We start from the raw sequence: 57,671 nt of genomic DNA on the forward strand, positions 1-57,671 counted from the left end.
GCCACTTTTCAGATATAGAAAGTTCTTTGGTACGTTCCTTTACCAATTCTTCAAGATGGGAAGAGTATTGCTCAAGTTTTTGTTTTTCTTGATTGAGTTCATATTGAAGGCTGAGCTCGCTTGTCAGTCTTTTCTGGTTAAGAAATCGTATAACTGTTGTTACTGAAGCTGTCGATAATAAGAACGCATTGTTGTTTATAAAAGTATGTAAATCCGAAATATTGTCAAAAAGAATGATTGGAACAAGATATATAGAATAAGCTATAGCAACAATTAACAAGGCTGTTTTGAGAAAACACGGGATAAAACCAAGTACAAAGACAAGGGTTAGTACGATGCCAGCGTAATAGGTTGACTTGTGTCCTCCTGAGGACAATATCATAAGCTCGACTGTAGCTGATGTAAGGACTGTACTGAAGATGATGATAAGATTTTGTGATTTTTTGTTCACATGTTTTCTGTTAAAAAGATACAGTATGAGCATTAAGAAAGAACACATCAGTCTGTAAATCAAAAACCTCGTAGCATTTTCCGGATCAACAAATCGGTCAAGGATGTTGAGAAAAGTTATAACAAATGCCCCCAAGACAAGTCCGACAGACAACCAGAAATTCGTTATTTTTGTTAATTCTTGTTCTATGTAATTGTTTTTATACTGATCCATAGCCCTATCTATATCTTAAAGTAAAAAGCATTACTTTTACTGGCTTAAAGTAAATTCATTATTACTATTTTACAATCAATTCTTTTGCTAAGTCTATAATTTGCTTTACAGTGGAAATCTGCGGTATGTCTTCGTCACGCACAGAAACCTTAAACTTTTTCTCAAGTGCTACGATAATCTCAATAGCCTTAATAGAATCGATCTCCAAGTCTTTAGCAAGATTCGATTCAGGTTTGATTTCCACTTCTTCCATCCCAGAGACTTCTGAAATTATTGATATAATTTCCTTTTCTAAAGTATCAAACATTTATCTTTCTCCTTGCGAAATGAATTTTTTTAAAACCAGACAGGCATTATTCCCACCGAATGCAAAAGAGTTATTCAAGGCTATTGTTACTTTGTGTTCCCTTGCTTTGTTTGGCACACAATCAATATCGCATTCAGGATCCGGTGTTTCAAAGTTAATGGTTGGCGGTATAATATCGTTCTTCACTGTCAGAGCACATGAAACTGCTTCAAGTGCTGATGCTGCTCCCATAGTATGACCAATCATAGATTTTATTGAGCTCACAGGAATTTCTTTATATCTTGAGCCAAAGACCTCTTTTATTGCTGCAGATTCAGCTTTATCATTTGTAGGAGTTCCCGTTCCGTGTGCGCTTATGTAATCAACATCCTCTCTCTGAATTCCAGATTCGGACAATGCTCTTAGCATACACCGGACAAGGCCTTCAACAGAAGGTTGGGTCATATGTTGTGCATCACAACTCAAACCATAACCTAATATTTCGGCATAAATAGGAGCACCTCTTTCGATAGCGTGCGTTAGAGATTCTAATACAAGTATGGCTGAACCTTCTGCAACCATCATCCCTTTTCTGTTTTTATCGAATGGTTGGCATTTTTCTGGTGCAACTGCTTTGAATTGATTAAAGCCTGTAAATGAAATTCTTGAGAAAGGATCCGATGCACCAGCAAATACAATATCAGCTTTTTTCATACGAATTAAATCAAATCCATATCCTATTGCATAATTTCCTGCTGCGCAGGCTGTTGAGAAAATGTAATTTGGACCATTAAGATTTAGTTCTCTGGCAATCATGGCAGGGGTTGTATGTGTTGGAAGCTGAAAAAACAATTCACTTTCAACGGCATCATTTTTTATTAGTCTGTCATTTATTTTTTCAATTGTTTGTATAGAACCAGAAGTAGTACCGATACAAGTACCTGTCTTAATGTTAGAGATGATATCATTTGTGAGCTTTGAGTCTTCGATTGCAAATTTCATAGCTGTAAGAGCAAGCTGTGAAGCTCTGCTGTATAAATGAACTTTCTGTTCCGGAATAAAATTAAAAGGATCGAAATCTTTTATCTCACCTCCGTAGTGAGTGAAATGATTCGATGTATCAAAAGAAAAGACAGGACTTATTCCGGAATGGCCTTCAAGGAGGCTGTCCCAAAAATTTTTCCAGCCATTCCCAATTGACGAAATGACACCCAGGCCAGTTATAACTATCCGACGATTGTCAGCATAATTCATCATAAATATTGGCTATTTTTTAAAACACAGAAAACGTCCGTATCTGAGGTAATTATAGTGCGTTTCAATCATAACCTTAAAATATCGAATTGATTTATGAAAATATTCCTCTGAAGCACCCTTTAAGTATACCTTAGACATTTGCAGTTCTCTCAGACGAGCACGAAGACCGCGGTCAACAATGTCAGTCGTGTCTTCGGTATGGAGAACAACAAAGCCAGCCTGTTCCAGTAAACTTTTTGTTTCCTGAATAGTGTGCTGGAACCACACACCTTCAGCATACGTTCCGGGAAAATCACCTCCAGCCTCATTCAGGTCACCTCTATCACCCCTTGCCCAGTCGTGGAAGCCCATTATTCCGCCCTTTTTTAAGACTCTATACAGACCTGACAGAGCGACTTCTTTATTCATCCAATGACAAATTGTTTCGTTGTGAAAAATCTTGTTAAAAGTGTTTTCAGAATAATCTATCTTGTGAACATCTTTAATGTCCCTTTTTATTAAAAAATCAACCCCCTCAAGAATGTCACAATCGATTGCCTTTTGAATTTGATTTGGATTGATATCGAATCCGATAATCCTGCAGCCATATAATTTTGCCATGAGTCTTGTTGGGGCGCCATTTCCGCATCCTGCATCCAGTATGAAGTCATCCTTCTCAATCTTCATCATTCTTAGTAGCTTTATTACTTCTGATTGCAGGTGATGTGACATGCTTTCAGTATCAAATACCCTTCTATCGAGACTTTTTGGATCAACACCGAAAGACTTATACATTTTTTCAAGTTCTTCTGCTGTATAAACTGGGAACCCTATATTTTCGGAAAAGCTTTTGATTATATTTTTTGTGACCTGTTCTTCATTTAACATGACTTTTCCCCCCAAAAACATTCTCTTTTTTGCTAAATATAAGTTCTGCTTCTGCCACTTTCTTTTCACCAACGAATGCCTCTGCGGTCACGTATGCACCGGTCGATAAAGATTTGATATTCATCACCTTAATTTTTAACTGATCCCCTGGAACAACAGGATGATGAAACCGTGCCTTAACAGAACCGAGGAAATAGATAGATTTCTCTTCATTTGGTTCTATCTTAGTGCCTGCAGCAAAAAGAATTATAGCAGTCTGTGCCATAGCTTCAATTATAGCAACACCTGGCATAATTGCAACTTCAGGAAAATGGCCAAGAAAGAATATGTCATTTCCTGATACATTCTTTACTGCTAAGGCCTCTTTGCCAGGATTAACATCCAAAATCTTATCAATCATGATAAAAGGAAACCGCTGAGGGATAAGTTTTTTTATCTCTTCAAAATCGAGTTGCATTTTAGCCTCCATACTTTCCAAGCACGATTGCTGTATTATTACCATAGAAATCAGATGCGGTTAAAAGTATATTATTTATTTTTTTACTTATCGCAATATTTGGCACGTAGTCCAGATCGCATTCAGAATCTTTTTCTAAATAATTTACTGTAGGAGGGATGATACCTTTTTGTAGAGAACAAACTGCTGCAGCAAGAGATAAAGCTCCTGATGCAGAATATGATTCACCTATCATTGATTTGATTGAACTAATAGGTATTTTGTATATCTGTTTTCCGAAAACCTCCTTAAAAACTTTTGTTTCCATTCTATCAAGTCCTTTAGCGGAGTTTGCGCTTGCAGAAATATAATTTATGTCGTCCGGATAAAGAGATGCACTTTTCAATGCATTGTTAATTGCGTTAATTAGACCTTTTCCTTTATGACTAAAATTGCTGTCTGATTCAGGATCAAAAGAATTGCCATAACCAAGCACATAAGCAAGTATTTTCGCGCCTCTTTTTAGTGCATATTCTTCATCTTCAAGAACAAGTACTGAAGCACCTTCAGAAAGAATAAAACCGTTTCTTCTCGCATCGAACGGGCAACATAGAGGTTCTGACCCATCAGTTCCAGATAAATATCCAAGTTTGTAAAAGGTAAGAAATGTCTCTTCGCATAATTCTTCAACTCCTCCGGCAAGCACGATATGCGCTCTACCTAAATTTATAAAATCATAAGCATAAGAGACAGCATCAAGACTGGCACAAAAACCTGTAGATATTGTTGTATTGAAGCCTTTTATTTTGAAACGAATTGATACCTGACTTGCTGGGGAATTAATTACTGTATTGGGGAAATGAGATGGATTGACATATTTAGGACCTTCGATAAGACTTACACGGTCAAACTGGGATATGCTGTGAAGGCTTCCAAAAGTTGTTCCAATAGAGACACCGGTAGAGTGAGTGTTATCTTCTGAGATGTAAAGATTTGCATCTTCAATCGCTAACTTAGCTGCAGAGCAGATCAATGTTGTGCTTCTATCAAGAATGCGAAGATCTTTTTTACCGAGGAAAGTGATGGGATCAAAATCATTAATTTCCCCTGCTATATGAACATTAAAATTAGATGTATCAAAAAGGCTTATTGTTCTAAATCCTTTTTTGCCTTGAACCAGGTTATCCCAGTAAATGTCTTTCCCAATTCCTATCGGTGAAATAACACCAATACCGGTTATAACAATTTTTTTGTTCATTCCTTTTTAATTTTATATCATTTAAAATTTAATAAAATACTTTAATAAACGATGCTAACTATTTGAATTATAGTATAATTATACATAGCTGAATTAACCCCTACAAAAAAAGTTATTTTCTTATCAAATAAAATACAATCAAACCAGAGTTATCACGGTTTTCTGATATTGCAGAATCAGGTATATTAGCCATGGTCAATATATTCCTGAATTCTTCTTCATTCCTCTGGAGGAAGCCGTCCCAGTCAACAATCCAGTGATAATCCGGGCCAATATAACGATTTGCATCCTTAAAAGCTGCTATTAAAATGCCACCTGAATTAAGAAGTTGATACAGGGAATTTAATATTCTTATTAGAAATTCGGTTTCAAGATAATCAAAAAATCCAACACTGTAAATAATATCCTGCTTCCCGAATTCTTTCATGTTTAATTCGTGGTCGAACATTCTGAGTGCATTATATTTTCGAAGGACAACCTGTTTTGATGATAGAGGAGAAATGTTTGTATATGAGAGACGATTGGCAGCAAAAGCAAGAGCATCGTTATCAAGATCAATGCATGTAAATTTAGCAGATGAACTTTCGATTTCGGAAGATAATTCAAACACTTCTCTGCAAGACCCGCACGCTATATTTAATACAGCGGGATTATTTCTAATTAGTAGTTCATCTTTCAATATTGTTCTTAGTTTTTCTATTCTGTTTCTTACTGCTACAGTCAATGGAGCCCTTAGAAAAGCTAAATCCAGATAATAGCCAAGTCCTTGGGATAACGGGGTATTCCTGTACATGCCTTCGAGCATTTTATAGTCACCTTGATAGCCCTGAGGCCATGTTCGTGCACGGTTCATGAAATAGCTTTTTGATATTATATGGTTTGTTTTTTCACGGAATCTTATTTGAGCATCACGTATAATATTTCTGTCTTTAACTTTTTCTTCAAAGTGTATATATGCATTTCTTATCTCTGAAATAGCATCCTCTATAGCCTGTAAAATGTCCTGAGGATTTTCATTTTTGTTTTGACATTTTTTTTCTATTTCTTCGAGTCGTTTGTTGAATAATTCTGTCGCTTCATCGATAATATCAACATGTTTCCCGTCCAGTTCAACTCCTACCCGGTAGCCATTATCAGACTTAATACAATACTTTACAAAACCAGCTTTATCTTCTATGCCCTCATTAAACCAGATAATATGCCCCGGTTCTAACGGATAGTCTGTGTAAATACCTAAACCATTTTCACTGATATCAAAAGACCTGCCATGTGCCTTTAGCCATTTGCGTTTCCTGTCAATAATTGAGCTGAAAGAATAATCAATAGATTGAGTAAACGGTTTTCTTTCAAATCTCCTTACCCTTTCATACTGAGCTTTCAATACATTTTCCATGCTGTTTTACCTCCTCTTTATAGAAAAATAGTTTTATAAAAATGACAAAATGTTTTTAACCATAATTTAAACAATTCTATTCTGTCTTGCTCCCTTTCCCAAATTTATCTAAAAAAGGTTTTACAAGATCTATCGGGACAGGGAAGATTATCGTTGAGTTTTTCTCTGTTGCAATTTCTGTCAAAGTCTGCAGAAATCTAAGCTGTAATGCCGAGGGTGAAGTTGCAATAATATTTGCAGCCTCTGTGAGTTTTTGCGCAGCCTGGAATTCACCTTCAGCATGGATAACCTTTGCCCTTCTTTCACGTTCGGCTTCTGCCTGTTTAGCAATCGCTCTTAACATTTCAGTTGGGAGATCAACATTTTTTACTTCGACCGCAGTTACTTTTATACCCCATGGCTCGGTCTGGAAATCGATAACCTTTTGAAGCTCTGCATTGACTTCCTCTCTTTTAGTCAGAAGATCGTCAAGCTGGCTCTGTCCGAGTATGCTCCTGAGTGTTGTTTGAGAAATCTGTGAAGTAGCAAAATAGAAATCTTCGACCTCAGTGATGGCTTTTATAGGATCCATTACACGGAAATAGATAACTGCATTAACTTTAACAGTTATATTATCTTTTGTTATTACGTCCTGAGGTGGCACATCCATAGTTACCGTCCTTAGACTGACTTTAACGAGTTTGTCGATTATCGGCCAAATTATGACAAGGCCAGGACCTTTAACTGGTATCACCCTGCCAAGCCTGAAGACAACTCCTCTTTCATATTCCCTTAGAATTTTGATAGCACTTGAAAGGAAATATATAATTAAGAATATTATCAAGAGGAAACCCATAAAAGATGGTGCAATAAAAGGCATGATAAACTCCTTTCTTAAACTATAGTTTTTTTACCTTAACAGTTAAACCTTCGATAGATTCTATAACTATCTTTTCCCCTTTTGTTATAGGTTCATCTGAAAAAGCTGACCATCGTTCTCCGTGTAATAATACCATTCCTCCTTCTTTTGTAATATTGGTAACCGCAATACCTTTTTCTCCCATTAGACCCTCTAACCCTGTTACAGGTTTTCTTTTATATGCCTTAAATGCAAGGCTGAATGTTAGTGTAAAAAATAAGGCAGTTATGATTACTGCTGGAAGTATGATGTAAAAGGAAAGTTTCATGAACGGTGCTGGTGATTCAAATAACATGATTGAACCAAGTATCATTGAAATTATTCCACCTATCGTTAATATGCCATGTGATATGATTTTTACTTCCAATATAAACATGATAATGGAAAGAATGATTAATAACAAGCCTGCATAATTTACAGGAAGGGTCTGAAAAGAATAGAAGGCGAGTATCAGGCATATCCCTCCTATCACTCCAGGAAAAATTGAACCTGGGTTTGTTAGCTCAAAAAATAGACCATAAAAACCAAGGAGCATTAATATATAAGCAATATTAGGATCAGATATCAGCCCCAGTATTTTGTGTCTGATGCTCATGTTTTCACGTATTACAACAGCATTTTTGGTATTTAGCACTTTTTCCCCGAGAATTGTTTGAACTTTTTTACCATGGATTTCGTCAAGTAAAGAATTGATATTCTTTGATATTAAATCAATTACATGAAGATTAAGGGCCTCTGTTTCTGTAGCAGAAATGCTTTTTCTGACAGCATCTTCTGCCCATTGAATATTTCTTGCTCTTTTCTCAGCAATAGATTTTATGTATGCAGCCGCATCGTTTGTTGCTTTTTCTGCCATTGTTTTATCCATTTTTTCACCGATACCTACAGGATGAGCAGCCCCTATATTTGTTCCTGGAGCCATTGCTGCAATATGTGATGCCAGAGTTATAAAGACACCTGCTGAAGCTGCCCTGCTTCCACTTGGTGAGACATATACTATTACTGGTATTTCACTGCCAATTATATCTTTCACAATATTTCTCATAGAAGTATCTAATCCACCCGGAGTATCTAATTCAATAATGAAAGCTTCCACTTTTCTTTCATTTGCTTTTTTTATTTGTTTTGTAATGAATTCAGCAACAACTGGATTTATTACGCTCTGAATAGTTATTACCATAACTTCTTTTTTTGTTTCTTGTGAATATGATATAGAAAAAATTGAATAGAGTAGAAAAATTAAAATAATACTCCATGAAAATATAATTTTTTTCTTTAAACAAAAGGGGGTATATATCATATTTCAAATTATAGTTTTAATAAAAAGGAATTTCAACAAGCTATTAAAATATATAAAATCGTTAAATTTCAAGCAGTTCAAAAAGTGTTATTAATACAGATTCACTTAGTGCTTTAAGATTATATCCACCCTCGAGGGTAAAAATAATGGGCGGGATTGTATGTCGTACTAACTTTTGACATGAAATAATACTTCTTACAATATTTCTTATTCCTTCATTAGAAACATAAATTCCAGAGAGAGGATCACTCGAAAGAATATCATATCCAGCAGATACGAGAATAATATCAGGATTAAATTTCATTACGAGGTTTGGTAATATATCATTATAACAATGAAAAAAGTCTTTATCTCCAGAGCCTGCTTGTAAAGGTATATTATATGTAAATCCCTTACCCTTGCCAACCCCTCTTTCTGAATCAGTACCTGTGCCTGGATAATGAGGATATTGGTGTGTGCTGAAATAAAATATTGTGTCATCTTCTTCAAATATATGCTGTGTTCCATTTCCATGATGCACATCAAAGTCAACAATAAATATCTTTTTATAGCCAATTTTTTGTGCATATCTTGCACCAATAGCAACATTATTGAATATACAAAAACCCATTGCACTATCTTTCTCAGCATGATGCCCAGGAGGTCTAACTGCACAGAATGCCCTTTCTATTATTCCCTGTTTAGTTTTTTCAAGAGCTTCTATAATGGCGCCAGCAGCGTAAAGTGATACTTCGAATGTATGCTCTGATATATATGTATCCGAATCGTAAAATCCCGTAAAGGATTTTATGTTATCGAAATATTTTTTTGTATGAACTTCAAGAATATCATTTTCTTTTGCAGGACAGGGTTTTAGATGAATTAGCTTATTCCATAAAATAGATTTCTGGAGTGTTTCGAGGATTACTGTTAATCTCTGAGAAGATTCAGGATGCCCAGGTGGCATTTTATGCTTAAGAAATATATCATCATATATAAAACCAACTTTTTTCATTTTAAACCTGACATTTGCTATAGGGTCTCCATATTTCTGTCATTCTACGCTTTATGTGAAAACCAGTTTTTCTGGTTTCCTGCTGAGTTTATCCCGTACTTGATACAGGGTATTAAGACGCATTTCAGGATATTTACATAATTTAGAAACCCTGTGGTTTTACCGCAGGGTTTCTCATTAAACAAAGGGTAGATGATTAATCACCATTTTGATTAATCTACTTAAAACAAACAACAATTAAAATAAACCTTTAACTTTACCTGTTTTTACATCCACATCCACTCGACGAAATGCAGGGTCTGAACTTGTTCCTGGCATAAGACTGATATTTCCAGCTACAGGACAGATGAACCTTGCCCCACCATAAATAAGAAAATCACGAATGTGAAGTGTCCATCCTTTTGGTACCCCTTTAATTGTAGGGTCATGAGAAAGGGATAGGTGAGTTTTTACCATCATTGTAGCATAATCTCTGAATTTTGGATCCTTTTCAAACCTTTCAGCTTTAGCTGTTGCCTCAGGTGAGTAACTAACACCGTTTGCACCATAAACCTCTTTAGCTATTAGTTCAATTCTTTTCCGTATAGGGGTTTCAAGATCATAGAGGAATTTAAAATCAACCCTATCATTACAGGCATCAATGACTGCATCAGCCAGCTCGAGAGCACCTTCACCTCCATATTGCCAGTGCTGTGATACAGCAACACGTGCACCTGCAGCCTCACACATCCTCTTCGTTAATTTAACCTCTTCATCTGTATCAGTGTGGAACCTGTTTATACAGACAACAGGATTTATGCCTGCCTTTTTCACTGTATTAATATGATGAATTACATTTGACATTCCATCTTCAAGCCATTTGAGATTTTCCTCAAAATATTCCTTTGGAATAGGTCTACCTGGGATTACAGGTGGTGCTCCTGCATTAACACCATGATGTTTCAATGCCCTTATTGTTGCGGTGATTACAGATACATTAGGAATATTGCCTGAATAACGACATTTTACATTCCAGAATTTTTCAAAACCGATATCTGCACCAAAACCTGATTCTGTAATATGATAGTCAGACAATTTAAGACACATCTTATCTGCAACAACGGAAGATTGACCGACAGCAATATTTGCAAAAGGCCCTGCATGTACAAAACACGGCTGGCCTTCCAATGACTGGAGTAAATTTGGATTTATAGCATCTCGCATCCATGCTGTCATTGCTCCTGCAACTTCCAGATCTTCTGTTGTAATTGGATTTCCTTGTTTATCATATGCAACTACAATACCACCTATTCTTTTGCGAAAATCTGCAAGGTCACTGAATATAGACAATATAGCCATTACTTCAGACGAAACTGCAATGCCGAATTTAGATGGCATCATGAAACCATCCATTTTACCACCAATCCCTATAATGATATTACGGAGAGCTTGCGCACAATAATCAATAACCCATCCCATTTCAATGTTTTTAGGATCAATATTTAGGCGCTTCAAATTTCTTTTTGAGAGTTGTTCATCTGTGTAATTGAATTCATGTTGCATTCTTGCTGTCAGAGCAACCATAGCAAGGTTATGGGCATTCATAACAGCGTTGATGTCACCGGTAAGACCAAGAGAAAATTCTGTGAGAGGAATACATTGTGATAAACCACCGCCTGCAGCAGAACCTTTAATATTCATAGTTGGACCGCCTGATGGTTGGCGTATAGCTGCGGTAACTTTCTTTTTACGTTTACCCAATCCTTGTAAAAGACCGAGGGTAGTTGTTGATTTTCCCTCACCTAAAGGGGTAGGGGTAATCGCTGTTACTTCGATAAATTTACCATCTGGCTTATTTTTTAATCGATCGAGCACTTTTGAATAATTTACTTTTGCAATATAGTGTCCATGAGGTATAAGTTCATCCGTTTCAATCCCCAATTCCTCAGCCAATTGCAAAGAGGTCTTCATGGTTTTCTCCGCTGCTTCAGCAATTTCCCAATCTGCATTTTTTGTAGGGTCCAATAGCATGTTAAAAATCCTCCTTTCTTAATAGATTGGTGTCATTAGTCAACAGTCATTTGTTACTGATTAGATATAACGATAGTTACAAAATTCCATTTTTACTGATGACCAGCGACTAATGCAGTGACGCCTATTGTTTATGTATTAATAGCTAATTAAAGCACTCAGGAATTTATCATTCATTCTTCTTAAATTCTTACTCATCACGATAGCAATTCTCTTAACAATATTAAGTGCCATAGCACAGTCTTCTTCCATTAATCTCTCAAAATCTTCTTTGGGAAGCAAAAGCAGTTCCGAGTCTTCAATGGCTACGGCGGTTGCTACATGTTTTCGATTTTCGAGAATGGACAATTCTCCAAAAAAATGACCTGTAGTCAGAACAACGAGTGTTTGCCTCCAGCCATCTGCTGTAACCCTTGAAATCTCAACCTTGCCACTGTGTATTAGCCATAATCCTTTTGTGTCGTCTTTTTCTTTAAAGACTTGTTCACCTTTTTTAAATGATATCTTCTTTAACATTTTAGATATCTTGTTAAGAGTTACGCCGTTTACATCTTGTAACAATATCTGCTGTTTTAAAATATCTGTTTTAATCATAAATGACCTCCTCCGTTATTAAACACTAAAATTTTTAATTGCCTCTATCTTAACTGCACAAACTTTCAATTCTGGTATTTTTGCGATTGGGTCGAGAGCATTATTTGTGAGAATATTTGCCGCTGCTTCTTTGAAATGGAAGGGTATAAAAACAGTGCCTTTTAATAAGCGATCTGTTGTATAAACTCTGATATCAATATGTCCCCTTCTTGAAGACACTCTTACCATGTCTCCATCAAATACGCCAATATTGGAAGCATCTTCAGGATGTATTTCTATGTACGCATCGGGAGATATAGCATTAATAGCGTGGATCTTTCTTGTCATAGTACCTGTATGATACTGGAAAAGCTGTCTTCCTGTCGATAGATAGAACGGATATTCTTCATCAGGTAGTTCTTCAGATGGTCTATAATTAACAATTGTAAAAACAGCTTTCCCTCTCGGAAAACCACCTTTGAACAGATATGGTGTTCCTGGATGATCAAGAGTAGGGCATGGCCATTGAATGCCTTTTTGGGAAATTCTTCCATATGTTATACCAGCTAAAGCTGGCCAGAGTTCTGCTGCTTCACGAAAGACTTCTTCAATGATTGTATAGTTCATTTTATATCCAAATCTCTTAGCTAATTCTATAATAATGTTTGCATCATCTTTAGATTCACCCGGCGGATCAATTGCCTTTCTGACGCGTTGAACCCTTCTCTCTGTATTCGTAAATGTCCCGTCTTTTTCCGCAAAACATGCAGATGGAAGTATGACATCAGCAAGAGCTGCCGTTTCGGTCATAAATATGTCCTGGACAACAAGAAAGTCAAGATTATTTAACGCCTTCAATGTATGATTCAAATCAGGGTCGCTAAGAGCTGGATTTTCTCCCATGATATACATCGCTTTTATATTTCCGAGAATCGCTTCTTTTATCATCTCAGTAGCAGTAAGGCCGACCTTGCCGGAAAGATTTACTCCCCATGCTTTTTCAAATTTAGTTCTTACACCATGGATATTTACTCTTTGGTAACCTGTATAAAAATCAGGGATACAACCCATATCGGTTGCTCCCTGGACATTATTCTGACCTCTGAGTGGATTGACGCCTGTGCTTTCTCTTCCAAGATTACCGCTTATTAAAGCAAGATTAGCTATTGTAAATACATTTTCTGTTCCATGGGTGTGTTGGGTAATCCCCATTGTATAATAAATTCCAGGCCTCACTGCATTTCCATAAAGAAGTGCTGCCTTTATAATTTTTTCTTTAGGAACTCCTGTGATTCTTTCGCCTTCTTCAGGAGTAAAATGATTAAGAGATTCTTTAAAACTTTCGAAACCATCAGTCCGTTCTTCTATGAACTTTTTATCAATTAAATCTTCTTTAATCATTACGTGCATTATTGAATTTATAAGCGCAACATCAGTTCCAGGCCTATGCTGTAACCATAATGTTGAGAATCTTACAAGGTCGATTTTTCTTGGGTCAGCAACAATAAGTTCCGCTCCTTTTCTAATAGCCTTCTTCATTTTCAGTCCTATAATTGGATGTGTTTCAGTTGTGTTCGAACCTATAACAAAGATTACATCATGACCCTCAATTTCAGGAATCGAATTTGTCATTGCTCCTGAACCAAATACAGTTGCCAGCCCGGCAACTGAGGAACTATGTCAGTACCTCGCACAATGGTCAACATTATTCGTTCCGATTACAGCTCTCATGAACTTCTGAAATAGGTAGTTTTCTTCATTTGTGCATCGGGCTGAAGCGAGGCCACCTATTGCGTCAGGCCCATAATTCTCTTTTATCTCTCTAAGCCTTTTTGAAACGTATTCGAAGGCTTCGTCCCATGATACCTCTCTAAAGAGTGAGGTGTGAGTTGTGAAATGTGAGGTGATTACCTCCCCATTCGGATTCTCTTTTGGGGCTATTCTAATGAGAGGTTTTGTAAGTCTTTCAGGACTGTTGACAAACCCATAGCCAAATCTACCCTTTGCACAGAGCCATCCCTCATTAATAGTGTTTTCTCTTGATGATACCCTTATGATTTCATTCCTGTGGATATACAAAGTTATATTGCATCCACATCCACAATAAGGACATATGGTTTCAACTTCTTTAAAATTCTGTCTTCCTTTGTTAGCCCACATCTTACCGGTAAGGGCTCCTGTAGGACATACTGCAACACATTGACCACAAAATTCACACTTAAGATCTTTATCAAACGGAGGAGCAATTTTTGTATTGAGCCCTCTATATGCAAAATCAATAGCGCTTACCCCCTGAACTTCTTCACAAATACGGACACACTGCCCGCACAGAATGCATTTTTCCATATCTCTTTCTATAAAAGGATTTGCATCCCTTTTTGTATAAATTCTTCTTTGACCCTCAAATCTGTTTTCTCTTAAACCATAAAAATAAGCTAATTCCTGAAGTTTACAATCTCCTGACCTTTCACACACCATGCAATCTTTAGGATGGTCAGAAAGGATTAATTCAAGAGTTGTTTTTCTTAATTTTTCAAGTGTAGGGCTTGTTGTTTTAACTATCATGCCATCTTTTGCAAAAGTTGTGCAGGAGGCAACTGGTTTAGCGATTCCATTTACCTCGACTAAACAAAGTCTACATCCCCCATAAGGCGAAAGGGCAGGATGGTGACACAGAGTAGGAATAGGAATATCGAGTTTCCTTATAGCATCGAGAATTGTGGAAAGTTTCCTCACAGTTACTGTTTTGCCGTCTATTTTTAGTGTTACCATATTCCTCTTTACAAATATTGTCTATTTATTAATGTTTGCTCCTTATAATTCGGCAGTCCTTAAGCCGGAACCCATTTTTATAGATTCTAAATTCCTGCTTCCACAGGAATGAAAAAATTCCCGAATATATCAAAAGACTACTATTCTTACAGTTCACGGTTCACGATTTCGTAATTGCCTTAAACTTGCATACATCAAAACATGTCCCGCATTTAATGCATATGTCAGTGTCTATTTTATGTGGAGATTTTCGCACACCTCTGATTGCATCAGCAGGACATACCCTTTTGCATGCTCCGCAACCTGTACATAAGTCTTCATTTATGTAATATGTAATCAAATCTCTGCAGACTGCTGCAGGACATTTTTTGTCTCTGATATGAGCTTCGTATTCGTCCCTGAAATATTTGATAGTACTCAACACAGGGTTAGGAGCAGTCATTCCGAGACCACAAAGAGAAGTTGCCCTTATATGAGTACCCAGATCTTCGAGAAGTTCTATATCACCTTCTTTGCCATTGCCATTAGTAATTCTTTCCAATATTTCAAGCATCCTTTTTGTTCCAATCCTACAAGGCACGCATTTACCACAGGATTCTGCCTGTGTAAATTCAAGAAAAAACTTTGCTGTATTAACCATACAACTTGTTTCGTCGAGAACGACCATCCCACCTGAACCCATTATTGAACCAACTTGTGCAAGTGATTCGTAATCTACTTCGATATCAAGAAGATCTGCAGGTATACATCCTCCCGAAGGCCCTCCTGTTTGCACTGCTTTTAAAGACTTGCCACCTTCAATCCCTCCGCCAATATCATAAATTATTTCCCTCAGGGAGATTCCTAAAGGCACCTCAATCAATCCAGCATTCTTTATCTTTCCTGTTAATGAAAAGACTTTAGTCCCGCCGCTCCTTTCAGTTCCAAGATTTTTAAACCAGTCGGCACCTTTCAAGATAATTTTAGGAACATTAGCAAAAGTTTCAACATTATTCAAAACCGTTGGTTTTCCCCACAGCCCCTTTTCAGCCGTTCGCCATAGCTTAGGGGTTGGCATTCCACGTTTGCCCTCGATAGAACGCATCAGAGCGGTTGCTTCTCCACAGACAAAGGCACCAGCCCCTTGAAATATTTTCAAATCGAAATTAAAACCTGTTCCGAATATATTCTGTCCGAGAAAGCCCTCGGAATAACACTGATCTATAGCAAGTTGAAGTCGTTTTACTGCCAGAGGATATTCAGCGCGGACATATATATAACCTTTGGAGGATTCCGTAGCCTTTGCACAGATAATCATGCCCTCAATAACAGAATGAGGATCCCCTTCCATTACAGCTCTGTCCATAAATGCGCCGGGATCTCCTTCGTCTCCATTACAGATAACATATTTGATGTCAGAGTTTATATTTAATCCAAGTTCCCATTTAATACCTGTAGGGAAACCGGCGCCTCCTCTTCCTCTTAAATTAGATTCTTTTATTACTTCTACGATCTCTTTTGAACTCATAGAGGTAAAGGCTTTCTCTGCTGCTCGATAACCTCCGACTGCAATATAGGCATTAATGCTTTCCGGGTCTATTTCACCGCAGTGAGAAAGCACCAATTTAGTCTGTTTATCGTGGAACGAACGATATTCTTCACCAGTAACCCATTCCATAACCGGTGTTCCTTTTATAATATGTTCATCAAATATTCTTTGAACCATCTCAGGTTTTACAAGTTTATATGTAGTTTTTTCTCCATTTATTAAAATATCTACAAGGACATCTTTTGAACAGAAACCCCTGCAGCCAACTTTATGAATTGAGCAATGGTCTTTAAAATTAGCTTCGATATTATAAGAAGAGAAAAGAGATTTGAATCTTGATAGAACCTCTTGCCCGCCGGCAGCGATTCCGCCTGTGCCAGTGCATACTTTTATTTCTATATTTCTTTTCATTAATCTGTTTTTTTCAATTTATTTAATTCTTTTATCATTTTGTCCAGAGTCATCTTGCCATGAACGTCCTTATTGAAAATCATTACAGGGGCAATCCCACATGCGCCGATACAATTAACCTTTTCAACTGTAAATTTAAGATCATCAGAAGTATTTTCGCCTTCTGGAATATCGAGCTCCATAAAAATCCTGTTTATTAATCTTTCAGACCCCCTAACATGACAAGCTGTTCCACGACATATGGTAATTACATTTTTACCTCTCGGTTTAAGATGGAACTGTGAGTAAAAAGTGGCTGTTCCAAAAAAACGACTGGCTGGAATATCAAGCTTTTTTGAAAACCAGTAAACTGCTTCTTGGGGGATATAACCAAAATGTTCCTCAATATCCTGAAGAATAGTTATAATATTACCATCATTTTTTTCAAAGTTTTCTAATATTTTTTTATAGATATCATTCATTTTTAATTTAATACGTAAAAATAGAAACTATTAGCATAATGTTGTAACAAAGTCAATAGTTTTTTATAATCCCGAGTATTTACCCCTAATAATGCAATTAAAATAATGTTTTAATATATATCAGGGTCGATACCTTAGTATACTGATTATTTGTTATCCGAAAAAACATAAATTTTTTATGGACATGGATAACTAACATGAAAGGGAATGTTTGATTTTTAGCAATATTTTCCGTTATTATCACAAGCATGGAATATAAAAAATTATTCGAGGAATCAAATCGTTATATAATGAACACATACAAAAGATATCCTGTTGTCCTGAGAAAGGGCAGGGGTATGAAAGTGTGGAGTTCTGATGGAAAAGAATATCTTGATTTTGTAGCGGGTGTTGCAGTAAATATACTGGGCCATTGTAATCCGAGGGTTGTCGTTGCTATACAGAAACAAGCGCAGAGACTTATACACATATCAAATTACTATCATATTGAACCACAGATTAAACTTGCAAAGTTACTTGTTGAGCATTCTTTTGCAGATAAAGTATTTTTTTGTAATTCAGGAGCAGAAGCGAACGAGGCAGCAATAAAACTTGCGAGAAAATATGCAAAAGAAAATTATAGCTATGAAAAATATCATATAATAGCAGCAAAAAATTCATTTCATGGAAGAACTTTTGGAGCAATGTCTGCTACAGGACAGGAGAAATTTCAAGCAGGATTTGAACCGTTAGTTCCAGGGTTTGATTATGTTGAGTTTAATGATATTGAGAACCTTAAAAAGACAATCACGAATAATACATGTGCGGTTATTCTTGAGCCCATACAAGGTGAGGGTGGTGTAAGAATGCCTGATAAAAACTATCTCAAAGAAGTAAAGAATTTATGTAAAAATTATAATGCACTTCTTATTCTTGATGAAGTTCAGACCGGAATGGGTAGAACAGGAAAACTATTTGCATATGAGCATTTCGATGTTGTTCCAGATATTATGACTATAGCAAAAGGACTCGGTAACGGAGTTCCAATTGGAGCAATGTTAACAACTGATGAGATTGCTTCTGCTTTTAAACCAGGTAATCATGCAACAACGTTTGGTGGTAATCCACTCGTGTGCGCTGCGGCAGTAGCAACAATTGAAACACTCCTTGAAGATGGATTCATACTGGATCAATGTAACAGAATGAGTAAATACTTTTTTGAAAAGCTTGAACAATTAAAGGCCGAATTTCCATATTTTATTAAAGAGATAAGGGGCATTGGACTTATCATAGGTGTAGAACTGACAAGGGAGTGTGATACAATCGTAAATGCATGTCTTAATAAGGGGATACTCATTAACTGCACAATGGGGAATGTTTTACGCTTTGTTCCTCCTTTAATCATACAGCGAAAAGATATTGATCTTCTTGTAGAAGTTCTGCGCGATATTTTATCGAAATTGACTTAATACTCAATGGAGTTGAGAATGAGTTTCGAAAAAAAGAAAAGAGATTTTCTTACAATTCTTGACTTATCAACCATCGAAATAGAGGGTTTAATAAGAAGAGCAATAGAACTTAAATCAGGCAAAGATGCAAGCAAGTGTCCATTAATTGGCAAAAGCATCGGCCTTTTATTTGAAAAATCTTCCACAAGGACAAGGATTTCTTTTGAGGTTGGTATTTATCAGCTTGGAGGGCAATCTATCTATATGAACCCGAAAGAGACACAAATCGGAAGAGGAGAGACAATTTATGACACAGCAAAAGTTTTATCGAGATACCTTAATGCAGTTGTAATAAGAACCTTTAGTCATGACAGACTGAGAGAGTTTGCTGCAAACTCTTCTATACCGGTAATTAATGGACTTACTGACCTTCACCACCCATGCCAGGCGCTTGCTGACTTAATGACCATCTTTGAGAAAAAAGGACGTCTCAAGAAGATTAATCTTGCTTATATCGGTGATGGTAATAATGTTGCGCATTCCCTTCTTGAAGCTGCTACAATGACTGGTATGAACATTTCACTTGCATGCCCGAAAGGTTATGAACCGGATGCAAAAATAGTCAAAAAAGTGAAGGAATTAGCAAGTAGCAGGATTTTAATTATTAGAGAGGCTGAAGAAGCTGTAAGCAAAGCGGATATCGTTTATACCGACGTCTGGGTTAGTATGGGACAGGAAAAAGAAGCTTCAAAGAAAAAGAAGAAATTCAAAAAGTATCAGCTAAACAAGAAGATTCTTTCTTTAGCACAGAAAGATGCTATTGTGCTTCATTGTTTACCAGCACACCGTGGTGAAGAGATAACCGATGAAGTTATTGATGGACCTCAGAGTGCAGTATTTGATCAAGCAGAGAATAGATTACATACTCAGAAAGCATTATTAGAGTTTCTATTGACGTGAGTGAATAAAAGAGCTTTCTATTTAATATTTTTTACTGTTTATACATTATTCTGTACTTATCATGTCCATGCAAAAACTATTCAAGCAGAAATAATCCCCATTGAAGTTCGTCCTGGAGACCCTTTTCTTGTTAAAGTAACTGGAATAAAGTCTTCAAAAAATCTTTATGCTTCTTTCAAAAATAGTGAATTACATTTCAATAGCTGTGGGGCAAATTGTTATCTTGCAATCGGTGCAGTAGATATAAAAACAGAACCAGGAATATATCTATTACAATTTAAATCCGGGAAAAGGAAGCTCATACGGGAAATAAAGGTAATTGAAACAACTTTTCCAAAACAGGAAATAAGTTTATCTGATGAAAAAGTTTTTTTAGACCGAAAAAATCTGAAAAGGGTTAAGAAAGAAAATAAGAGATTGAAGACTATCTTCAGAAAAGTCACACGTAAACTCTGGGATGGAGACTTCATCCTTCCTCTCGAAAATGATATAACTACAGATTTTGGAACTGAGAGAATAATAAATCGTGACATAAAGAGTCTGCACACTGGAGTGGATATAAGGGGAGAAGAGGGAGAAGAGATAATGGCATCTAACAGTGGAAAGGTAGTTTTTAAAAGAGAGCTATTTTTTGGTGGTAAAACTATTATCATTGATCACGGAGACGGAATATATACAATTTATATGCATCTTTCAAAATATAACGTAAAGCTTCATGAAATTGTTCCTAAAGGTTTTATTATAGGCTATGTCGGTTTTACTGGAAGGTCAACAGGGCCACATCTGCACTTCGGAGTAAAAATATCAAAGATCAACGTGAATCCGATTTCTTTATTTGAACTCGAATTATGAATAATTATTTCTACCTTTTTATTTATCCTGAGAATAGTAAATTTCATGTAAGAATAATTTATAATTAACCTAACAGGATAAGATGCTCAATTCATAAAAAATGAATCTATGATAGAAAATATCAAGATAGATTTTCTCAGGAATTCATATCTATTTTCTTCCCTCACAGATGAAGAATTGCAACAAATATGTAAGGAAATTGCAATTGAAGAATTCAAAAAGCATGAAACAATTTTACATGAGGAAGATACTAATGAATTTATGTACATAATTTTATACGGTAAGGTAAAAGTTTCGAGGATAAATGAAGACGGAAAAGAAATCATTCTTGCTCTCCATCAAACTAATGATTCCTTTGGAGAATTGTCACTTATAGATGGCAAGACAACCCCTGCTACGGTATCAGCAATTGAGGATTCACTTATAGCTTTTATTTCGAGGAAATCATTTTATTCCATACTCTTAAATCGTGAAAAGGTGCTCGAAAAGATACTGTATGTGCTATGTTCAAGGCTACGTGAATCCTGGAATAAAATTTTTTTATTGAATTCAAAAAATGCAGCACAAAAGATAAAAATGCTTTTTCTTATGCTCTCCCACGAATATGCAGAAAAGACATCAAATGGGATAATAATCACTATTAAACTCACACATCAAGAAATAGCTGATATGACAGGATTAACAAGAGAAACAGTTACAAGAGTGATTGATAAGCTTCAAAAAGATAAGGAAATATCTATACTTAACAATAAATTTATACAACTTAGTAATGATTTTCTTAAGAAGTATTCTGATATGTGATTTACATCACAGACTGCCTAAAAGATTTTTGTTATAAATTAATTAAAATCCCTACCAATAACCCCTCCTTCCAACCCTTCGACCCCTCGGAGGGTTGTCTTTTTTATAACCATATATTAATCAACATTTAATTCCTTTTTCAGCCATGCTTTAAGTTCACCTTCAGGGGCATACATGCCTTTAAGTAGACATACTGTTTTTTCAAATTGTTTCGGCAACTCAAATTTTGCAATTTCTTCTGCCTCCTGATGGTTTCTCTTAATTAAATAAATGTAATATGGTTTTGTCCAGCAATTAACTACAAAATAGACAGAATAATCGTTTTTTGACCTGACTATATGCCTTCTATTTTCCCCATGAGCCCAGATGTTACCCCACTCAAGATAAACTCTAACGGCCATTTCAGGTGTCATCTCCCAGTCGATTGAATTGATTAGAGACCTGTCCTTTTTTAATTCATCAAGAGTTAACATTTTCAACCTCCTTATTTTATATATATATTTTAACTTAAAATGAGAATTGCAGAAATGACAAAATTTCTTTTAAAATCAATCATGCGAGAGTGGCGGAACTGGCAGACGCGCTGGACTTAGGATCCAGTGGGTAAAACCGTAGGGGTTCAACTCCCCTCTCTCGCACCATTTTTAATATTCAATCTAACCTATATCTAACTATAACTATGTTATTAAAAATCATGGGGTTAGCTTCTTTATTAAATAACTTCTATTAATCCGAAAATCTTTATTTCTATAACATATCTATTTTGATATACTAATAAAAATAATAAGGTAATGTCGAAAGTTTCATGGAAAAAAGTACGGGATATGAAAACAAACTATGAGGGGGGTTAAAATGTCTCCCGCCAGCGGGGGGGACAAGAAGGGAGGCAAGAAAAAAATAAACAATGCATTGATATTTAAGGGTTTTAAGTCTTTTTGAGAAAAGACTTTTGATAATAATAATAAAATAAGGAGGGGGATATGAAACACATGCATGAAAAGAAAACAGAATCAGAAGGGAAAGCAGCTTTTATAACTTCGAGAGATACCCTTGACGGTGCATATCCTGGACTTATATTAGGTATCAATGCAGTCCGTTTAGGTCTTGAAGCAAGGGTATTTTATACTTTTATGGGTATCAATGTTATACGAAAAGGATGGATCGAAAAGGCCAAATTCCATCCTCCTGGACTAATGGGAGCAATTCCAGGAATGGCAGCAATGGCAACATGGATGATGAAAGGGAAGATCGAAAAAGCCCGGATACCTACTTTACCTGACCTGCAGGAAATAGCATCACTGGAAGGGGTAAAATTTATTGCCTGTAAAATGACAGTAGATATGATGGGACTTAAACAGAAAGATTTTATTGAAGGAGTTATTATAGAGCCAGCAGAAGATTTCCTGAAATATGCTATAGACTGTAAAATTTGTCTTTATACGTAACTATCAGTCCATATTGAATGAAATTATCTAAAAAAGGTTTACAGTTAAAACTAAAAGGGGGTCTTATGAAAATAATGCTGAGGTTAATCTTGATATTTGTTTTTATTTTGTCTTTGAGTGGTTTGTCATATGCTACAAATGGTATGAACATGATCAGTTATGGTGGACAAGAAGCTGGAATGGCTGGTGCAAGTCTTGGTGTTTCCAATAACCCAGTAGCAATGAATAACAATCCAGCCGGGCTTACAGCGATTCAGAATGCAGATTTAATATTAGGTCTTTCCCTATTAATGCCAGATCTTAAGCATAGGGATTATATCTCGCCGTTCGGTCCGAATAACAAGGAAGGTGAGGATAGAGTTTTCCCATTGCCGATTTTAGCTTATGCAAGCAGGGTTGGTAATAGTTCTTTAATACTTGGTGTTGGAGTATTTGCTCAGGGAGGGATGGGTGCTGACTTTAAAGGTCTCAATACTGCTTTTGGAACAGCAGACCGAACATATACTAATGTGCGTTATGCAAAGATTACTCCATCAATCGCATATGAGATAACAAAAAATTTTTCAGTCGGAGTTGCTTTCAATGTTGGATATTCTGATGTAGAAATGGAATTTTTCCCTAATACCTTTTTCCCTGGTGCAGAGGGTGTACCTTCTTTTGCTGGTATGGATCTTGAAAATGAATATGCTTTTGGATATGGTGCAAAGATAGGTCTTATGTATAAATTAAGCGATGTGATAAGTATTGGCTCTGTTTATACAACGCGCTCTGAACTTGATTATGACAATGGAGAGATCGAATTTTATGGTCCAGATCCCATAGGGGGGAGATATGATGCTTCTATGGAAGGTTTTGCCTGGCCTGCTTCGTGGGGAATTGGAATAGGTATTACACCTAACAGTAAGACACTTATCGCTGCTGATATAACATGGGTAAATTGGAATGATGCACTGGATACTGTTACCATAAAAAACGCAAGCAATGTGCCAGGAATGGATTCTATTGATTTCAGAATGGACTGGAAAGACCAGATAGTTATTGCCATTGGTGGTGCATATGATGTTACTGAAAATCTGACTGTAAGAGTAGGGTATAACTATGGTGAGAATCCTGTGCCTGATGAAACATTAAGTCCTCTATTCCCTGCAATTACGGAACATCATATAACTTTTGGTTTTGGTTATAAAATAAGCAAAAACATGAGGATAGACGGTGCTTGGGAACACGCATTCAATAATACAGTTACTTATTACAATCAGGAAGCTCCATTCGGACCCAACGCTATTGAAGAACATAGCCAGAATACAGCACATCTTTTTGTATCATATACATTTTAAGAAATAATTTAACATTCCTGGGGGTGTAATGCTCCAAAGGAATGTTAAATCGCAAAGGTTTTATTATTAAATCAAAATTTGATTTGTCTTTGACCTTGATTCTCCTGTGTTTGTAACATATATGGCAGGTTTTGAGCCGACAGGACATTTAGCTTCGCAGATGCCACACCCGATACAAAGGTTAAGATCAACATGAGGCTGTTTTAAAAATATCTTTTTACCCTCTCTATCTTTGACAACTACTTCTTCAAGCCATATAGCCTTCGTGGAAGTAGGGCATACTTCTTCACATACAATGCAGGGAGTTTTATGAGCATAAGGAAGACATCTACCTTTATCAATCATAGCAAGCCCGATCCTTAAATTCATTTTCTCTTTAAGAGATAATTTTTGTATTGCACCAGTTGGACAGACCTGGCCACAGAGTGTACAACGATATTCACAATATCCAATCTCCGGGATGAGTCTTGGTGACCATATACCTTCAAGCCCGGCTTCAAGAAATGTCGGTTGAAGGCCATTAGTAAGGCATACCTTCATGCATTCACCACATTTGACACATCTCTTCAAAAATTCTCTTTCTTCAAGTGCTCCCGGGGGTCTTAGTAAAAAAGGATTATAAAAACCTGACTTAGAAACAGGAGAAGATCTGATTAAAGGAACTGCTAAAACCCCTGATACTATTGAAAGCACAACCTGTCTTCTGCCAAGGTTCATAGGTAAAGGTCTATTCTTTCCCAACCCAAAACTTACTGCATTGGCAGGACAAATGTCATCGCAGTTAAAACATGCAAGACATTCAGTTTTACTCCATTCTTTGCTTTCTTTTTTTAAAGCTCCTCCTTGGCAGGCAGTTGAGCACAGATTGCATGAATTACAACCCTCACTAACTTCACGTTTTAGGATGGCATTACGGGAAAAAACTCCTAAAAGTGCACCGAGAGGGCAGATATATTTACACCAGAATCTCCTCTCAAAAAGATTCATCATTAGTATAGTGAAGAATATCAAGCCAATAAATATCCCCTGAAAATAAAAAGGTTGATGAAAAGACAATATTTTTTGTTTCAGAAAATCATATATGGATTCAGATATGCTAACAATGCCGGAAATATTAGTGTTATAAATTGCATCAAAAAACCCCCTTATTCCATAATCAATTAATGGATAGATACTAATAGATAATGATCTTATTAGAAGGGATATAGGGTCAAGGATGCCGGCAATTTGAAGTGTAAAGATAGAAGAAAAGATAATGATTATAAGGATATAGTATTTTACCCTATGCCAGTTCTTACGGATTTTCATCGGGTATTTTTTTCTTAATGAGCTTACGATATTGTTGAGAGTGCCGAGAGGACAAACCCACCCGCAGAATACTCTTCCTAACGGGATTGTCAGGAGAATGAGTATGAGTGAGAGAAAAAAAGCAGGGGGTATATTTTTACTATGTGTAGACAACATTGTAGTGATGAAAATTAAGGGATCAAAATCGAGAAAAAGCTTTACAGGATATCCAAGTGTATCGTTACCTTTTGATTCAGTCTGAAAGAAAAGAAAAAGAAACAACAAAAGGAATAATGCCTGTGAAAATCTTCTAAGATTTTTTTTAGACATTTAAATTTTTTATTTTAAGCCGTGAAAGATCCATTACACCGATTCCTATTTCAGCTCCAGCTTTAACATATGAAAGGTCACTTCCTTTCATGCCAAAGAGAGTTGCTCCATAAGAATCAATAGCAACCTGGTCAATTCCAGCAATAACAGTATCAAGCCTTTTTACATCTTTAAGATCCCCTCCTTGAGGACCATTTGCAGTGAGTATACGAATAGCATCGAGTATAGTAAGTGTAGGTTTGATAACGAGACAGATGTCAGCAAGGCACTCTCCTATCCTCTGATGAATAGCTCCTCGCTGTCCACCCATCACTCCCATCCAGTTTTTCATTGACATAGTAAGCTTTGCGAGGCCATGATTTTTTGCGATCGGGACATTAATAACTTTATCGGCTTCAAAAATATCTTTATAAAGAGGCCATGAAGTAAGAGCCTGTCCCTTTATTGAAATATCTTTAAATCTTCTGTTGTCAATAAAGCTGACTTCTGCTCCAAGTGAACGTGCAGCATCTGCAATCCCACTCTGTTTGTAGCATCTCCTTGGGTCATTGACGCTTCTATCAAATACTTTTACTTTTTTTGCTCCTGCATCGAAGCAGAGTTTCACTATTGTCGCAACTACTTCTGGATTTGTATTTGCAGCTTGTTCAGGAAGTCTATCCCATGCCATATTTGGCTTGACAACAACAATATCACCCCTCGAAACGAATTTTCTCATTCCCCCCATTGCATCAATAGCTGCTTTTGTCATGTCAGCAGGGCTTTTATTTTTTCCTTTAACTACTACAAGGTCGTATTTTTGTGAAGCATTAGCAGAACTAAAGAGGCTTTCGATACTATTTTCCAAAAAAAACCCACAACCTCCGACAGTTGCAATTTTCAAAAAATCTCGCCGATTCATAATCCCATCCCTTTTAAATATATTTTTAAATAAATTTATTTAATTTATTTTACCATATAAACCTACTATTCTCCTGTTAACCTGAAAGATGCGATTAAAATAATGCAGATGTTGTGAGAAAATTTATCTTCCGATACCTTAGGGTGCCTTAAACAGATGATTTCACGAATATTTTCATTCATTAAACGAATATGGATAATTTAATAATCATATCGAGTTAAAGAAATTTTTGAGCAATATCTGCATTATTTAGGTTAACAATGAAATACTTTTAACCCTGATTATTTATAAATAATAATACAGACTAACAGCAGATTTTTAAGTGTTATGTTACACTGTAAAAAAAGTATCTTACAGGAGGTTATAATGGATATGGATAAAGAATTGTCTCAGAAGAAAAAGCCTGATCCTGAACGTGTTGAGATATTGAAAGCACTTCCGCGTGAATTAAAAGAATCACTTACTATTGAAGAAACAAACGCCATACTATTTGAAGATGTCTGGCCTGATTCATTACAGGAAAAGTTAAAGAAATATATGGTTGAAGAATAAGTATTAGACGGTGTGTTGAAAAAAATACTTATTATTCCTATAGGGGATATTGATCAGTATATACTGCATAGTATTTCTCAAAAACTTGAAAAGACATTCCATGATAAGCTTGAAATAGGGAAGAAAATACAACTACCACAGGATTCTTATGATTCTGATAGAAAACAATATAATTCATCAATTATCCTTCAGAATATAAAACCCATTAAACCAACAAATGTTGACCTTATACTCGGAATAACTGATGTAGACCTTTTTGTGCCGGAACTCAACTTTGTTTTCGGAGAAGCAGATGTATCATCTGGAATAACGATAATATCTCTCTTGAGGCTGAAGCCTGAATTCTACGGAGAAACACCTGATATGAAACTCTTTCTTGAAAGGGCTGAGAAGGAAGCAATTCATGAGCTTGGTCATGCATACTGGCTTGGACATTGCACAAATCCAAATTGCATCATGTATTTTTCTAACACAATCTATGATACAGACATAAAAGGCTCGGGATTTTGCAGAAAATGCAGAAGGTTACTCGGGTATTTTTAGAAAAGACAATAAGGTTAATAAAAAGCCTTGGCCATTTTAAAATTTCCTCTACAATCTCTATAGCAAAAGTGTTACTATATCTAACCCAGATTATTTATTCATAGACGATGGTTAATAAGACAGGAAAGAGTATTATAGCGGATTTTTTGCCCAAGAAATTCAGTAATACTTAATTTTAGGAAGGTGAAGTCATGCCAAAACTGAAAGATATTAAAAAAGTAATGATAATAGGTTCAGGCCCGATTGTAATCGGGCAGGCATGTGAATTCGATTATTCAGGAACGCAGGCTTGCAAGGCATTGAAAAATCTTGGATATGAGATAGTTCTGGTTAATTCAAACCCCGCAACCATAATGACAGATCCTGGAATAGCTGATGTTACATATATTGAACCTCTAAATGTTGAATACATGATAAAAATTATTGAAAAAGAGAGACCCGATGCAATCTTACCTAATCTGGGTGGACAAACGGGATTGAACTTATCTTCAGAATTGTATCGTAAAGGCATACTCGATAAATACGGAGTGAAGATTATTGGTGTGCAGGCAGAAGCCATTGAACGCGGTGAAGATCGTATCGCGTTTAAGGAAACTATGAATAAGCTTGGCATAGAGATGCCGCGAAGCGAACCTGCCTTAAGTGTTGAAGAGGCTGAAGAGATTGTTTCAAGACTTGGCTTTCCTGTTGTAATACGTCCTGCATATACGCTTGGAGGCACAGGAGGTGGACTTGTCTACAATCTTGAAGAACTTCGTGTGGTTGCAAGCAGGGGAATATCTGCAAGCCTTATAGGACAGATCCTGATAGAAGAATCCGTCCTTGGTTGGGAAGAGCTTGAACTCGAAGTTGTTCGTGATGCAAAGAACCAGTGCATTACAGTATGTTTTATTGAAAATGTTGATGCAATGGGAATTCATACGGGTGATTCGTACTGCACTGCACCAATGCTCACCATTGATCCAGAACTTCAACAAAGATTGCAGAAATATTCTTATGATATCGTTGAGGCCATTAAGGTAATCGGGGGGACTAATATCCAGTTTGCACATGATCCGAAAACAGGAAGGGTTGTAGTGATTGAGATAAATCCAAGAACCTCCCGTTCTTCTGCGCTTGCCTCTAAAGCAACCGGATTTCCTATCGCTCGTATCTCAGCACAACTGGCAGCAGGTTTAACCCTCGATGAAATACCGTACTGGAGAAAAGGTACTCTCGAAAAATATACCCCATGGGGAGAATATGTAGTAGTAAAGTTTGCCAGATGGGCATTCGAGAAATTTGAAGGGGTTGAAGATAAGCTTGGTACGCAGATGCGTGCAGTAGGCGAAGTAATGAGCATTGGTAAGACATATAAGGAAGCATTCCAAAAGTCAATACGTTCTCTGGAGATCGGAAGATATGGACTCGGTTTTGCCAAGGATTTCAATAAAAAGTCTCTTAATGAACTCATGGATATGCTCTCTTATGCGACAAGTGAAAGGCAGTTTATCATGTATGAGGCCTTGAGGAAGGGAGCAAAGGTTGATGAACTATATGAAAAGACTCACATAAAACCATGGTTCATAGAACAGATGAAAGAAATCGTCGAATTGGAAGAAGAATTACTTAAATATAAAGGTAAAATATTACCTGATGAACTACTAATCAGGGCAAAGAAAGATGGTTTTGCAGACCGTTATCTTTCACAACTTCTTGGAATATCAGAAAAAGATATACGTACACGAAGGAAAGAACTAAAATTAAATCAGTCATGGGAACCTGTTCCTGTAAGTGGCGTTGAAAATGCTGCCTATTATTATTCAACATACAATTCTCCTGACAGACTACCGATAAGCAGTAAGAAAAAAATAATGGTGATTGGTGGCGGGCCTAACCGTATCGGGCAGGGCATTGAGTTCGATTATTGCTGTGTGCATGCAGCATTTGCCTTGAGAGACAAAGGATATGAGTCCATTATGGTAAACTGCAACCCAGAGACAGTTTCTACAGATTACGATACATCTGATAAATTGTATTTCGAGCCTATAACTGTTGAAGATGTGCTGGGCATATATGAGAAGGAAAAACCAGAAGGGATTATTATTCAGTTTGGAGGGCAGACACCTCTCAATATAGCAAAGGAACTCTCTGAAGCCGGTGTGAGAATAATCGGGACATCTCCGGAAACTATAGATCTTGCAGAGGATAGAGACCGTTTCCGACAGATGATGAAAAAATTAGGTATTCCTATGCCTGATTCAGGAATGGCAAGCACACTCGATGAAGCGTTAAATGTTGCAAGCAGAATAGGGTATCCGCTTATGGTCAGACCATCATATGTTCTTGGAGGACGTGGTATGGAGGTAGTTCATGATGAGCAGATGCTAATACACTATGTAAATGCTGCTGTAGATGTTACTCCTGACCGGCCGATTTTAATTGATAAATTCCTTGAAAACGCAATCGAAACAGAAGCAGATGCAATTTCTGATGGTACAGATGCATTTATACCTGCAGTAATGGAACATATTGAGCTTGCAGGAATACATTCAGGTGATTCTGCATGTGTTATTCCTCCTATAAGTATTCCGCCAAAGCATCTTGAAACCATACATGAATTTACTCGAAAAATTGCTGTGGAGTTAAATGTTATAGGTTTGATGAATATTCAGTATGCTATTGCTAATGATACGGTATATGTACTTGAAGCAAATCCCAGGGCATCACGAACAGTTCCGCTGGTTTCAAAGGTATGCAACATTCAGATGGTGCGTATCGCAATGGAGATAATGCTGGGCAGCAAGCTTTCAGAAATGAACCTTAAATCTTTTTATATACCTCATTTCGGAGTGAAGGAGGCGGTATTCCCGTTCAACATGTTTCATGAAGTTGATCCTATCCTCGGGCCCGAGATGCGTTCAACAGGAGAGGTTCTTGGTATGGGTAATTCTTTTGGGCTTGCATATTATAAAGCACAGGAAGCAGCTCAACAGAAACTTCCAACTTCTGGAACAGTTCTTATAACTGTAACTGATGAGGATAAACCTGCTGCTATGCAGGTTGCGAAGCGTTTTGAAAGGCTCGGATTTCAAATATTTGCAACCCGTGGAACATTCAATTATCTTGCTAAACACGGAATAAACGCAAAATTGATAGATAAAATGCATGAGGGCCGTCCTAATATTGTTGATGCCATAAAAAACAGAAAAATACATCTTGTAATTAATACTCCAAGTGGAAGATTGAGCAAGCATGATGATTCATATATACGAAAATCTGCTATAAAATATAAAGTGCCTTATATAACTACAATAGCAGCGGCAGTAGCCGCTGCACGTGGGATTGAGGCGTATCACAAAGGTCATAATGACATAAAATCACTTCAGGAATATCACGCTGATATTAAATAGCCCCAGAAGTTAGTTGAATATCATTAGCATTTAGCAGTATAATTTTGCCGTAATACTATTTATGGGGGGTGATAAGGTAGAAAAGAAATTCATTTTTGTATTAAATTATTTTTTATTTAAATCAAAAATATTATTTAAAAGAGAGGAATCTACTTAATAAGGAGGGGAATATGAAGATTAAAATTTTTTGTATTGTCTTATCTTTGTTCATGATAAGCTTTGTTTTTGGTTGCAAGCCTGCTGAAAAGCCTGTGGAAAAACCTGCCGAACCTGTTAAAGAAATTCACTGGGGATATCAGGGAGAGGGTGCTCCTGAAAACTGGGGGAAATTGAAGCCAGAATATGCCTTGTGTGGGAGTGGAATGTCGCAGTCTCCTATAGACTTTAATAAGACATATAAGACTGACCTGGATGAAATTGAATTTGCTTATAATGATACACCACTTAAAATAATTAATAACGGACACTCTATTCAGGTCAATTGTGAACCTGGAAGCACAGTCATGATTGATGGTGAAAAATATGAACTTGTTCAATTCCACTTCCATGCGCCGAGTGAGCATACTGTTAACGGACAGTTCTATGATATGGAACTACATCTGGTTCATAAAAATCAAAATAATGATATTGCTGTTGTTGGTGTATTCATGAAAAAGGGCGTAGAGAACAAACTGATACAGGTTTTATGGGACAATATCCCAACAGAGATAGATAAAGAAAATCTTGTGAGTGGGATTTCTGTTAACGCGTCCAGCTTGTTGCCAAAAGACAGAAAATATTATCATTACTTTGGTTCTTTAACAACCCCGCCATGCACTGAAGGAGTAAACTGGAGTGTATTCAAGACACCTATTCAGGTATCTGAAGCCCAGATAGAAAAATTTAAAACTGTTATGGGTGTAAACAATAACAGGCCAGTACTTAAAGTTAACAAGAGATTTATTCTGGAATCGAGATAAAGTATTTTGCTATTAAATGACAGAGGGCAGAGAAATTTATTTCCCCGCCCTCTGTTTGATATAATCATAAAACTGTGACAGACTATGGCAAAATAAAAACCTTTGTTCAGAAGACTCTTGGATGTGGCTGTCCAGAAGAAGTATTTAATTCTATAAGTTATCTGCCAGATGTAAAATTGGGTGATATTACTTTAAAAAGCAGGATAAATATTGGTAATAGACTTCTTGTATATATAGTGGAAATAGATAACCCTGATCTTCTAAAGAAAAATCTTACAATTCTCATTGCTGAAGGAAAGAAGGACAGAGATAGTTTCGGGATGAACAGGCTGCGTCTTGTAATTGTATCCGATATGAATGATATTCATAAGCATGCCCATTCTATTTTTAATTCAATTGTGAAAGATGAAAAGGTTCATCTGCATGTTATTTCTAAAAATAACTTGCCGGAATTTTAGATAGAACAAATAGAATTTCTTATGTATATAGAATACTTTGGCCTAAAAGAATCTCCTTTTTCGATAGCTCCGGATCCACGTTATCTTTATCTTAGTGAACAACATAGAGAAGCACTTGCACACTTGATATATGGAGTAAACAGTGATGGCGGTTTTGTTCTCCTTACAGGAGAAGTCGGAACAGGTAAAACAACTGTATGTCGTTGTCTTCTTGAACAACTTCCAGAAAATACTAAAATCGCATTTATTATCAATCCTAAATTGACAGTTGATGAACTTCTGGCATCAATATGTGACGAATTTGGTATAGACTATCCTGCTAACAATAAAAGTATAAAGGTCTTTGTAGATAAAATAAATAAGTATTTACTTGAAAATTTCGAAAGAGGGCATAAGACTGTAATTATTATAGAAGAGGCTCAGAATCTCACTATGGAGTTGTTAGAACAAATAAGACTTTTAACAAACCTTGAAACCACAAAGAGTAAATTATTACAGATTATAATGATAGGTCAGCCAGAACTCAGAGATATTCTCTCAAGGTCTGAACTCAGACAAATTTCACAACGAATTACAGCACGTTATCATATTGGACCTTTATCAAGAAAAGAAATTGTTTTCTACGTAAACCATCGTCTTACAATAGCAGGAGCAAGAGAGAAATTATTCCCTGATTATATATTCAAAAGTATATATCAGTATAGTCATGGAATTCCGAGACTTATTAATATGATTTGTGATAGAGCTTTGCTTGGAACATATGTTCAGGGAAAAAAATATGTAGATAAATCCACATTGAAAAAAGCTGCTATGGAAGTATCTGGAGATCTCAAAACTCGAGGTTACAATAGAAAAACATTGAAATGGATATTGACTATATTTTTACTTTTTCTTTCTGCAAGTTCAATTTTTATTAGCTATTTTCGATATAGAGAAGATATTGTTAAAAATAAAACAATTCTCTCAGGAGTAAAAACATCTGAAGAAACAAATTACAAGACTTTTAATTGGATGATAGATGAAGAAATAATCAAGAATGACGTAGATACCACTTACCGGGCAAATACAAGACAATGGAATATCCCTTATCAGTTACAAAAGCAATCTGCAGTATGCGATTTTACTCAAGGAGATGGTTTACTATGTTTGACACCTGATGGTGTCATAGAAATAGGGAAAAGATAAAAATGTCATATATACTCGATGCTCTTAAAAAATCCGAGAAAGAACGAAGACGTGGTGTTGTGCCTGATTTACTAACCATACAAGAAGTTGCCTCACAGAAGGAAAAAAAACATTATCTATGGTTTTATCTGCTAATATTTGCTTTAATTTTGAATGCTGGACTTTTCGTATTGATGCTCGCACACTGGGAGAAAGATCAAAAAAATATTGTTAATCAAAAACCTATATCTAAAAAAACCAGAGAACTTTCAGAGGAAAGTTTAAAGTCTGATATAGTTGAAAGTAAATCTGTTTCATATAAATCAAAAGAAGTCAAATCAACATTTATTGAAAAAAATGATATTGAAGATACTTCAGAACAAAAGAAACAAATACTTTTGAGTGTTAAAAATACATCTGAGATAAAATCAAAAAAGACAGAAATCCCTATTAAGAACAAAATATATAATCTAAATGAATTACCATTATATATTCGAGAGAAATTACCTTCTCTAAAAATTGCTGTTTCAATTTATTCAGATGACCCAACCTTACGAATGGTGAAAGTTGATAACAAGACGTTGCATGAAGGTGAATATCTGACAGATGGTCTAAGATTAGATTCAATCACCAATGATGATGTGATTTTCAGTTATGAGGGCTTTCATTTTCGTGTAGCAACTAGGTAGATTTCATAATTCTTTACTTCAATAAAAGCAAAGTCGTATAATATTGTTTCATTTAATTATAGTATATATCTATTCACTGAAACATTTGTTACAGGACATAAAACGATCAATATAGCAAGAGATTTCGCAGCTTATCGCTGGCTTGGGAATCATATTAATGAGGTTTAAAATATGAAAATAGTCGTATGTATTAAACAGGTGCCTGATACTGCTGAGGTGAAAATTAATCCTGAAACCGGGACCCTTATTAGAGAAGGTGTGCCAAGCATTATTAATCCATTCGATATGCATGCACTTGAAGCAGGGATTCAGATTAAAGAGAAAGTCGGTGGTAAGGTTACCGTTATTACTATGGGTCCTCCACAAGCCGAAACAGCACTAAGAGATGCAATATCAATTGGTGCTGATGAAGGAGTACTTATTTCAGACAAAGAGTTTGCAGGCTCAGATACATGGGCAACATCATATACTTTATCAAAAGCCATAGATAAAATCGGTGCGGATATTATTCTATGTGGTAAACAGGCAATAGATGGTGATACAGCACAGGTTGGTCCTGAGACTGCTGAGTTTCTGAATATTCCGCATATCTCATATGTTAAAAAAATTGAAGAGATTAATGAAAATATAATAAGGGTTCAAAGGATGATGGATGAAGGATATGATATTGTTGAATCTACTATGCCAGTATTATTAACAGTTGTGAAGGAGATAAATGAACCGAGATTGCCCTCATTGAAGGGTAAAATGGCTGCCAAGAAAGCTTTAATTCAGAAATGGGGACAGTCAGATATACAGGCTGAAAAAGATAATATAGGCATTAAAGGTTCACCAACACAGGTGAAAAATATCTTTAGTCCTGAAGCCCGCTCTGATAGAAAAATGCTTGTAGGGTCACCGGAAGAACAGGTTGAAGCTTTACTTCAGGAACTCAGGAGTTTGAAATGTCTGTAATAGTTAATATAGAAAAATGTACAGGTTGTGAAAATTGTATTTCATCTTGCCCGTTTGATGCAATTGTAATTAAAGAGGGAAAGGCATTTATTAATGAATATTGTCAGGCATGTATGAATTGTTTGAATGTCTGTCCTGAAGGAGCAATTATAGAAATAAAAGAAGAAAAGACAAAACAATTCAATATTGGAGATTATAAGGGAGTATGGATATTTGCAGAACAAAGAGAAGGAAAGATTGCTTCTGTTGCATATGAACTTTTAGGGATTGGCAGAAAACTTGCTGATAAATTAAATACAGAACTTTCAGCAATTGTATTTGGTGCATCTGAGTCAGAATCGCAAGAGCTAATCAGATGGGGTGCTGACAAGGTTTATTATACCGATAATGAGATCTTTAAACAGTTTAATGATGAACCTTATGCTAAACTTCTTACCATTCTTATTAATAAGTATCTGCCGGAGATTGTTCTAGCGGGTGCAACACCGATTGGTAGATCTTTTATCCCAAGGGTTGCAGCGAGGTTACGCACTGGATTGACTGCAGATTGTACATCGTTTGAAATTGATAGTGAAACGCGAAATCTCCTACAGATAAGGCCTGCATTTGGAGGGAATATAATGGCTACCATACTCTGTCCAAATAACAGGCCACAAATGGCTACAGTAAGACCGAGGGTAATGAAACGTGGACAGTATGACAAAACAAGAGTAGGTGAAATTGTTAATATTACAGCAGATGGAATATCTTCACGAACAAAAGTATTACAGACTGTCAAGGAAGTTTCAGATCTAACGGTCAATTTACAGGAAGCGGATATTATAGTATCTGGCGGAAGAGGGCTTGGTGACCCTAAAGGGTTTAATCTTCTTAAAGAGTTGGCTGAAATACTGGGTGGTGCTCTTGGAGCTTCAAGGGCAGCAGTAGATTCTGGATGGATACCATACAGACATCAGGTTGGTCAAACAGGTAAAACAGTTTGTCCAAAAATATATATTGCATGTGGAATATCAGGTGCTGTTCAACATCTTGTCGGCATGCAGTCTTCTGATATCATAATTGCAATTAATAAAAATCCTGACGCCCCTATATTCAATATTGCTACTTTCGGGATAGTGGGAGACCTGTATGAGATTATCCCGCTCTTGATCAAGAAGATTAAAGAAGCAAAGGGTTTAGGAAATTAACAATTCTAAATCAGCGGTGGCTGTAAGCCTTCCGCTGGAAAAATGATCTATTTTTTCTTCCCAAATATCTAATGACAGAGAAGCTTGACTTTTATTTATCTAAAGGTAGTGACTTGTTATGTGTCTTATTTGTATACATCTCGTCTATGTCCAGCTTTAACAACTATAATATGTAATTCCATTTGAATAATATTTTCACTATTTCGTTTTTTATGATATTATGAATAAAAAACGAAATGGCGGATTGAAGCATTATTCTTACAGCACTGAGCGAACATACCTTCAGTGGGTTGCACGTTTTTTGTCTTATGCCCTTATATCAGAGAATAAAAAGGTTGAAGATTTGTCGTTTACAGTTTCGCTACAGATTTGCTTCAGAATGGCAAGCGGAGGAGATTTTAAAATAATGAAAATTGCCTTTGTTTTTCCAGGTCAGGGATCACAATATGTTGGAATGGGCAGAGAAATTTATGAGGCCTTTAATATAGTTAGAACGACATATCAGGAAGCATCAGAAGTTTTACAGTATAATGTTGCTGATTTATCCTTTAGAGGTCCGGAAGAAGAACTGAATAAGACTTACAGGACACAACCATGTATATTAACTCTGAGTATTGCAATTCACAGAATTTTAATATCAAAAGGAATAAATCCCTCAATCGTTGCTGGACACAGTCTCGGTGAGTACTCTGCTCTGGTTGCAGCAGATGTTTTATTATTTTCAGATGCACTTAAAATTACAGAAAAACGTGGTATATTTATGCAAGAAGCTGTCCCTGAAGGTAAAGGACTTATGGCTGCTATACTTGGTTTAGAAAGAAACAAAGTTGATGAAATATGCCTATCTTTGAAGTCAGGATATGCTTATCCTGCGAATTATAACTGTCCTGGACAGATTGTGATTTCAGGTGAAAAAGATGCAGTAGAAGAAGCTATAAATTTATGTAAAGAGGCTGGTGCCAAAAGGGCAGTGCCCTTAACAGTGAGTGTCCCTTCTCATTGTAAATTAATGGAAACGGCATCCAGGCAACTTTCTGAAATTCTTGATACAATAAAATTTAAAAGGCCAACAATTCATTTTATCAGCAATAAAGATGCGAATTTTATAGAGGATGCAGAAGATATAAAGAAATCACTCATACAACAGCTTGGCAGTCCGGTACTCTGGGAGGATTCAGTGCGGCTGATGAAAGATTCAGGAGTGGATACATTTATCGAAGTGGGTCCTGGAAAAGTTCTATCAGGACTTATCAGGAGAATAGTAAATGATGTAAAAATATTTAATGTCGAAGATATGAAGGGGATTGAAATCATAAATTCGCAGATAAAATTATGAATAAATACATTGATCAGTTTATAAGATATCTTGAAATCGAAAAAGGTGTATCAACACATACACTGAGGGCTTATAAAAAAGACCTTGAAGAATTATTTGAATATGTAAAAACTAAACCAGAAGAAATCGATATGGTCGATATAAGGGGTTTTATTGCAGAACAGATTAGGAAGGGTCTGAATAAAACAACTGTGAGCAGGCGTCTTTCCAGTATCAGATCATTTTTTTCATATTTATACAGGGAAAGATTTGTCACATTCAATCCTGCAAAACTTGTGTCACATATCAGGACTGCAAAACTTTTACCACGGTTTTTATCAGTTGATGATGTATTTGCACTTGTAGAGAAACCTGAAGGGATAGGTTTTCTGCCAGCAAGAGACAGAGCAATTTTAGAACTTCTTTATTCAAGTGGTCTTAGAGTGAGTGAACTTTCAGGACTCAATACTGATGATATTCATTTGAAAGATGCCCTGATAAAAATACGCGGTAAGGGTAGAAAAGAACGTATTGTTCCAATTGGGTCAAAGGCGATTGATGCTGTAAAAACTTATCTTGTTGAAAGAATGTTATTTAAAAGCAAAGACAGGGCTTTATTTTTGAATAGACTTGGAAGTAGGTTGACAGACCGAAGTGTGAGACGTATAGTAGTTAAATATGCACGAACTTTAGGATTTAATGAAAAGGTTAGTCCCCATACTTTTAGACACTCTTTTGCAAGTCATCTTTTACAAGGAGGTGCTGACCTTAGAGTTATTCAAGAACTTTTGGGTCATTCTTCTCTCTCGACAACACAGAGATATACTCATTTAGATATTACTCATTTGATGGATGTTTATGATAAGTCACATCCACTTGCAGGAGAAAAAAAGGCTTTTACACCAATAGTTCAGAAGAAAGGAAGTCAGGGATAAGCTAAAAGTAAAAATGAAAGTGAAGAGATTACAAAAATGAATGAACAAAACAAATTGAAGGGTACAACTATACTCTGTGTAAAGCGTAATGAAAGGGTTGCTATCGGAGGTGATGGACAGGTTACAATGGGGAATACTGTATTAAAAAAGAATGCCAGGAAAATCAGAAAGATGTTTGGAGACAAGATTCTTGCTGGATTTTCTGGTGCAACTGCCGATGCTTTTACTTTGTTTGAAAAGTTTGAAGTTAAACTTGAAACTTATCGTGGAAATATAACAAAAGCTGCTGTAGAGCTCGCAAAAGATTGGAGAACAGACAAGATATTGAGAAGGCTTGAGGCTATGCTTGTTGTTGCTGATAATGAACACATATTTATTATCTCAGGCACAGGGGATGTAATAGAACCTGAAAACGGAATTGCAGCTATTGGTTCAGGAGGACCTTATGCACAGGCAGCGGCAAGAGCGCTTATCGAAAATACTGAACTATCGGCAAAGGAAATTATAGAAAAAGCAATGAAGATAACTTCAGATATTTGTATATATACAAATGAAAATATTGCAATAGAGGAGATTAATGGATAACATTACACCTAAAAAAATTGTTGAAGAACTTGATAAATATATAATAGGGCAGCACAAGGCTAAGAAAGCAGTAGCAATTGCTATGAGGAACAGGTGGCGCAGACAAAGACTTTCACCTGAATTGCGAGATGAAGTATTACCTAAGAATATAATTATGATAGGCCCTACTGGTGTTGGTAAGACAGAAATTGCACGGAGACTTTCAAGATTAGCGAATGCCCCATTCGTAAAAGTTGAAGCGTCGAAGTTCACCGAGGTGGGGTACGTTGGAAGAGATGTTGAATCGATGATAAGAGATCTTACAGAAATATCTATAAACATGGTCAAAACAGAACATGTTGAAAAAGTTCAAGAAAAAGCAAAAGCTCTTGCAGAAGAACGTCTTCTCGATCTGCTACTGCCCCAACCAAAAACTTTAAGGGGAACAGGAATAGAAGAAGAGGAAAGAGAGAAACACAGAGAGACAAGGGAGAGACTCAGAGCACAACTCAGGGAAGGAAAGCTTGACAACAGATACGTTGACATAGAAGTAAAGGAGAAGATGATACCCTTTGGTGTAGTTTCAAATGTCGGGCTTGAAGACCTCGAAATTAATCTAAAAGAAATGCTCGGAAACTTTCTGCCAGAGAGGGCAAAAAGAAAGAAAGTAAAAATTAGTGAAGCGCTGTCAATATTACAGAATGAAGAGGCGAACAAACTTATTGATATTGACAAGGTAACAAAAGAAGCAATTGAGAGAGTTGAGCAGACAGGTATTGTGTTCATAGATGAAATAGACAAGATTGCAAGCAGAGGATATTCACACGGACCTGATGTTTCACGTGAAGGTGTGCAGAGAGATCTATTGCCAATTGTTGAAGGAACAACTGTAACAACTAAACACGGACCAGTAAAAACAGAACATATTCTATTTATTGCTGCAGGGGCTTTTCACATGTCAAAGCCATCTGATCTTATACCTGAATTACAGGGGCGTTTTCCAATAAGGGTTGAATTAGATGCTCTTGGGAAAGAGGAATTCATTAAAATTTTGACTGAACCTTACAATGCTTTAATCAAACAATATACAGCTTTGCTCTCTACAGAGGATGTAACATTAGATTTTACAGAAGATTCTATAGATGAAATAGCAGGTATAGCAGCACATGTTAATGAGAAGACAGAGAATATTGGGGCAAGAAGACTTCATACAGTTCTTGAAAAACTCCTTGAAGATATCTCCTTTGAAGCACCTGAAAAAAAGAATGGTAAGCTCGTAATAGACAAAAAGTATGTAAGAGATAAGTTGAATGAAATCGTCAAAGACGAGGATTTGAGCAGGTATATTCTTTAGAAGAGAAATTTTTATTGAAACATTATATTTGTCTGTTAATTCTTATTAGTCTTATTGTTCATATAACTTCCTGTGCCTCTGTGCGCTATGAAAAATATCCGGACAGCGGTTATGCTGTTGCCTCCTGGTATGGAACAGAGTTTCACGGCAAACCGACTTCTTCAGGAGAAATTTTTAACATGTATGCTATGACATGTGCACATAGAAGTTATCCTTTTGGCACCAAACTTGTGATTACAAATATCTCCACGAATAAGAAAGCATATTGTATTGTGAATGACAGGGGGCCCTTTGTTGAAGGAAGAGATATTGATCTCTCATATGCTGTAGCAAAAGAAATAGGTCTAATACAAGACGGTGTTGGAAAAGTAAGAATCGATTATTCAGGAAGAGATGATTCATATATAAGAGAAGTTAAGGATGTTGCCAGAGAAGGTCCTTTTACTTTGCAGATAGGGTCTTTTATAGAAATTTCGAATGCCATTAGATTGAAGAAAGCCCTTGAGATGAAATATAACAAAGTATATATTACAGAAGCAGAGATTGAAGGGAAGAATTTTTACAGAGTTAGGATAGGAAAATTCAGCTCACGGAAAAATATATATTCTCTTGCAAATACTCTTGCAGATGAGGGTTATCCTGTTTTGATTACAGGTTATGAAGAAAAAATATAGAACTGGTGAAATTCTTTATGGCTACTCAATACCTTGGAACATTAAACAGTTATGACCCCCTCTATGATATACTTCTTGAGCAGATATATCCAGACGTAAAAAGCCCTATTATTCATGTAGACAAAATGTCTTCAAAGAGAGTTTACAAATATACAGAAGAGAAGTCCCGAATCTCAATAATAGGTAAATTTTTTCGATTAAATGATCCTCAGCAAGACAGACTTCTCAGGAAAAAGGCTGAATTCGATAATCTAATAAAGATAAGGAGCTATGGTTTCGATAAATATCCTCTTTATGTTGTGCGTCCAATTAATAGAGAAGAGAAAATAGGTCTTGCCCTAACAGAGGAATTTATTTCAGGAAAAGACCTTGATTATTACCTGAAAAAAGCAGTATTTGAAAACAAAAAAGATGTTTTAAAAGATAAGCTTTCGAGACTTGCAAAATTTCTTCATGAATTCCACAGAAAAACTTCTATGAATTGTAACGTAGATCTGGATTCAGTAATTACATATTTTCAAAAGATATTAAATAAACTATATATCCAAACAGTAATTTCTAAAGGTGACAGATTGTTATATCTAAAATTTATGGATAAATGGATTAATAGAGGATTACTTCAAAATGTGAAAAGTGTCATTATACATGGTGATGCGACGCCAACAAATTTTATATTTATGGAAAGTGGAAATGTTGTAGCAATAGACCTCGAGAGGATGAGACATTCTGATTCTGTGTTCGATGTTGGTATGGTATGTGGTGAATTAAAACATGCATTTATGTGGAGAACAGGTAATTCATATGCTTCAGAACCATTTATCAGCCATTTTCTTAAATCTTATTCAAGTCACTTTAAGAATGTTGCGAGAGCATTCAGAGAAATTACTTTCAGAAACCCATTTTATATGGCACTAACAGAATTAAGAATAGCAAGAAACAATTATCTTGATTGGAACTACAGGAAAAGACTTGCTTTTGAAGCCATGGAGTGTTTAAGATGGGGGCTTAAATTAAGATGATAAAAGCTATTTTTTTTGATCTTTATGGAACGTTAATTGATATCAGGACTGACGAATATGATGATTCTGTTTATGAAACACTTTCAAGATATCTATCATATTATTCTTTTAATATCCCACCTGATGAACTAAAGAAATCCTATTTTGCACTTATTCAGAAAGATATGCAGAACAGCAAAGAAAAATATCCTGAAGTTGATGTATATAAAATCTTCTTTAGTATTCTTCAGGGATATGGAAGAAAAAAATGTCCAAAGTATTTTGTGACAAATATTGCTTTATTTTTCAGGGCTCTTACGCTTAAACATTTTTCAGTTTTTGATGGATCCTATGATGTTATTAATACTATTGCTAAAAAATATAAGATAGCCATAATTTCTGATGCACAGTGGATATTTGCAGAGCCAGAAATGTCAGTGCTTGGTATCGATCAGTTATTTAATACAAAGATTTTGTCATCGAAAATGGGATTTAAGAAGCCTGATATAAGATTGTTCACTTATGCTATGGAAAAATTTGGAGTTAAATCTGAGGAGTCAATTTATATAGGAGACAATCCTATGAAGGATCTTAAAGGAGCAAAAAATGCAGGTATGAGATTTATTCTTTTCGGATCGGAATACAGAGAATATAATGGTTTATACCCAGATAGATGTTTTTATCATTATTCAGAACTTATTGGAATCCTCAACGAGATAGAAAAATGAAGATAACAGGCCATACCAAGATTACTGGAATTTTTGGTTATCCTATCGAACATACATTGTCCCCTGTAATGCATAATGCGGCATTTGAAAATCTCGGGCTTGATTATTGTTATGTCCCTTTTCTTGTCCTTCCTGATGACCTTCCTTATGCTGTGAAATCAATAAGAGCCCTTAATTTACGAGGAGTCAATATTACTATACCTCATAAGGAAAAAGTAATGCCGCTTCTTGACGAGATTAAAGAAGAAGCTTCTATTATCGGTGCTGTTAATACAATTGTAAATACAAACGGCAAATTAACAGGATACAACACAGACGGCATAGGATTCATACAATCACTAACAGAAAAAAATATTTCACTTGAAGGAAAGGACATACTTATAATAGGGGCAGGAGGCGCAGCGCGTGCTATAGGTTACTATATCAGTCAGAAAGCAAAATCACTTGCAATTTCTGGAAGAACTCAGTATAAGGTTGAAAATCTCGTCAAAGACTTGAATAGGTTTAATAAAAATAAAAATGTTATTTCGCTTGAAGATGTTACAGATATTAAAAAATATCATATGATAATAAATACAACTCCATTAGGTTTGAAAGGTAACGATCCATTACCTCTCGATATCGGTCTTTTAAGAAAGGATCAGATAGTATATGATCTCATATATAAAAAGACACCCTTAATCCAAAAAGCTACTGAAAAAGGATGTTTGACCCTCGATGGATCGGAAATGCTCATCTGGCAGGGAGCCCTTTCTTTTGAAATATGGACAGGCAAAAAACCTGATATAGCAGTAATGCGCTCGTCTTTACTGGCTGCTATTAGGTAGATAAATCTCTTTAACCCAAATAATGCAGATATTGCTCGAAAATTTCTTTAACTCGATACACCCCCCTTTGTCCCCCCTTGCCAAGGGGGGAATTAAAGGGGGGTGTATGTTCAATGAATAGAAATATTCATGAGACCATCAGTTAAAAGTGCACTATGGTATCGAAAAATAAATCTTCTCACAACATATACATTATTCTAATTAAAAAAATAATTTGACAATGGAAAGTTTTTTTTGATAAATGTTAAATAGATAGGTGAATTATTATTAACTGTTATAAACCTTTAAATTGTCCTGTCTGTTCAGCAGATAGGCACGGATAGAGGAGGTGATGAGGGAATATTAAAAAATAATTAAGTATTCCCTTTTCCGAGTAAAAGTTCAAGGATTTATGGAGGTGACAAATGAATGAGTTGGTTCGTTTTAGTAAAAATCTAAATAGTATTTTTGAAATTCGTGGTGTGAGTAGAAGGGATTTCTTGAAATATTGCGCTGCGACAGCTGCTTTATTCGGTATATCAGAACTGGAATTTACTTCTAAAGTTGTGCATGCAATGGAGACTTCCTCCAAAAAGCCGCCAGTTTTATGGTTAGAGGGACAGGACTGCGCGGGGTGTACCATCGCATTTTCACAAATTCTTTATCCACCTGCATCTTCTATAATTCTTGATAAAATATCTCTCAGGTATCATGAAACAGTAATGGCAGCATCAGGAGATATCTCTGAAAAGGTTCTTCATGAGACAGTAGAAAAAGGCGGATATGTATTGATCGTTGAAGGTTCAGTGCCATCAGCAGATGATAGATTCTGCATGATAGGCGGAAAGGCTTTTCGAGTAATACTTGAAGAAACTGCTAAAAAAGCAGCAGCAGTTATTGCAGTAGGTGCCTGTGCAACATATGGCGGGATACCGGCTGCTACCCCAACAAAAGGTGTAGGATTAAATAAGGCGTTGCCAGGAAAAACTGTTATTAATCTTCCGACTTGCCCTGTTCATCCTGATCATCTGGCCGGAACAATTCTGTATTTCCTTACAACGGGGAAGGTCCCGGAACTGGATAAAATCGGAAGACCTGTGATGTACTTCAAAGAAACAATACATGATAATTGCAGACGTCGTGCGCATTTTGATGCAGGAAGGTTTCTTAGAGACTGGAATGATCCAAATCAGAAAGACTGGTGTATGTTCGAAAAGGGATGTAAAGGCCCCATGACAACATCTGACTGTGCTGTCCGCAGGTGGAATGATGGTATAAGTTTCTGTATCGATTGTGGAGGAGTTTGTATGGGATGTGCTGAGCCAGGTTTTTATGCTGAAATGACGCCATTATATACTGCTGAAAGTGAAACTTCAAAACGGTTCTGGGCTATGAGAGAATCAAATTTAACTGATAAAAAGAACAGTTAAAGGAGGTGATTATAATGGCAAAGAAAATTACTATCGATCCAATAACAAGAATAGAAGGTCATTTGAAGATAGAAGTAGAAATTGAAAATGGTAAAGTGAAAAATGCCTGGAGTAGTGGTACAATGGCACGTGGATTTGAAGCAATGTTGACAGGTAAAGATCCACGGGATGCATCATATATAACAAGTCGTTTTTGCGGCGTTTGTTATAGTGTTCACCAGATGGCTTCTGCACGTGCTTTAGATGCTGCATTCGGAGCCGAAGTTCCATGGGGAGGAACATTAATCAGAAATCTCGTTATGGGTGCAGAATACATTTATGACCATTTAATTCATTTCTATCAATTAAGTGCTCTTGATTATATTGATATCATGGCTATTGCAGAATATAAAGGAAATGATAAAGAACTTCTTGCTGTAAAAGATAAAATCCTCTCTCTGGTAAAATCCAATGATACTTATCCTCTAACACCAAGGTATGAACCAGATGAATTTTGTGTAAATGACCCTGAGCTGGTGATCATGGCAGTAAAACATTACATAGATGCCCTGAAAATGAATGCAAAAGCCAGAAATATGGGTGCTATATGGGGTGGAAGAACACCTCATTACCAGAATATTGTTGTAGGTGGTGTTACTTCTTATCCTGATGTAAATCAGGTAGCCAGATTTCGAACTATGCTCGATGAACAAGCCAAGTTTGTTAACGAGGTATACATTCCCGATGTGTTACTGTTTGGAACTGGTCCTTTATGGAAGCTTGCAGAGATGGGTGTAGGTGGAGGTCATTATAATTATCTCTCCTATGGGGCGTTTGAAAAGGAACCAAACGGGAAGGAACTTGTCTTCCCTGCTGGTGTTATTGTCGGGATGAATCCGGCTGAGATTAAGATAGATAAATTTGATCCTGATAAGATAACTGAATCAGTAAAATATGGATGGTATAAAAACAATAAACCAGTTCATCCATATAATGGTGAACAGGTGTTCGATCTCGATAAAAAGGGCGCTTATAGTTTTATCAAGGCACCCCGTTACAATGGTAAACCCATGGAAGTTGGACCTTTAGCAAGGATGCTTGTAGCAAAAAATCCTGACATCATAGGTCTTGTTAAAAAAGGAGCAAAACCCGGTGCAGTGGCACGTCATGCAGCACGTGCTATTGAGACAAAATTGGTAGTTGATGCCTGTTATCATTGGTTAGATCAATTACTTATAGAAATGACAAAGCCTGGATTCAAAATTCATGATACCAACCATTGGAATCCTCCAGAGGCTGGAATGGGCGCAGGATTCTATGAAGCTCCGCGAGGTGCGCTTGGCCACTGGATAAAAATTAAGAATAAGAAGATAGAAAACTATCAGGCTGTTGTTCCATCAACATGGAATGCTTCACCACGATGTGAAAATGAGATACGCGGACAGTATGAAGAGTCTCTCATTGGAGTTCCTGTGCCTGACCCTGATAATCCAATTAATGTTGTTCGTGTTATTCGTTCATTTGATCCATGTCTTGCTTGTGCAATACATATAATTGATCCTCAAACAAATGAGATTAAGAAATTCATCATAGAATGAACCACTTATCAAAAGCTTCGCAGCAAGAAACCATTGGGGGAGACGCTGTCTCCCCCAAAAAAATTGTAATACTTGGAATTGGTAATATCCTGCTTTCAGATGAAGGTGTAGGTGTTCATATAGCAAATGAACTTATGAAGATGAAAATGCCCTCTGGAGTGTCTGTAATAGAAGGTGGCACAGACGGATTCCGACTTTTAAACATAATTACAGAGGCTGACCATTTAATTGTTATTGATGCTGTAAAAGGAGGAGCAGATCCTGGATCTATTTATAGATTTGATATTAATGAAATAAAAAATGTTCCAAAAGGTTTCAAAACATCTGTTCATCAAATAGGTATTTTAGAGGTAATAGACTTATCAGGATTGATAGGAAAGACGCCCCAGACGACCGTTATCGGTGTCGAGCCAAAGTCCTTTGAGATGAGCATGGACTTATCTCCAGAGGTAAAAGCAAAGATCCCCAGAATCATTGAATTGGTGATGGAAGAGATAAAAAAGGCTGTGTCATAATATAATCAATAAATGTCACGGCTTGATGACGAAATTAGGAAAGCAGAAAAAACAGCATTTTATAACAAAATAATAGCAGTTTTTATTGTCATTTCTATCCTGATAGGGTCTATCGGTGGTTTTATATTCTGGACTATCTCGGATCTTCCAAATATAAGATTGCTTGAAGAATACACTCCTCTTGAATCGTCGATTGTATATTCCAGTGATGGTATGGTCATTGCAGAACTTTATATCGAAAGAAGGACTTACATTCCTTATTATAAGATTCCCGATCATGTGAAAAAGGCATTTATATCGGTAGAGGACGTCCGTTTTTATATGCATCCAGGTATTGACTTTATTGGAATTTTGAGGGCACTATGGCATGATATTAAATCTGGAGAAATTGTAGAGGGTGGAAGTACGATTACGCAGCAGCTTGCAAGGATGCTATTCCTGAAGCCAGATAAGAGCATAAAAAGAAAAATAAAAGAGGCAGCGCTTTCAATAAAAATCGAACAGCGATATACAAAAGATGAAATACTTGGTATGTATCTGAATCAGGCGTATTTTGGGACAAGGGCTTATGGAATAGAGGCCGCAGCTCAAACTTATTTCGGAAAATCTACAAATGCTCTAACTATTTCAGAGGCGGCACTGCTTGCCTCTATTCCGAAAGCACCTTCAGTATACTCACCATTCAAAAATCTAAATAAAGCAAAAGAGAGAAGAGATTTTGTTCTCAAACAGATGTTGAAAAATAATTTTATTACTGAAGCTCAATTTATAGAGGCTCAGAATGACCTTATCCCTTCAACAGCTCATTTCAGAAAATATGATGCACCATATTTTATTGAGATACTCAGGCAGCAACTCGAATCTAAAATAGGAAATAGTCTTTACACATCAGGATACAAGATATATTCAACTATTGATTCAAGAATGCAGGAAATCGCTGAAAAAGCAGTAATAGAAGGAGTCTTAAATATACAAAAACGGGTTAAACCACCAGTCGAGGCAGCACTTATTGCAGTTGATATAAGAACTGGACATATTAAGGCAATGGTTGGTGGAATTGATTTCTGGAGGAACCAATTCAACAGAGCAACTCATGCACTCAGACAACCAGGCTCAGCTTTCAAACCATTTGTTTATCTCACAGCGATCGAAAAAGGTATGAGGTCAAATGATTTAATCCAGGACGCGCCTATATCTTTTCCTGGTGCAAAAGCAGGTCAAGTCTGGTCTCCAGAGAACTATGATGGAAAATACCACGGAGCAGTAACTTTAAGAACTGCTCTTGCAAAATCTCTAAACGCTGCAACAGTTAGACTTGCCTCTGAAGTTGGTGTCGAAGAAATTATTAAAAACGCTAAAAGATGTGGAATAACTAGTAAGCTAGAACCATATTTACCAATTGCACTTGGAGCATCAGACGTTACTCTTATAGATATGGTATATGCTTATGCAACTTTTGCTACAGGTCATCGTTTAAATCCGATTTTTTATGAAAGACTCTTCAATAGAGATGGGGTGCTTATTGCCGAGAATCAAATTTCCATGGAACAATTATTAACTGAAGATAAGGTTGAAGAAATGAAAATACTTCTTAAGGCTGTTGTTGATGAGGGTACTGCTTATAAGGCAAAAGAATTAAAATTCCCGGTATATGGAAAGACAGGAACTACAAATGAATATACAGATGCATGGTTTATTGGGTTTGATGACAGAATAGCAGTAGGGGTATGGGTTGGGAGAGATAATCATAAACCAATAGGATCAAAAGAGACAGGATCAAGGGCTGCTTTACCTATATGGATTGATTTTATGAAAAAAGTGCATCAACAAACTCTCGTGGCTCAAAATCCCTGAGGTCATCTATTCCCTCGCCCACACCGATGAGCTTTACAGGAATTCCGAGTTCTTTTTTAATAGCAAAAATAATCCCGCCTTTTGCTGTCCCATCAAGTTTAGTTAAAGCTATACCTGTAACACCTATAGCTTCGTTGAAGAGTTTTGCCTGTTGCAAAGCGTTCTGTCCTGTTGTAGCGTCAATTACGAGAAGTATTTCCTGAGGAGCATCTGGCAAAGCTTTCTCTATTGTTCTTTTGATCTTTTTCAATTCTTCCATAAGATTTATTTTAGTATGAAGTCTTCCAGCAGTATCTATAATAACAACATCTATATTCCGGCTTTTTGCAGCCGCAACAGCATCGAAAACAACTGCAGATGGGTCTGAACCTTTTTGATGTTTTACTAATTGTGTTTCTGCCCTTTTTGCCCATATTTCAAGCTGTTCTATACCAGCAGCTCTAAAAGTATCACCGGCTGCAAGCAAAACAGAAAGCCCTTGTCTACGAAATCTGCTTGCAAGCTTTCCTATTGTAGTTGTTTTTCCTACACCATTTACGCCTATAGCGAGGATTATAAAAGGTTTGCTTCTGTTAACTGAAATTGGCTGTGGATGATCAAGAATTGTTATCATCTCTTGCTTCATAAGATCCTTTACAGATATTAAATCATTTGCCTCACCTTTTTTTGATTTTTCACGTATAGACGAAATTATTTCTGAAGTAGCTTTAATACCAACATCAGCAGCAATCAATGCTTCCTCGAGTTCTTCGAGAGTTTTTTCATCAATCTTTCTGCCAGTAAGAATAGCCTCGACTTTTTCAACGAGTGTCTTTCTTGTCTTTGTTAAACTCTCTTTTAGTTTATTAAAAAATCCCATTGTATCTCCTCTATTTAAGTCATAATTTTAAATGTTCTAAAAGAAAATAATCAATTACTACTCCCTCATAGTGAATAATCTCTGACAATTTATTAAAATATTAATATATCCATAAAAAGGTAATTTAAGCTTGTCCCATTTATTATTTAAGAAAACAATCTTCGAAAAAATTCATTTTATCACAAAAAACTTTTGAATAGGAAAGGAGGAAATGCGAGTGAACATTCTTTTTATTATTTCTTCAGATGATGCCGAAACAGTTTACAATGCTATGCGTTTAGCCAATATATCCGTTGAAAAAGGTGATGAAGTAAACGTATTTATGCTTGGGAAAGGGGTTCTTTTTGAGCAGATCAATAGCGAGCAGTTCAATGTGAAGGAACAGATTGACAAGTTTAAAGGCAATATGTATGTCTGAGGTGTATGCATGAAGGCCCACGGTCTTGTGGAAACAAAAGTTTGTCCTATCGGATATATGAACGACCTTTATGAATCAGTCAAAGAGGCAGATAAGGTGTTAACTTTTTAATCTTTTGCATAGAGTCAATAATGTTCAATATCAAGCACTATATTGTTAAATTTGAAAAGAGAAAATTGAAAATGTGGATGCATAACAATGATAAAACGAATAGAAGCTTTTATCAGCATTTTAATTGATTTTTGGTCGAACATGTGTGGATATCTTATTTTTTGCCCTAAAAGGTATATATAGATTAAAATATGTCAATTTAAATTTTTTGAATGGAGGGGTTTTATCGATGTTGATGAAAAAAGATAGATATGTAGTTGCAGTAGTTGGAGCAACAGGAGCTGTCGGAAATGAGATGGTTAAAACACTTGAAGAAAGAAAATTTCCGATAGCTGAGATAAGACTTTTTGCCTCTGAACGTTCTGAAGGTAAAAAAATGCAGTTTTGGAAAAAAGAGATTCCAGTTGAAACCCTTAAAGAAAATTCTTTTAAAGGAATAGATATCGCTTTGTTTTCGGCAGGTGCTGAAAGGTCGAAAATATGGGCACCTGTAGCTGCTCAATCAGGTTGTGTTGTGATAGATAATTCCAGTCAGTGGAGAATGGATCCTGAAGTCCCGCTTGTAGTTCCTGAAGTTAATCCACATGATTTAAAATGGCATAAAGGAATTATTGCTAATCCAAATTGTTCAACTATACAGATGGTGGTTGTATTAAAACCAATTCATGACGTATCAAAAATTAAACGAGTTGTTGTGACGACTTTTCAGGCTGTATCTGGAACTGGACAAAAAGCAATAGATGAGCTCCTGCGGCAGACAACGGATCTTATGAATTTCAGAGAAGTAATATGTAACGTTTATCCTTATCAGATTGCATTCAATGTGCTTCCTCACATTGATAAATTTCTTGAGAATGGATATACAAAAGAAGAAATGAAAATGGTTAACGAGACAAGAAAAATTATGGGAGATAATTCTATAAGAGTGACTGCAACAACCGTGAGGGTGCCTGTATTCAGAGGGCATTCAGAGTCAGTGAATATAGAAACAGATTCTAAATTGTCAGTGAATGAAGTAAGAGCGATTCTATCAAAAGCACCAGGAGTAATCTTATATGATGCCCCTGATAAAAACATTTATCCGATTCCGCTCGATGTTGCTGGAAAAGATGAAACCTATGTCGGCAGGATCAGAGAGGATGAGTCAATAGAAAATGGAATTAATATGTGGATAGTCGCAGACAATCTGAGGAAAGGTGCAGCTCTAAATGCGGTTCAAATAGCAGAGAAACTTTTAGAAATGGTTTGATCTATAGGCCTTCAAGTAGTCTGTTTTTCTTAATTCCTGCTGGATTTATCCCTTATTTGATAGGGCAGGAATGACAACCTTTGAATAGATTATGCAAAAGATTGATTACATTATAGGTGCTGATTATGTCCTACCAATGGATATGAAGCTAAGTATTATCAAAGATGGTGCTATTGGAGTAAATGGAAAAAAGATTATAGATATCGGGACATTTCAGAACATATTTCAAAAATATTCATCGTCAAATGTTATCAAAACAAAAAGCACTGTTATATTCCCAGGATTGATTAATACTCATACACACGCAGCTATGGTCTATTTCAGAGGAATAGCTGATGATTTACCTTTGAAGATCTGGCTTGAAAATCATATCTGGCCAGCTGAAAATAAATGGTTAAGCCCTGATTTTATTGCGGATGCGGTTGAACTTGCATGCGTCGAAATGCTCAAAGGTGGAATTACAACATATAATGATATGTATTTTTATGAAGACGCTGCAGGAATGGTTACTAAAAAAATTGGTATGAGGGCTGTTTTAGGTTCAGGAATACTGGATTTTCCAAGCAAAACAGCACAGAATTCAGATGAATATTTTACGAATGCAGAGTCATTCATAAAGAACTGGAAAGGTGATGAGTATATAACTCCTTGTATTGCTCCTCATGCTCTTTATACGTGTGGATCGGATACCCTGAAACGTGCGCGTAAAATTGCCGATGCTTATGATACACCCATACATATACATCTATCAGAGACAAAAACAGAGGTAAATGAAATTCAGAAAAGATTTCGGATGAAACCTGTCGAATATCTTAATAGTCTTGGGTTTCTCGATGAAAGGGTAATTGCTGCACATTGTATCTGGTTGACTGAAAGGGAAATAGAAATACTTGCTGAAAGAAAAGTCGGGGTTTCACATTGTGTCGAAAGTAACCTCAAACTTGCTTCTGGAATCGCTCCTGTTACCAAAATGCTAAATGCTGGAGTAAAAGTTACGTTCGGAACAGACAGTGCTGCAAGTAATAATGATCTAAATATTTTTAGTGAAATGTCGACTGCTGCAAAGCTGCATAAAGCAGTTTCAAAAGACCCGACTGTTATGGATGCAAGACATGTGCTGTGTATGGCAACTCGTTGGGGTGCTGAAGTTTTAGGCCTTGGAAAATCTATTGGAAGTCTTGAAATCGGAAAGATAGCAGATCTCGTTATTGCTACTATTCATAAACCTCATATGGTTCCAATTTATGATATTTACTCGCATATTGTATATGCAATGAGAGCTTCTGATGTTCAGAGGGTGATGGTAAATGGAAAGTGGGTTGTTAACAACGGTAAGATTACAACAGTGGATGAATCTGAAATACTCTATAAAGCTGAAAAATGGGCAGAGAAGATAAAAGGAAAATAGATTAAAGATGGAGAAGATAAAAATAGGAATCAGCAGTTGTCTGCTTGGAAAGAATGTAAGATATGACGGAGGGCACAAACTTGACCGCTATATAACTGATACTCTTGGTAAATATTTTGAATGGTTGCCAGTATGTCCTGAAGTCGAATATGGACTGCCTATCCCACGGGAATCTATGCGCCTAATAGGAGACCCAGAATCGCCACGTCTAATAACTATAAAAACAGGTATTGACCATACAGATGGCATGCTTAAATGGACAGAAAGCAAATTGAAAGAGATTGAGAAAGAAGACCTGTGTGGATTTATTTTCAAAAGCAGATCTCCCAGTTCTGGAATAGGTGGAGTGACTGTTTATACCCATTCCGGAATTCCGAATAGAAAAGGTTCTGGTATATTCGGTGGGGCATTTATTCGTAAATTTCCTCTATTACCTGTAATTGACGAAGGAAGATTGCATGACCCTGCTTTGAGAGAAAATTTTATCGAGAGAGTATTTGTTTTTAAAAAATGGAAAGAATTTACCTCCCGGCCCAAAAAAATCAGTGACATGATATCATTCCATACTGAACTTAAACTCCTTATATTATCACACAGTCCAAAACATTATAGTGCTCTCGGAAAAATAATTGCACATGCAAAGAAATATAGCAGTAACTTACTATATTCAGAATATATAAAGATTCTAATGGAGGGACTCAAACTGATGGCTACTGTAAAGAAAAATACAAATGTTTTGCTACATATAGTTGGTTATCTGAAAGATAAACTATCGAGAGACGATAAACAGGAATTGCTTGAAATTATCGAACAATATCACAAAGGTTTTGTGCCTTTAATAGTACCTATGGTTCTTGTTAAACATTATGTGAAAAAGTTTGATGAGCCTTATTTAAAGAGTCAATATTATCTAAATCCACATCCCGTAGAGCTTATGTTAAGAAACCATTCATGATTATTAAATTTCTTTTCTTCCTTCGATTGCCTTGCTAAGGGTTACCTCGTCAGCAAATTCAATATCTCCACCTATGGGAAGACCATAAGCAATGCGTGTTACCTTCACTGGAAAAGATTTTAGCATCTCGCGTATATATTGAGCGGTCATTTCACCTTTAGTGTTCGGATTGGTAGCTATAATAATTTCTTGTATTGAATCTCTTTGAACCCTTGATATTAGTTCGTGAATTTTGAGTTTATCAGGCGTTATACCATCAATAGGTGAAATTGAACCGAAAAGAACGTGGTAAAGACCATTAAAACATTTTGCTCTCTCAATAACAATTATATTACTTGGTTCTTCTACTACACAAATTTTTCTCCTGTCTCTTGAGCTATTTTTACATATACTGCAAACTTCATCTTTTGTAATATTAAAGCATTCTTTGCAAAAACGTGCTTTATCTTTAACTTCTTTAATTGCTTCTGAAATTCCTTTTGCATCTTCCTCAGGCATATTAAGAATAAAAAAAGCGAGTCTCTGAGCAGTTTTTATTCCAATCCCAGGGAGTTTTGTAAGTTGCAATATAAGGTTTTCTATAATTTCCATTTAAATTTATCTATTATAATTTATTTTGATTTTGCAGTATATTAATGGACGAATTCTTTAATCTTAAGAATAATATCCATATTGTCTTCAAAAATACCCTGATGTGTATAAACTACCATATTTTTTCTACTCACATCACGTTTTATAAAAAGTGTATATGGCACTCTTGGACTGCCAAGGGCTTTATGATTCAGAAACTCGTAATCAGTAAAAACAGGGAATAAAACCCGATATTCCTTTCTGTATATATCTGTTTCTTTTACATTATTACCAACAGCAATTCCGATAACTTTTACGCGCCCCTTTAAAGAGGGGTCTTTTTCAATAGCTGAATAAACACTGTTAATCACAGGTACATTTCTGGGGCAGCTCGTACAATATGTACTGAAAACTTCGATAATAATCAGAGATCCTTTCATATTCGTAAGAGATATTTTTTTATTACTTGAAATTCCAAGATATTGCAATGTCTCTTTTGGAACAGGGCTGTTAAATACAAGATCAGGAATACTAAATTTTATATCTGAACTAATACCATCTGCATACAATGAATTTTCAGAATTATAAATAAAAGAACAAATTAAAATAGAGATTAAAAAAAATTTTTTTTTATCATTTCCCAAGTTTCTCAAGCTCTTTGATAAGAATTTCAAGCTTTGGTCTCTTATTAATATCATGTATATCTATGTAACGTATAATACCTTTTTTATCAATAATAAAAAGTGCTCTTTCAGTGACTCCATCTGACCGTAGTATCCCATATTTTTTTGCTACCGCACCATGAGGCCAGAAGTCTGAAAGCACAGGAAACCATAAGCCTCCCATTTCATTTGTCCATGCGTAAAGTGTAGGTATATTGTCAACTGTGATACCGAGTAATATAGCATCATTTTTTTCAAAAAGAGATTGTGCAATATTATAACCAGGCCATTGATCTGAACATACAGGAGTCCATGCTGCCGGCACAAAAGAAATAACAACATTCCTCTTCCCGAGATACTGACTGAGTCTTATTTTTTCTCCTGTCAAAGAAGGAAGGGTGAAATCAGGTGCCCTATCACCGATTTTGAGTTTTGTTTTGCTATCAGTTGATTTCAATACCCCTGGATTATAGATCTTGCCTTTAAACTGTTCTGAAGCACTATAGGCACTGTTTACTGACAAGAATAACGATATAATTATTAATTGTGAAATAGAATAAAATATTCTTTTATTTAGCATTGTTATGCCTCCTAATTTAAACCAGTTTCTTTAATAATAAGATCCAAAAATTCTTTAGGATCTTGAATACTTCCTACTCTGGAGAAGATAACTTTATTAGAACCATCCTGTTTTATCTTCAATACAAAGAAATATGGTGTTCTTACTTCCCCAATCGTCTTATGAATAGAAAAAGATTCGTCTGCAAAAAGTGGAAATGGAACATTGTATTTATCTCTGAAAAAATCTACCTCAAAAGGTGTATTGCCTGCACCTATTCCAATAATCTTTATCCTGTCTTTGATGTCAGGCCTTTGTTTTATAATTGTGTACAATTCATTAACAGCAGGTGCCTCTTTCTGACAATAAGGACAATACATGCTGAAAATCTCAACAATTAAAACTTCAGTTTTTATCTGAGAAAGTCTGAAAGGTGTTATTGTTGCAAGACCAAGGTAGTCTTTTTCGTTTTGATTCTGTGGTGCACAAATTGTTATATCAGGGAATTTATCATCCTTAGCAGGATATTCAGCAGCATTAATGTTTTGATAGAAAATTAATAAAACTGAAAAAAGTGCAATTTTAAAAACAATATATTTTCTCATTAAATTCCTCCACATTTTTAAATAATTTTATTTATTAATTATATTCTCTGTTAAGCGATATCCTTTGTCAAGAAAATAATACAAATAATATGTAACATGTTGAATTAATTGTAACTCTAAGGTATTCTATAAATTAAAAAATTCTTTTGGAGGGTATTTTTATGACTAAAAGGAAAGTCAAAAAATACGTATACTTCTTCGGTAACGGCAGAGCTGATGGCAGAGGGACTATGAAAGATCTTTTAGGAGGGAAAGGAGCAGGATTGGCTGAAATGACAAATTTGAAGATTCCAGTCCCTGCTGGTTTCACTATTACAACTGAAGCATGTAATGAGTACTTTAAAGCCGGGAAAAAATATCCTCCAGGAATGTGGAAACAGGTTATTGATAACTTGAAGAAGGTAGAGAAAGTAATGGGAATGAGATTTGGTGACTCTTCTAACCCTCTTCTTGTTTCAGTAAGATCAGGTGCAAAATTTTCTATGCCTGGTATGATGGATACTGTATTAAATCTTGGGCTTAATGATATAACGATGAACGCATTGATTAAAAAGACTGGTAATGAACGGTTCGTATATGATGCTTACAGAAGACTTATTACAATGTTTGGTAGTATTGTTATGGGACTTGACAGGCAGAGATTCGAAAAAACACTTGAAGGTTTAAAGGAAAGAAAAGGAGTTCATCTTGATACTGAACTGACAGCAGAGGATCTTAAAGAACTTATTGAAGAATACAAGATTATATATAAAAGAGGAACTGGAGAAGATTTTCCAACAGACCCAATGGAACAACTTAATAAAGCAATTAGTGCAGTATTTAATTCATGGTTTGGGGACAGGGCTGTTAAATATAGACGTCTGAATGATATCCCTGATGATCTTGGTACAGCGTGCAATATTCAATCAATGGTTTTTGGTAATCTTGGAGAGAATTCAGGTACTGGAGTTGGTTTTACAAGAGACCCATCAACAGGTGAGAAAAGATTTTTTGCAGAGTGTTTGATAAATGCTCAAGGAGAGGATGTTGTAGCAGGAATAAGGACTCCCCTCAGAATAGAAGAATTAAAGAAAAGACTTCCTGAAGCTTTTAAAGAACTTAACAGAATTTACCAGAAACTTGAGAAGCATTACCGTGATATGCTTGATATAGAATTTACAATTCAGGAAGGGAAACTAT

55 protein-coding genes and 1 tRNA gene (1 of these 56 running past the window's edge) are annotated in these 57,671 nt (G+C 36.0%); 33 read left to right on the forward strand and 23 right to left on the reverse strand.

Going from position 1 to position 57,671, the window contains the following annotated elements; all coding sequences use genetic code 11:
- The 15 genes from HXY53_08550 to HXY53_08620 all read right to left on the reverse strand — a co-directional run.
- Window positions 1-664, reverse strand: a 664-nt coding sequence (locus HXY53_08550) for a hypothetical protein (protein ID NWF76595.1), incomplete at its 3' end; no start/stop codon positions are given.
- Between the two features lie 64 nt (window positions 665-728).
- Entirely contained in the window at window positions 729-971 is a 243-nt protein-coding gene (locus HXY53_08555) for an acyl carrier protein (GenBank protein NWF76596.1), read from the reverse strand.
- Window positions 972-2,207, reverse strand: a complete 1,236-nt coding sequence (locus HXY53_08560; GenBank protein NWF76597.1) for a beta-ketoacyl-[acyl-carrier-protein] synthase family protein — start codon at window positions 2,205-2,207, stop codon at window positions 972-974.
- Window positions 2,208-2,216: 9 nt separating this feature from the next.
- Complete coding sequence (locus HXY53_08565) at window positions 2,217-3,074, reverse strand: methyltransferase domain-containing protein (GenBank protein ID NWF76598.1); 858 nt, start codon at window positions 3,072-3,074, stop codon at window positions 2,217-2,219.
- A complete protein-coding gene (gene fabZ / locus HXY53_08570) occupies window positions 3,064-3,531 on the reverse strand; it encodes a 3-hydroxyacyl-ACP dehydratase FabZ (protein NWF76599.1) in 468 nt (155 codons plus the stop codon). Before fabZ ends, HXY53_08565 begins: the two co-directional genes overlap by 11 nt.
- Before the next feature lies 1 nt (window position 3,532).
- Entirely contained in the window at window positions 3,533-4,768 is a 1,236-nt protein-coding gene (locus HXY53_08575; protein ID NWF76600.1) for a beta-ketoacyl-[acyl-carrier-protein] synthase family protein, read from the reverse strand.
- Window positions 4,769-4,880: 112 nt separating this feature from the next.
- Window positions 4,881-6,161 (reverse strand): class I SAM-dependent methyltransferase, encoded by a 1,281-nt coding sequence (locus HXY53_08580; protein NWF76601.1) that lies wholly within the window; start codon window positions 6,159-6,161, stop codon window positions 4,881-4,883.
- A 76-nt stretch (window positions 6,162-6,237) separates the two neighbouring features.
- Window positions 6,238-7,020 carry a slipin family protein gene (locus HXY53_08585; GenBank protein NWF76602.1) on the reverse strand — a complete coding sequence of 261 codons (783 nt, stop codon included), beginning with the start codon at window positions 7,018-7,020 and terminating at the stop codon, window positions 6,238-6,240.
- A gap of 19 nt (window positions 7,021-7,039) precedes the next feature.
- Window positions 7,040-8,359 (reverse strand): nodulation protein NfeD, encoded by a 1,320-nt coding sequence (locus HXY53_08590; protein ID NWF76603.1) that lies wholly within the window; start codon window positions 8,357-8,359, stop codon window positions 7,040-7,042.
- Between the two features lie 61 nt (window positions 8,360-8,420).
- Window positions 8,421-9,353 (reverse strand): histone deacetylase, encoded by a 933-nt coding sequence (locus HXY53_08595; GenBank protein NWF76604.1) that lies wholly within the window; start codon window positions 9,351-9,353, stop codon window positions 8,421-8,423.
- 237 nt (window positions 9,354-9,590) lie between these two features.
- On the reverse strand, window positions 9,591-11,363 hold the full coding sequence (locus tag HXY53_08600) for a formate--tetrahydrofolate ligase (GenBank protein NWF76605.1): 1,773 nt from the start codon (window positions 11,361-11,363) through the stop codon (window positions 9,591-9,593).
- Window positions 11,364-11,501: 138 nt separating this feature from the next.
- Entirely contained in the window at window positions 11,502-11,957 is a 456-nt protein-coding gene (locus HXY53_08605) for a cyclic nucleotide-binding domain-containing protein (GenBank protein ID NWF76606.1), read from the reverse strand.
- Window positions 11,958-11,975: 18 nt separating this feature from the next.
- On the reverse strand, window positions 11,976-14,708 hold the full coding sequence (gene fdhF / locus HXY53_08610; protein NWF76607.1) for a formate dehydrogenase subunit alpha: 2,733 nt from the start codon (window positions 14,706-14,708) through the stop codon (window positions 11,976-11,978).
- A 160-nt stretch (window positions 14,709-14,868) separates the two neighbouring features.
- Entirely contained in the window at window positions 14,869-16,647 is a 1,779-nt protein-coding gene (locus HXY53_08615) for an NADH-quinone oxidoreductase subunit NuoF (GenBank protein ID NWF76608.1), read from the reverse strand.
- A complete protein-coding gene (locus HXY53_08620) occupies window positions 16,647-17,108 on the reverse strand; it encodes an NAD(P)H-dependent oxidoreductase subunit E (GenBank protein NWF76609.1) in 462 nt (153 codons plus the stop codon). The genes HXY53_08615 and HXY53_08620 overlap by 1 nt, the downstream gene beginning before the upstream one ends.
- 248 nt (window positions 17,109-17,356) lie before the next feature.
- Here HXY53_08620 and HXY53_08625 point away from each other — a divergent pair, with 248 nt between their 5' ends.
- The 4 genes from HXY53_08625 (at window position 17,357) to HXY53_08640 (ending at window position 21,148) form a co-directional block, all read left to right on the forward strand.
- A complete protein-coding gene (locus tag HXY53_08625; GenBank protein NWF76610.1) occupies window positions 17,357-18,556 on the forward strand; it encodes an acetylornithine transaminase in 1,200 nt (399 codons plus the stop codon).
- Between the two features lie 6 nt (window positions 18,557-18,562).
- Window positions 18,563-19,495, forward strand: a complete 933-nt coding sequence (gene argF / locus HXY53_08630) for an ornithine carbamoyltransferase (protein ID NWF76611.1) — start codon at window positions 18,563-18,565, stop codon at window positions 19,493-19,495.
- Window positions 19,496-20,080: 585 nt separating this feature from the next.
- Window positions 20,081-20,347 (forward strand): M23 family metallopeptidase, encoded by a 267-nt coding sequence (locus HXY53_08635; protein NWF76612.1) that lies wholly within the window; start codon window positions 20,081-20,083, stop codon window positions 20,345-20,347.
- A gap of 108 nt (window positions 20,348-20,455) precedes the next feature.
- Entirely contained in the window at window positions 20,456-21,148 is a 693-nt protein-coding gene (locus tag HXY53_08640; protein NWF76613.1) for a Crp/Fnr family transcriptional regulator, read from the forward strand.
- A 116-nt stretch (window positions 21,149-21,264) separates the two neighbouring features.
- On the opposite strand, the gene HXY53_08645 is transcribed toward HXY53_08640, so the two are convergent.
- Complete coding sequence (locus HXY53_08645; protein NWF76614.1) at window positions 21,265-21,621, reverse strand: hypothetical protein; 357 nt, start codon at window positions 21,619-21,621, stop codon at window positions 21,265-21,267.
- An 83-nt stretch (window positions 21,622-21,704) separates the two neighbouring features.
- On the opposite strand from HXY53_08645, the gene HXY53_08650 reads away from it, so the two are divergent.
- The 3 genes from HXY53_08650 (at window position 21,705) to HXY53_08660 (ending at window position 23,930) form a co-directional block, all read left to right on the forward strand.
- Window positions 21,705-21,789, forward strand: a tRNA-Leu gene (locus HXY53_08650).
- A gap of 348 nt (window positions 21,790-22,137) precedes the next feature.
- The gene (locus HXY53_08655) at window positions 22,138-22,593 is read left to right on the forward strand and encodes a DsrE/DsrF/DrsH-like family protein (protein ID NWF76615.1); all 456 of its coding nucleotides are present in this window, start codon (window positions 22,138-22,140) and stop codon (window positions 22,591-22,593) included.
- Window positions 22,594-22,667: 74 nt separating this feature from the next.
- On the forward strand, window positions 22,668-23,930 hold the full coding sequence (locus HXY53_08660) for an outer membrane protein transport protein (GenBank protein NWF76616.1): 1,263 nt from the start codon (window positions 22,668-22,670) through the stop codon (window positions 23,928-23,930).
- A gap of 66 nt (window positions 23,931-23,996) precedes the next feature.
- Here HXY53_08660 and HXY53_08665 read toward each other — a convergent pair whose 3' ends face one another.
- Complete coding sequence (locus HXY53_08665) at window positions 23,997-25,547, reverse strand: 4Fe-4S binding protein (GenBank protein ID NWF76617.1); 1,551 nt, start codon at window positions 25,545-25,547, stop codon at window positions 23,997-23,999.
- The gene (locus HXY53_08670) at window positions 25,540-26,448 is read right to left on the reverse strand and encodes a DUF362 domain-containing protein (protein NWF76618.1); all 909 of its coding nucleotides are present in this window, start codon (window positions 26,446-26,448) and stop codon (window positions 25,540-25,542) included. The genes HXY53_08665 and HXY53_08670 overlap by 8 nt, the downstream gene beginning before the upstream one ends.
- Window positions 26,449-26,820: 372 nt before the next feature.
- On the opposite strand from HXY53_08670, the gene HXY53_08675 reads away from it, so the two are divergent.
- The 21 genes from HXY53_08675 to HXY53_08775 all read left to right on the forward strand — a co-directional run bounded on the left by HXY53_08675 (window position 26,821) and on the right by HXY53_08775 (window position 49,096).
- Window positions 26,821-27,000, forward strand: a complete 180-nt coding sequence (locus HXY53_08675) for a hypothetical protein (GenBank protein NWF76619.1) — start codon at window positions 26,821-26,823, stop codon at window positions 26,998-27,000.
- 12 nt (window positions 27,001-27,012) lie between these two features.
- Window positions 27,013-27,543, forward strand: coding sequence for an archaemetzincin family Zn-dependent metalloprotease (locus HXY53_08680; protein NWF76620.1), 531 nt, complete (start codon window positions 27,013-27,015; stop codon window positions 27,541-27,543).
- Window positions 27,544-27,734: 191 nt separating this feature from the next.
- Window positions 27,735-30,935 carry a carbamoyl-phosphate synthase large subunit gene (carB, locus tag HXY53_08685; GenBank protein ID NWF76621.1) on the forward strand — a complete coding sequence of 1,067 codons (3,201 nt, stop codon included), beginning with the start codon at window positions 27,735-27,737 and terminating at the stop codon, window positions 30,933-30,935.
- Between the two features lie 209 nt (window positions 30,936-31,144).
- Window positions 31,145-31,894 (forward strand): carbonic anhydrase family protein, encoded by a 750-nt coding sequence (locus HXY53_08690; GenBank protein ID NWF76622.1) that lies wholly within the window; start codon window positions 31,145-31,147, stop codon window positions 31,892-31,894.
- Window positions 31,895-31,968: 74 nt separating this feature from the next.
- Complete coding sequence (locus HXY53_08695) at window positions 31,969-32,352, forward strand: hypothetical protein (protein ID NWF76623.1); 384 nt, start codon at window positions 31,969-31,971, stop codon at window positions 32,350-32,352.
- 21 nt (window positions 32,353-32,373) lie between these two features.
- Window positions 32,374-33,537, forward strand: coding sequence for an AAA family ATPase (locus tag HXY53_08700; GenBank protein ID NWF76624.1), 1,164 nt, complete (start codon window positions 32,374-32,376; stop codon window positions 33,535-33,537).
- 2 nt (window positions 33,538-33,539) lie between these two features.
- A complete protein-coding gene (locus HXY53_08705; GenBank protein NWF76625.1) occupies window positions 33,540-34,205 on the forward strand; it encodes a general secretion pathway protein GspB in 666 nt (221 codons plus the stop codon).
- Between the two features lie 171 nt (window positions 34,206-34,376).
- Window positions 34,377-35,159: an electron transfer flavoprotein subunit beta/FixA family protein gene (locus HXY53_08710; GenBank protein ID NWF76626.1), complete on the forward strand. Its 783-nt coding sequence runs from the start codon at window positions 34,377-34,379 to the stop codon at window positions 35,157-35,159.
- Window positions 35,150-36,346, forward strand: coding sequence for an electron transfer flavoprotein subunit alpha (locus HXY53_08715; GenBank protein ID NWF76627.1), 1,197 nt, complete (start codon window positions 35,150-35,152; stop codon window positions 36,344-36,346). Before HXY53_08710 ends, HXY53_08715 begins: the two co-directional genes overlap by 10 nt.
- 403 nt (window positions 36,347-36,749) lie before the next feature.
- Window positions 36,750-37,682 carry an ACP S-malonyltransferase gene (gene fabD, locus HXY53_08720; GenBank protein ID NWF76628.1) on the forward strand — a complete coding sequence of 311 codons (933 nt, stop codon included), beginning with the start codon at window positions 36,750-36,752 and terminating at the stop codon, window positions 37,680-37,682.
- Window positions 37,679-38,596, forward strand: coding sequence for a tyrosine recombinase XerC (gene xerC / locus HXY53_08725; GenBank protein NWF76629.1), 918 nt, complete (start codon window positions 37,679-37,681; stop codon window positions 38,594-38,596). The genes fabD and xerC overlap by 4 nt, the downstream gene beginning before the upstream one ends.
- 36 nt (window positions 38,597-38,632) lie before the next feature.
- Window positions 38,633-39,181 (forward strand): ATP-dependent protease subunit HslV, encoded by a 549-nt coding sequence (hslV, locus tag HXY53_08730; protein ID NWF76630.1) that lies wholly within the window; start codon window positions 38,633-38,635, stop codon window positions 39,179-39,181.
- The gene (gene hslU, locus HXY53_08735) at window positions 39,174-40,514 is read left to right on the forward strand and encodes an ATP-dependent protease ATPase subunit HslU (GenBank protein NWF76631.1); all 1,341 of its coding nucleotides are present in this window, start codon (window positions 39,174-39,176) and stop codon (window positions 40,512-40,514) included. The genes hslV and hslU overlap by 8 nt, the downstream gene beginning before the upstream one ends.
- 14 nt (window positions 40,515-40,528) lie before the next feature.
- Window positions 40,529-41,188, forward strand: coding sequence for a septal ring lytic transglycosylase RlpA family protein (locus tag HXY53_08740; GenBank protein NWF76632.1), 660 nt, complete (start codon window positions 40,529-40,531; stop codon window positions 41,186-41,188).
- Between the two features lie 17 nt (window positions 41,189-41,205).
- On the forward strand, window positions 41,206-42,207 hold the full coding sequence (locus tag HXY53_08745) for a phosphotransferase (GenBank protein NWF76633.1): 1,002 nt from the start codon (window positions 41,206-41,208) through the stop codon (window positions 42,205-42,207).
- Window positions 42,204-42,914, forward strand: coding sequence for an HAD family hydrolase (locus HXY53_08750; protein ID NWF76634.1), 711 nt, complete (start codon window positions 42,204-42,206; stop codon window positions 42,912-42,914). The genes HXY53_08745 and HXY53_08750 overlap by 4 nt, the downstream gene beginning before the upstream one ends.
- Window positions 42,911-43,741: a shikimate dehydrogenase gene (aroE, locus tag HXY53_08755; protein ID NWF76635.1), complete on the forward strand. Its 831-nt coding sequence runs from the start codon at window positions 42,911-42,913 to the stop codon at window positions 43,739-43,741. Before HXY53_08750 ends, aroE begins: the two co-directional genes overlap by 4 nt.
- 404 nt (window positions 43,742-44,145) lie before the next feature.
- Complete coding sequence (locus HXY53_08760; protein NWF76636.1) at window positions 44,146-45,150, forward strand: hydrogenase small subunit; 1,005 nt, start codon at window positions 44,146-44,148, stop codon at window positions 45,148-45,150.
- A 14-nt stretch (window positions 45,151-45,164) separates the two neighbouring features.
- Window positions 45,165-46,727, forward strand: a complete 1,563-nt coding sequence (locus HXY53_08765; GenBank protein NWF76637.1) for a nickel-dependent hydrogenase large subunit — start codon at window positions 45,165-45,167, stop codon at window positions 46,725-46,727.
- Window positions 46,724-47,242, forward strand: a complete 519-nt coding sequence (locus HXY53_08770) for a HyaD/HybD family hydrogenase maturation endopeptidase (GenBank protein ID NWF76638.1) — start codon at window positions 46,724-46,726, stop codon at window positions 47,240-47,242. Before HXY53_08765 ends, HXY53_08770 begins: the two co-directional genes overlap by 4 nt.
- 12 nt (window positions 47,243-47,254) lie before the next feature.
- Entirely contained in the window at window positions 47,255-49,096 is a 1,842-nt protein-coding gene (locus HXY53_08775) for a PBP1A family penicillin-binding protein (protein ID NWF76639.1), read from the forward strand.
- Here the strand turns inward: HXY53_08775 and ftsY are convergent.
- The gene (gene ftsY, locus HXY53_08780) at window positions 49,050-49,955 is read right to left on the reverse strand and encodes a signal recognition particle-docking protein FtsY (GenBank protein NWF76640.1); all 906 of its coding nucleotides are present in this window, start codon (window positions 49,953-49,955) and stop codon (window positions 49,050-49,052) included. The two genes, HXY53_08775 and ftsY, sit on opposite strands and share 47 nt — an antisense overlap.
- Window positions 49,956-50,172: 217 nt before the next feature.
- Here ftsY and HXY53_08785 point away from each other — a divergent pair, with 217 nt between their 5' ends.
- The 4 genes from HXY53_08785 to HXY53_08800 all read left to right on the forward strand — a co-directional run bounded on the left by HXY53_08785 (window position 50,173) and on the right by HXY53_08800 (window position 54,096).
- A complete protein-coding gene (locus tag HXY53_08785; protein NWF76641.1) occupies window positions 50,173-50,373 on the forward strand; it encodes a hypothetical protein in 201 nt (66 codons plus the stop codon).
- 346 nt (window positions 50,374-50,719) lie between these two features.
- A complete protein-coding gene (locus HXY53_08790; GenBank protein NWF76642.1) occupies window positions 50,720-51,733 on the forward strand; it encodes an aspartate-semialdehyde dehydrogenase in 1,014 nt (337 codons plus the stop codon).
- Between the two features lie 91 nt (window positions 51,734-51,824).
- The gene (locus HXY53_08795; protein ID NWF76643.1) at window positions 51,825-53,141 is read left to right on the forward strand and encodes an amidohydrolase family protein; all 1,317 of its coding nucleotides are present in this window, start codon (window positions 51,825-51,827) and stop codon (window positions 53,139-53,141) included.
- A 7-nt stretch (window positions 53,142-53,148) separates the two neighbouring features.
- Window positions 53,149-54,096, forward strand: a complete 948-nt coding sequence (locus HXY53_08800) for a DUF523 and DUF1722 domain-containing protein (GenBank protein ID NWF76644.1) — start codon at window positions 53,149-53,151, stop codon at window positions 54,094-54,096.
- Window positions 54,097-54,099: 3 nt separating this feature from the next.
- Here HXY53_08800 and recR read toward each other — a convergent pair whose 3' ends face one another.
- From recR to HXY53_08820, 4 genes are all read right to left on the reverse strand, one after another.
- The gene (recR, locus tag HXY53_08805; GenBank protein NWF76645.1) at window positions 54,100-54,687 is read right to left on the reverse strand and encodes a recombination protein RecR; all 588 of its coding nucleotides are present in this window, start codon (window positions 54,685-54,687) and stop codon (window positions 54,100-54,102) included.
- Between the two features lie 41 nt (window positions 54,688-54,728).
- Window positions 54,729-55,235 carry a TlpA family protein disulfide reductase gene (locus tag HXY53_08810; GenBank protein ID NWF76646.1) on the reverse strand — a complete coding sequence of 169 codons (507 nt, stop codon included), beginning with the start codon at window positions 55,233-55,235 and terminating at the stop codon, window positions 54,729-54,731.
- Window positions 55,236-55,299: 64 nt separating this feature from the next.
- Entirely contained in the window at window positions 55,300-55,908 is a 609-nt protein-coding gene (locus HXY53_08815) for a peroxiredoxin (protein NWF76647.1), read from the reverse strand.
- Between the two features lie 11 nt (window positions 55,909-55,919).
- Entirely contained in the window at window positions 55,920-56,492 is a 573-nt protein-coding gene (locus HXY53_08820; GenBank protein ID NWF76648.1) for a TlpA family protein disulfide reductase, read from the reverse strand.
- A 161-nt stretch (window positions 56,493-56,653) separates the two neighbouring features.
- Between HXY53_08820 and HXY53_08825 the strand changes: the two genes are divergently transcribed.
- Window positions 56,654-57,671, forward strand: the beginning of a protein-coding gene (locus HXY53_08825) for a pyruvate, phosphate dikinase (GenBank protein NWF76649.1). The gene runs 1,652 nt beyond the window's last position; 1,018 of the gene's 2,670 nt are visible here — the first part of the coding sequence; it begins with the start codon at window positions 56,654-56,656; the stop codon falls past the right edge of the window.

Source organism: Nitrospirota bacterium (assembly GCA_013388455.1).
Classification (GTDB): domain Bacteria; phylum Nitrospirota; class Thermodesulfovibrionia; order Thermodesulfovibrionales; family SM23-35; genus JACAFF01.

Coding starts and splice junctions, on each gene's coding strand:
- HXY53_08670 (NWF76618.1), bottom strand. CDS start 26,448: ATGAATCGGCGAGATTTTTTGAAAATTGCAACTGTCGGAGGTTGTGGG.
- HXY53_08795 (NWF76643.1), top strand. CDS start 51,825: ATGCAAAAGATTGATTACATTATAGGTGCTGATTATGTCCTACCAATG.
- HXY53_08600 (NWF76605.1), bottom strand. CDS start 11,363: ATGCTATTGGACCCTACAAAAAATGCAGATTGGGAAATTGCTGAAGCA.
- HXY53_08800 (NWF76644.1), top strand. CDS start 53,149: ATGGAGAAGATAAAAATAGGAATCAGCAGTTGTCTGCTTGGAAAGAAT.
- HXY53_08660 (NWF76616.1), top strand. CDS start 22,668: ATGCTGAGGTTAATCTTGATATTTGTTTTTATTTTGTCTTTGAGTGGT.
- HXY53_08710 (NWF76626.1), top strand. CDS start 34,377: ATGAAAATAGTCGTATGTATTAAACAGGTGCCTGATACTGCTGAGGTG.
- HXY53_08580 (NWF76601.1), bottom strand. CDS start 6,161: ATGGAAAATGTATTGAAAGCTCAGTATGAAAGGGTAAGGAGATTTGAA.
- HXY53_08640 (NWF76613.1), top strand. CDS start 20,456: ATGATAGAAAATATCAAGATAGATTTTCTCAGGAATTCATATCTATTT.
- HXY53_08595 (NWF76604.1), bottom strand. CDS start 9,353: ATGAAAAAAGTTGGTTTTATATATGATGATATATTTCTTAAGCATAAA.
- HXY53_08765 (NWF76637.1), top strand. CDS start 45,165: ATGGCAAAGAAAATTACTATCGATCCAATAACAAGAATAGAAGGTCAT.
- HXY53_08625 (NWF76610.1), top strand. CDS start 17,357: ATGGAATATAAAAAATTATTCGAGGAATCAAATCGTTATATAATGAAC.
- recR (NWF76645.1), bottom strand. CDS start 54,687: ATGGAAATTATAGAAAACCTTATATTGCAACTTACAAAACTCCCTGGG.
- HXY53_08705 (NWF76625.1), top strand. CDS start 33,540: ATGTCATATATACTCGATGCTCTTAAAAAATCCGAGAAAGAACGAAGA.
- HXY53_08715 (NWF76627.1), top strand. CDS start 35,150: ATGTCTGTAATAGTTAATATAGAAAAATGTACAGGTTGTGAAAATTGT.
- HXY53_08760 (NWF76636.1), top strand. CDS start 44,146: ATGAATGAGTTGGTTCGTTTTAGTAAAAATCTAAATAGTATTTTTGAA.
- carB (NWF76621.1), top strand. CDS start 27,735: ATGCCAAAACTGAAAGATATTAAAAAAGTAATGATAATAGGTTCAGGC.
- xerC (NWF76629.1), top strand. CDS start 37,679: ATGAATAAATACATTGATCAGTTTATAAGATATCTTGAAATCGAAAAA.
- HXY53_08555 (NWF76596.1), bottom strand. CDS start 971: ATGTTTGATACTTTAGAAAAGGAAATTATATCAATAATTTCAGAAGTC.
- HXY53_08775 (NWF76639.1), top strand. CDS start 47,255: ATGTCACGGCTTGATGACGAAATTAGGAAAGCAGAAAAAACAGCATTT.
- argF (NWF76611.1), top strand. CDS start 18,563: ATGGAGTTGAGAATGAGTTTCGAAAAAAAGAAAAGAGATTTTCTTACA.
- HXY53_08620 (NWF76609.1), bottom strand. CDS start 17,108: ATGAATGATATCTATAAAAAAATATTAGAAAACTTTGAAAAAAATGAT.
- HXY53_08655 (NWF76615.1), top strand. CDS start 22,138: ATGCATGAAAAGAAAACAGAATCAGAAGGGAAAGCAGCTTTTATAACT.
- HXY53_08605 (NWF76606.1), bottom strand. CDS start 11,957: ATGATTAAAACAGATATTTTAAAACAGCAGATATTGTTACAAGATGTA.
- HXY53_08690 (NWF76622.1), top strand. CDS start 31,145: ATGATAAGCTTTGTTTTTGGTTGCAAGCCTGCTGAAAAGCCTGTGGAA.
- HXY53_08635 (NWF76612.1), top strand. CDS start 20,081: ATGGCATCTAACAGTGGAAAGGTAGTTTTTAAAAGAGAGCTATTTTTT.
- fabZ (NWF76599.1), bottom strand. CDS start 3,531: ATGCAACTCGATTTTGAAGAGATAAAAAAACTTATCCCTCAGCGGTTT.
- HXY53_08820 (NWF76648.1), bottom strand. CDS start 56,492: ATGAGAAAATATATTGTTTTTAAAATTGCACTTTTTTCAGTTTTATTA.
- HXY53_08815 (NWF76647.1), bottom strand. CDS start 55,908: ATGCTAAATAAAAGAATATTTTATTCTATTTCACAATTAATAATTATA.
- HXY53_08770 (NWF76638.1), top strand. CDS start 46,724: ATGAACCACTTATCAAAAGCTTCGCAGCAAGAAACCATTGGGGGAGAC.
- HXY53_08750 (NWF76634.1), top strand. CDS start 42,204: ATGATAAAAGCTATTTTTTTTGATCTTTATGGAACGTTAATTGATATC.
- HXY53_08645 (NWF76614.1), bottom strand. CDS start 21,621: ATGTTAACTCTTGATGAATTAAAAAAGGACAGGTCTCTAATCAATTCA.
- HXY53_08615 (NWF76608.1), bottom strand. CDS start 16,647: ATGAAAAGAAATATAGAAATAAAAGTATGCACTGGCACAGGCGGAATC.
- hslV (NWF76630.1), top strand. CDS start 38,633: ATGAATGAACAAAACAAATTGAAGGGTACAACTATACTCTGTGTAAAG.
- HXY53_08790 (NWF76642.1), top strand. CDS start 50,720: ATGAAAAAAGATAGATATGTAGTTGCAGTAGTTGGAGCAACAGGAGCT.
- HXY53_08565 (NWF76598.1), bottom strand. CDS start 3,074: ATGTTAAATGAAGAACAGGTCACAAAAAATATAATCAAAAGCTTTTCC.
- HXY53_08665 (NWF76617.1), bottom strand. CDS start 25,547: ATGTCTAAAAAAAATCTTAGAAGATTTTCACAGGCATTATTCCTTTTG.
- aroE (NWF76635.1), top strand. CDS start 42,911: ATGAAGATAACAGGCCATACCAAGATTACTGGAATTTTTGGTTATCCT.
- HXY53_08675 (NWF76619.1), top strand. CDS start 26,821: ATGGATAAAGAATTGTCTCAGAAGAAAAAGCCTGATCCTGAACGTGTT.
- HXY53_08585 (NWF76602.1), bottom strand. CDS start 7,020: ATGCCTTTTATTGCACCATCTTTTATGGGTTTCCTCTTGATAATATTC.
- HXY53_08590 (NWF76603.1), bottom strand. CDS start 8,359: ATGATATATACCCCCTTTTGTTTAAAGAAAAAAATTATATTTTCATGG.
- HXY53_08575 (NWF76600.1), bottom strand. CDS start 4,768: ATGAACAAAAAAATTGTTATAACCGGTATTGGTGTTATTTCACCGATA.
- HXY53_08700 (NWF76624.1), top strand. CDS start 32,374: ATGTATATAGAATACTTTGGCCTAAAAGAATCTCCTTTTTCGATAGCT.
- hslU (NWF76631.1), top strand. CDS start 39,174: ATGGATAACATTACACCTAAAAAAATTGTTGAAGAACTTGATAAATAT.
- HXY53_08560 (NWF76597.1), bottom strand. CDS start 2,207: ATGATGAATTATGCTGACAATCGTCGGATAGTTATAACTGGCCTGGGT.
- ftsY (NWF76640.1), bottom strand. CDS start 49,955: ATGGGATTTTTTAATAAACTAAAAGAGAGTTTAACAAAGACAAGAAAG.
- HXY53_08745 (NWF76633.1), top strand. CDS start 41,206: ATGGCTACTCAATACCTTGGAACATTAAACAGTTATGACCCCCTCTAT.